The 55,781-nt window shown below is 72.0% G+C and carries 51 protein-coding genes, 1 tRNA gene and 4 pseudogenes (2 of these 56 cut by a window edge); 29 read left to right on the forward strand and 27 right to left on the reverse strand.

Translation table 11 applies throughout. From position 1 onward, the window contains the following. Positions 1 to 126 carry the beginning of a helix-turn-helix transcriptional regulator gene (locus OG753_RS00230; RefSeq protein ID WP_405786581.1) on the reverse strand. Its footprint begins 939 nt before the window's first position, so 126 of the gene's 1,065 nt are visible here — the first part of the coding sequence; the start codon lies at positions 124 to 126; its stop codon lies beyond the left edge, outside the window. Between the two features lie 463 nt (positions 127 to 589). On the opposite strand from OG753_RS00230, the gene OG753_RS00235 reads away from it, so the two are divergent. Beyond that, on the forward strand, positions 590 to 766 hold the full coding sequence (locus OG753_RS00235; protein WP_405786582.1) for a hypothetical protein: 177 nt from the start codon (positions 590 to 592) through the stop codon (positions 764 to 766). A 30-nt stretch (positions 767 to 796) separates the two neighbouring features. Here the strand turns inward: OG753_RS00235 and OG753_RS00240 are convergent. The 3 genes and pseudogenes from OG753_RS00240 to OG753_RS00250 form a co-directional block, all read right to left on the reverse strand. After that, positions 797 to 1,126, reverse strand: a pseudogene (locus OG753_RS00240) (serine/threonine-protein phosphatase); the annotation flags it as partial. A 532-nt stretch (positions 1,127 to 1,658) separates the two neighbouring features. After that, a complete protein-coding gene (locus tag OG753_RS00245; RefSeq protein ID WP_405786583.1) occupies positions 1,659 to 2,363 on the reverse strand; it encodes a hypothetical protein in 705 nt (234 codons plus the stop codon). A 108-nt stretch (positions 2,364 to 2,471) separates the two neighbouring features. Beyond that, the gene (locus OG753_RS00250; protein ID WP_405786584.1) at positions 2,472 to 2,912 is read right to left on the reverse strand and encodes a hypothetical protein; all 441 of its coding nucleotides are present in this window, start codon (positions 2,910 to 2,912) and stop codon (positions 2,472 to 2,474) included. 37 nt (positions 2,913 to 2,949) lie between these two features. Here OG753_RS00250 and OG753_RS00255 point away from each other — a divergent pair, with 37 nt between their 5' ends. Further along, positions 2,950 to 3,189, forward strand: coding sequence for a tetratricopeptide repeat protein (locus tag OG753_RS00255; protein ID WP_405786586.1), 240 nt, complete (start codon positions 2,950 to 2,952; stop codon positions 3,187 to 3,189). A 438-nt stretch (positions 3,190 to 3,627) separates the two neighbouring features. Further along, positions 3,628 to 3,966 (forward strand): hypothetical protein, encoded by a 339-nt coding sequence (locus OG753_RS00260; RefSeq protein WP_405786587.1) that lies wholly within the window; start codon positions 3,628 to 3,630, stop codon positions 3,964 to 3,966. Positions 3,967 to 4,246: 280 nt separating this feature from the next. Here OG753_RS00260 and OG753_RS00265 read toward each other — a convergent pair whose 3' ends face one another. Then, on the reverse strand, positions 4,247 to 4,639 hold the full coding sequence (locus tag OG753_RS00265) for a hypothetical protein (RefSeq protein WP_405786589.1): 393 nt from the start codon (positions 4,637 to 4,639) through the stop codon (positions 4,247 to 4,249). Between the two features lie 666 nt (positions 4,640 to 5,305). On the opposite strand from OG753_RS00265, the gene OG753_RS00270 reads away from it, so the two are divergent. Next, positions 5,306 to 6,058, forward strand: a complete 753-nt coding sequence (locus OG753_RS00270; RefSeq protein ID WP_405786590.1) for an ASCH domain-containing protein — start codon at positions 5,306 to 5,308, stop codon at positions 6,056 to 6,058. A 186-nt stretch (positions 6,059 to 6,244) separates the two neighbouring features. Here OG753_RS00270 and OG753_RS00275 read toward each other — a convergent pair whose 3' ends face one another. Then, on the reverse strand, positions 6,245 to 6,649 hold the full coding sequence (locus tag OG753_RS00275) for an AMP-binding enzyme (protein ID WP_405786591.1): 405 nt from the start codon (positions 6,647 to 6,649) through the stop codon (positions 6,245 to 6,247). Between OG753_RS00275 and OG753_RS00280 the strand changes: the two are divergent. The 3 genes and pseudogenes from OG753_RS00280 to OG753_RS00290 form a co-directional block, all read left to right on the forward strand. Then, positions 6,615 to 6,760 (forward strand): annotated as a pseudogene (locus OG753_RS00280) (AAA family ATPase); the annotation flags it as partial. The gene OG753_RS00275 and the pseudogene OG753_RS00280 sit on opposite strands and share 35 nt — an antisense overlap. Positions 6,761 to 7,014: 254 nt before the next feature. Beyond that, positions 7,015 to 7,425 (forward strand): hypothetical protein, encoded by a 411-nt coding sequence (locus OG753_RS00285; RefSeq protein ID WP_405786592.1) that lies wholly within the window; start codon positions 7,015 to 7,017, stop codon positions 7,423 to 7,425. A 2-nt stretch (positions 7,426 to 7,427) separates the two neighbouring features. Next, on the forward strand, positions 7,428 to 7,886 hold the full coding sequence (locus OG753_RS00290; protein WP_405786593.1) for a hypothetical protein: 459 nt from the start codon (positions 7,428 to 7,430) through the stop codon (positions 7,884 to 7,886). Between the two features lie 330 nt (positions 7,887 to 8,216). Here OG753_RS00290 and OG753_RS00295 read toward each other — a convergent pair whose 3' ends face one another. After that, the gene (locus OG753_RS00295) at positions 8,217 to 9,047 is read right to left on the reverse strand and encodes a hypothetical protein (protein WP_405786594.1); all 831 of its coding nucleotides are present in this window, start codon (positions 9,045 to 9,047) and stop codon (positions 8,217 to 8,219) included. 595 nt (positions 9,048 to 9,642) lie between these two features. On the opposite strand from OG753_RS00295, the pseudogene OG753_RS00300 reads away from it, so the two are divergent. Further along, positions 9,643 to 9,957, forward strand: a pseudogene (locus OG753_RS00300) (protein kinase domain-containing protein); the annotation flags it as partial. Between the two features lie 194 nt (positions 9,958 to 10,151). Here the strand turns inward: OG753_RS00300 and OG753_RS00305 are convergent. From OG753_RS00305 to OG753_RS00325, 5 genes are all read right to left on the reverse strand, one after another. Further along, positions 10,152 to 10,796 carry a response regulator gene (locus OG753_RS00305; RefSeq protein ID WP_405786595.1) on the reverse strand — a complete coding sequence of 215 codons (645 nt, stop codon included), beginning with the start codon at positions 10,794 to 10,796 and terminating at the stop codon, positions 10,152 to 10,154. Then, the gene (locus tag OG753_RS00310) at positions 10,787 to 11,950 is read right to left on the reverse strand and encodes a sensor histidine kinase (RefSeq protein ID WP_405786596.1); all 1,164 of its coding nucleotides are present in this window, start codon (positions 11,948 to 11,950) and stop codon (positions 10,787 to 10,789) included. The genes OG753_RS00305 and OG753_RS00310 overlap by 10 nt, the downstream gene beginning before the upstream one ends. A 9-nt stretch (positions 11,951 to 11,959) precedes the next feature. Next, positions 11,960 to 12,622 (reverse strand): DedA family protein, encoded by a 663-nt coding sequence (locus OG753_RS00315; RefSeq protein WP_405786597.1) that lies wholly within the window; start codon positions 12,620 to 12,622, stop codon positions 11,960 to 11,962. 480 nt (positions 12,623 to 13,102) lie between these two features. Then, on the reverse strand, positions 13,103 to 13,543 hold the full coding sequence (locus OG753_RS00320) for a hypothetical protein (RefSeq protein ID WP_215140860.1): 441 nt from the start codon (positions 13,541 to 13,543) through the stop codon (positions 13,103 to 13,105). A gap of 140 nt (positions 13,544 to 13,683) precedes the next feature. Continuing rightward, a complete protein-coding gene (locus OG753_RS00325) occupies positions 13,684 to 13,986 on the reverse strand; it encodes a hypothetical protein (protein ID WP_405786598.1) in 303 nt (100 codons plus the stop codon). Between the two features lie 597 nt (positions 13,987 to 14,583). Between OG753_RS00325 and OG753_RS00330 the strand changes: the two genes are divergently transcribed. After that, positions 14,584 to 15,321 carry a dienelactone hydrolase family protein gene (locus OG753_RS00330; RefSeq protein WP_405786599.1) on the forward strand — a complete coding sequence of 246 codons (738 nt, stop codon included), beginning with the start codon at positions 14,584 to 14,586 and terminating at the stop codon, positions 15,319 to 15,321. Positions 15,322 to 15,553: 232 nt separating this feature from the next. On the opposite strand, the gene OG753_RS00335 is transcribed toward OG753_RS00330, so the two are convergent. Further along, positions 15,554 to 15,676: a hypothetical protein gene (locus OG753_RS00335; protein ID WP_405786600.1), complete on the reverse strand. Its 123-nt coding sequence runs from the start codon at positions 15,674 to 15,676 to the stop codon at positions 15,554 to 15,556. A 181-nt stretch (positions 15,677 to 15,857) separates the two neighbouring features. Between OG753_RS00335 and OG753_RS00340 the strand changes: the two genes are divergently transcribed. Together OG753_RS00340 and OG753_RS00345 are read left to right on the forward strand one after the other, a co-directional pair. Next, positions 15,858 to 16,010 carry a hypothetical protein gene (locus tag OG753_RS00340; protein WP_327260068.1) on the forward strand — a complete coding sequence of 51 codons (153 nt, stop codon included), beginning with the start codon at positions 15,858 to 15,860 and terminating at the stop codon, positions 16,008 to 16,010. A 120-nt stretch (positions 16,011 to 16,130) separates the two neighbouring features. After that, complete coding sequence (locus tag OG753_RS00345) at positions 16,131 to 17,612, forward strand: UDP-N-acetylmuramoyl-L-alanyl-D-glutamate--2,6-diaminopimelate ligase (RefSeq protein WP_405786601.1); 1,482 nt, start codon at positions 16,131 to 16,133, stop codon at positions 17,610 to 17,612. Here the strand turns inward: OG753_RS00345 and OG753_RS00350 are convergent. Beyond that, the gene (locus tag OG753_RS00350; RefSeq protein ID WP_405786603.1) at positions 17,609 to 18,307 is read right to left on the reverse strand and encodes a TetR/AcrR family transcriptional regulator C-terminal domain-containing protein; all 699 of its coding nucleotides are present in this window, start codon (positions 18,305 to 18,307) and stop codon (positions 17,609 to 17,611) included. The genes OG753_RS00345 and OG753_RS00350 overlap by 4 nt on opposite strands. 136 nt (positions 18,308 to 18,443) lie before the next feature. On the opposite strand from OG753_RS00350, the gene OG753_RS00355 reads away from it, so the two are divergent. From OG753_RS00355 to OG753_RS00365, 3 genes are all read left to right on the forward strand, one after another. Continuing rightward, on the forward strand, positions 18,444 to 19,175 hold the full coding sequence (locus tag OG753_RS00355; RefSeq protein ID WP_405786604.1) for a DUF4386 domain-containing protein: 732 nt from the start codon (positions 18,444 to 18,446) through the stop codon (positions 19,173 to 19,175). 1,251 nt (positions 19,176 to 20,426) lie between these two features. Next, positions 20,427 to 20,969 (forward strand): hypothetical protein, encoded by a 543-nt coding sequence (locus OG753_RS00360; protein WP_405786606.1) that lies wholly within the window; start codon positions 20,427 to 20,429, stop codon positions 20,967 to 20,969. A 260-nt stretch (positions 20,970 to 21,229) separates the two neighbouring features. Further along, positions 21,230 to 22,456: a PP2C family protein-serine/threonine phosphatase gene (locus tag OG753_RS00365; protein WP_405786607.1), complete on the forward strand. Its 1,227-nt coding sequence runs from the start codon at positions 21,230 to 21,232 to the stop codon at positions 22,454 to 22,456. Positions 22,457 to 22,878: 422 nt separating this feature from the next. Here the strand turns inward: OG753_RS00365 and OG753_RS00370 are convergent, their stop codons facing one another. Next, positions 22,879 to 23,226, reverse strand: a complete 348-nt coding sequence (locus OG753_RS00370; protein WP_405786608.1) for a lamin tail domain-containing protein — start codon at positions 23,224 to 23,226, stop codon at positions 22,879 to 22,881. Between the two features lie 454 nt (positions 23,227 to 23,680). Here OG753_RS00370 and OG753_RS00375 point away from each other — a divergent pair, with 454 nt between their 5' ends. The 4 genes from OG753_RS00375 to OG753_RS00390 all read left to right on the forward strand — a co-directional run bounded on the left by OG753_RS00375 (position 23,681) and on the right by OG753_RS00390 (position 31,298). Continuing rightward, positions 23,681 to 24,847: a S1 family peptidase gene (locus tag OG753_RS00375; RefSeq protein ID WP_405786609.1), complete on the forward strand. Its 1,167-nt coding sequence runs from the start codon at positions 23,681 to 23,683 to the stop codon at positions 24,845 to 24,847. 574 nt (positions 24,848 to 25,421) lie between these two features. Next, positions 25,422 to 26,681, forward strand: a complete 1,260-nt coding sequence (locus OG753_RS00380; RefSeq protein ID WP_405786610.1) for a family 16 glycosylhydrolase — start codon at positions 25,422 to 25,424, stop codon at positions 26,679 to 26,681. 134 nt (positions 26,682 to 26,815) lie between these two features. Further along, a complete protein-coding gene (locus OG753_RS00385) occupies positions 26,816 to 28,462 on the forward strand; it encodes a beta-1,3-glucanase family protein (RefSeq protein ID WP_405786611.1) in 1,647 nt (548 codons plus the stop codon). A 1,078-nt stretch (positions 28,463 to 29,540) separates the two neighbouring features. Further along, a complete protein-coding gene (locus OG753_RS00390) occupies positions 29,541 to 31,298 on the forward strand; it encodes an FG-GAP repeat domain-containing protein (RefSeq protein ID WP_405786612.1) in 1,758 nt (585 codons plus the stop codon). 725 nt (positions 31,299 to 32,023) lie between these two features. Here OG753_RS00390 and OG753_RS00395 read toward each other — a convergent pair. Continuing rightward, positions 32,024 to 32,595, reverse strand: a pseudogene (locus tag OG753_RS00395) (snapalysin family zinc-dependent metalloprotease). Positions 32,596 to 33,216: 621 nt separating this feature from the next. On the opposite strand from OG753_RS00395, the gene OG753_RS00400 reads away from it, so the two are divergent. Continuing rightward, positions 33,217 to 33,672, forward strand: a complete 456-nt coding sequence (locus OG753_RS00400; RefSeq protein ID WP_405786613.1) for a hypothetical protein — start codon at positions 33,217 to 33,219, stop codon at positions 33,670 to 33,672. Positions 33,673 to 34,033: 361 nt separating this feature from the next. On the opposite strand, the gene OG753_RS00405 is transcribed toward OG753_RS00400, so the two are convergent. After that, positions 34,034 to 35,347: a hypothetical protein gene (locus tag OG753_RS00405; RefSeq protein WP_405786614.1), complete on the reverse strand. Its 1,314-nt coding sequence runs from the start codon at positions 35,345 to 35,347 to the stop codon at positions 34,034 to 34,036. Between the two features lie 158 nt (positions 35,348 to 35,505). Between OG753_RS00405 and OG753_RS00410 the strand changes: the two genes are divergently transcribed. Next, on the forward strand, positions 35,506 to 35,733 hold the full coding sequence (locus tag OG753_RS00410; RefSeq protein ID WP_405786615.1) for a hypothetical protein: 228 nt from the start codon (positions 35,506 to 35,508) through the stop codon (positions 35,731 to 35,733). Between the two features lie 342 nt (positions 35,734 to 36,075). Here the strand turns inward: OG753_RS00410 and OG753_RS00415 are convergent, their stop codons facing one another. Then, positions 36,076 to 36,531 (reverse strand): hypothetical protein, encoded by a 456-nt coding sequence (locus tag OG753_RS00415; protein WP_327260086.1) that lies wholly within the window; start codon positions 36,529 to 36,531, stop codon positions 36,076 to 36,078. A 484-nt stretch (positions 36,532 to 37,015) separates the two neighbouring features. Here OG753_RS00415 and OG753_RS00420 point away from each other — a divergent pair, with 484 nt between their 5' ends. Together OG753_RS00420 and OG753_RS00425 are read left to right on the forward strand one after the other, a co-directional pair. Beyond that, positions 37,016 to 37,357, forward strand: a complete 342-nt coding sequence (locus OG753_RS00420) for a HopJ type III effector protein (RefSeq protein ID WP_405786616.1) — start codon at positions 37,016 to 37,018, stop codon at positions 37,355 to 37,357. 1,156 nt (positions 37,358 to 38,513) lie between these two features. Beyond that, complete coding sequence (locus tag OG753_RS00425) at positions 38,514 to 39,551, forward strand: PP2C family protein-serine/threonine phosphatase (protein WP_327260088.1); 1,038 nt, start codon at positions 38,514 to 38,516, stop codon at positions 39,549 to 39,551. A gap of 25 nt (positions 39,552 to 39,576) precedes the next feature. Here OG753_RS00425 and OG753_RS00430 read toward each other — a convergent pair whose 3' ends face one another. Then, positions 39,577 to 39,903 carry a hypothetical protein gene (locus OG753_RS00430; protein WP_327260089.1) on the reverse strand — a complete coding sequence of 109 codons (327 nt, stop codon included), beginning with the start codon at positions 39,901 to 39,903 and terminating at the stop codon, positions 39,577 to 39,579. A gap of 75 nt (positions 39,904 to 39,978) precedes the next feature. Then, positions 39,979 to 41,712 (reverse strand): PKD domain-containing protein, encoded by a 1,734-nt coding sequence (locus OG753_RS00435; protein ID WP_327260090.1) that lies wholly within the window; start codon positions 41,710 to 41,712, stop codon positions 39,979 to 39,981. A 374-nt stretch (positions 41,713 to 42,086) separates the two neighbouring features. Here OG753_RS00435 and OG753_RS00440 point away from each other — a divergent pair, with 374 nt between their 5' ends. After that, positions 42,087 to 43,058, forward strand: a complete 972-nt coding sequence (locus OG753_RS00440; protein ID WP_405786617.1) for a phospholipase — start codon at positions 42,087 to 42,089, stop codon at positions 43,056 to 43,058. A gap of 98 nt (positions 43,059 to 43,156) precedes the next feature. Here the strand turns inward: OG753_RS00440 and OG753_RS00445 are convergent, their stop codons facing one another. Next, positions 43,157 to 44,302 carry an epoxide hydrolase family protein gene (locus OG753_RS00445; protein WP_327260092.1) on the reverse strand — a complete coding sequence of 382 codons (1,146 nt, stop codon included), beginning with the start codon at positions 44,300 to 44,302 and terminating at the stop codon, positions 43,157 to 43,159. Between the two features lie 63 nt (positions 44,303 to 44,365). Between OG753_RS00445 and OG753_RS00450 the strand changes: the two genes are divergently transcribed. Beyond that, positions 44,366 to 45,334, forward strand: coding sequence for a transcriptional regulator (locus tag OG753_RS00450; RefSeq protein WP_327260093.1), 969 nt, complete (start codon positions 44,366 to 44,368; stop codon positions 45,332 to 45,334). 102 nt (positions 45,335 to 45,436) lie between these two features. Here the strand turns inward: OG753_RS00450 and OG753_RS00455 are convergent, their stop codons facing one another. The 4 genes from OG753_RS00455 to OG753_RS00470 form a co-directional block, all read right to left on the reverse strand. After that, on the reverse strand, positions 45,437 to 45,814 hold the full coding sequence (locus tag OG753_RS00455; protein WP_405786618.1) for a hypothetical protein: 378 nt from the start codon (positions 45,812 to 45,814) through the stop codon (positions 45,437 to 45,439). 162 nt (positions 45,815 to 45,976) lie between these two features. Further along, positions 45,977 to 46,603: a maleylpyruvate isomerase family mycothiol-dependent enzyme gene (locus OG753_RS00460; protein ID WP_327260095.1), complete on the reverse strand. Its 627-nt coding sequence runs from the start codon at positions 46,601 to 46,603 to the stop codon at positions 45,977 to 45,979. Positions 46,604 to 46,662: 59 nt separating this feature from the next. Beyond that, complete coding sequence (locus OG753_RS00465) at positions 46,663 to 49,329, reverse strand: DUF6493 family protein (RefSeq protein ID WP_405786619.1); 2,667 nt, start codon at positions 49,327 to 49,329, stop codon at positions 46,663 to 46,665. Then, positions 49,326 to 50,729, reverse strand: a complete 1,404-nt coding sequence (locus tag OG753_RS00470; protein ID WP_405786620.1) for an SWIM zinc finger family protein — start codon at positions 50,727 to 50,729, stop codon at positions 49,326 to 49,328. The genes OG753_RS00465 and OG753_RS00470 overlap by 4 nt, the downstream gene beginning before the upstream one ends. A 225-nt stretch (positions 50,730 to 50,954) precedes the next feature. Between OG753_RS00470 and OG753_RS00475 the strand changes: the two genes are divergently transcribed. Further along, positions 50,955 to 51,029, forward strand: a tRNA-Trp gene (locus OG753_RS00475). Positions 51,030 to 51,080: 51 nt separating this feature from the next. Here the strand turns inward: OG753_RS00475 and OG753_RS00480 are convergent. Together OG753_RS00480 and OG753_RS00485 are read right to left on the reverse strand one after the other, a co-directional pair. After that, positions 51,081 to 51,833, reverse strand: coding sequence for a DUF4328 domain-containing protein (locus OG753_RS00480; protein ID WP_405786621.1), 753 nt, complete (start codon positions 51,831 to 51,833; stop codon positions 51,081 to 51,083). A gap of 91 nt (positions 51,834 to 51,924) precedes the next feature. After that, positions 51,925 to 53,235: an MFS transporter gene (locus tag OG753_RS00485; protein ID WP_405786622.1), complete on the reverse strand. Its 1,311-nt coding sequence runs from the start codon at positions 53,233 to 53,235 to the stop codon at positions 51,925 to 51,927. Positions 53,236 to 53,307: 72 nt separating this feature from the next. On the opposite strand from OG753_RS00485, the gene OG753_RS00490 reads away from it, so the two are divergent. From OG753_RS00490 to OG753_RS00505, 4 genes are all read left to right on the forward strand, one after another. Continuing rightward, the gene (locus OG753_RS00490; RefSeq protein ID WP_405786623.1) at positions 53,308 to 54,297 is read left to right on the forward strand and encodes a GlxA family transcriptional regulator; all 990 of its coding nucleotides are present in this window, start codon (positions 53,308 to 53,310) and stop codon (positions 54,295 to 54,297) included. A 55-nt stretch (positions 54,298 to 54,352) separates the two neighbouring features. Beyond that, positions 54,353 to 54,838 carry a hypothetical protein gene (locus OG753_RS00495; protein WP_327260101.1) on the forward strand — a complete coding sequence of 162 codons (486 nt, stop codon included), beginning with the start codon at positions 54,353 to 54,355 and terminating at the stop codon, positions 54,836 to 54,838. A gap of 129 nt (positions 54,839 to 54,967) precedes the next feature. Further along, entirely contained in the window at positions 54,968 to 55,333 is a 366-nt protein-coding gene (locus tag OG753_RS00500; protein WP_327260102.1) for a hypothetical protein, read from the forward strand. A gap of 118 nt (positions 55,334 to 55,451) precedes the next feature. Next, positions 55,452 to 55,781: the 5' portion of a GYD domain-containing protein gene (locus OG753_RS00505; protein ID WP_327260104.1), read on the forward strand. The gene runs 3 nt beyond the window's last position; only the first 330 of its 333 coding nucleotides appear in the window; the start codon lies at positions 55,452 to 55,454; its stop codon lies beyond the right edge, outside the window.

Consider the following 55,781-nt stretch of genomic DNA (forward strand, 5'->3'; position numbering starts at 1 on the left):
GTGGGCCACGATGGGGGCAAGCACCCGCGAGATCCCCGCTCCGACCTGCTCGGGGCCGGTGCTCTGGCTCGCCGCCGCGTAAAGGTCACCCGCCAGACGTTTGTCGTCGAAGAACATAAGACCCATATCACGCCATTATCCCCGCATGCGCGGGGTCGACGATTCCAAGGACCTGGAAGGGTCGATTCCCGCACGGGGCCGGTACCCGCCCGGCCGGATGCCCGGTCTGGGGAAGGCGCCACCCCCAAACGCGTGCTGGTTCAACAGCCACCCGCGAGCCATGAGGCCCGATGATCTCCTTCCTGAACCGGGTGAGCGGCCGGGCGTTCCGGCGGCTTCGGGGGTAGACGCGCAGTAGCCGTTGGCGATATCCGTGCCGCCGCGTCCTCTCCCCCAGGAGCCACCCTGGAGAGGGGTGTTCCTGGTCCGGGCCTCCTCGACCGCGTGGCGACCGCTCGCCGCGCGGACTGCGTGCGGAAAGGGAGGGGCTCCGCTCCCACCCAGGACGGCCCACCATGCGACCGCACCCGTGCACCCCCGGCATGTTCCATGTGGGCCCTGGCACCCCGTCACCGGCTCTCCCTCCCTCGTGTGCGGGGACGAGGACGCGCAGGCGGAGACGGAATCCGAACAGCGGGTCGGCTACACCCGTTTTCACGTCCGCGGTGAGCTCGACCTCAGCCTCGTCACGTTCGCCGACACCGCCCTCGTCCACGCCCTGCCCCACCACGAACTACCCTCACCGGACCCGTCACGCCCCAGGTGAGCCGGTTCCTCAACGCCACCGGCACCCGCGACCGACGGTGTCCCCGCGATTGGTGACCGGGGCCAGAACCCGCTGCCCCTGCCCACCGTCCGCGGCCAGCACCAGGCGCTGGCCACGCAGCACCTCGTCGTAGACGCTGCGGCCGGAGAAGGCGACCTGTGCTCGGTCCTCGTGATACTCGGCTGCCGTGTCATGAACGCGCAGCAGACGCCGGCCGACCACATCGGCGAACAGGAACGACACGTACCGCGCACCGAACCGGTCCCGCAGATTACGCGCCACGACATCGAGAGAGTCCACCGGCGCGGCAGCCTCCGCCGCCGCCAGCACCTCGGCCGACCCGATCCGATCATCCGCCACATCAGCCTCCACGGGGTTACAAGAATCTTATTCCCGGCGGAACGACGCCATCACCTGTGGGACACCTTCGTCCGCCGAAGGCCGATCGGATGCACCACGGCGACGCCGTCCTACGCCGGCCGGCGAACGCGCCCAGCACACGTGACGCACGACGCGGACGGACGTCAGCCCGCCGTGGTACTGGACGGTCCTTTGAGCTGACCCGGGCACTGGAGGAACGGCAGGCCGAACTCGACGCCACACGAGCTGCAAACCGTGATCGGACCCGCGCCCTCAACCAACGCGGATGACCGCGCCCGGCTGACATCGGCGATCAACCGGGCGCGGGCTCTACTGCACGCTGCCGACGAACCTTGCAACATCGCGGCCAGGGGCCCTGCCCGGCCTCCCCTTTCGCGAGCTGACGGTCGTCCTCGAAGACAAGGGCATGGGGGCTGACCAGCCCACGAGGCTGCGTCACCGCTCTCGCCTCCACGCAGGTGGCCAGCGGGGAGCGGGTATGGACAGCCCTTCGACGGAGGACTCTGGCTGGTCAGTGGCCGGCGTGTCCGTCGTTGTGAGCCGGGGCCGTGGAAGCGGTGTTGGGCTGGCCGGAGATGCCCGGTGCCGGAGTGGTGGCCGGGGTGTGGTCGTCTGCGGCGGGTTCCTCGGCGGTGCCGTGGCTGTGACCACCGCCGGGGGTGGCCTCCATGGACGCCGCGACTTCACGCAGGCCGAAGAAGGCGAGAGCCGCGACCGCGAGAACGGCCAGGCCCAGGAGGCTGAAGATGCGGCGGGTGGGGGTGTCGGCGTCCTTGATGACGTAGGCGACGAAGGAGACGACGATGCCGGCGGGGACGAGGACGGCGCCGCGGGCGGGGAAGTCGTCGAAGTGCTGGAGGCCGCCGCTGAGCATGCCGATGCCGAAAGACAGAAGCAGCGAGGAGCCGATCACCACGAGCATGCGTGGCAGGCCGGGCCGCTCGCGGGTGAGGAGGAACTCGTTGAGGACGGTCGCGGCGAGGAAGACGAGCGCACCGTAGGCGGCGATGCGGGTGTAGCGGTCGGGGTCGAGGGGGTGGTGGACGACGGCGCCGCTGATGAGGCCGGCGCCGACGAAGTAGCCGACGTAGCCGAGGTAGCGGGCGGCCAGTGACCGCTTGCGGGACTGGGCCTTGCGCCGGGCGGCCCGCCCCGCGGCGGGAGTGTCCGGTGTGGCCTGCGGGGTGCGGGCGTCGAGGAGCTGGACGGAGGTCATGTGCGGGTTCCTTGGGTGCGTGCGTGGCTCAACGCCCGGTCGGCCGCGGTGGCGGCGGTCCGGGGTTGGCGACGAGAGTCCGGGCAGATCGGGGCAAAGGGCCCGGATCTATACCTGCTGCACCACGGAACCGAGGGAACTGTGTGACGGAGGAAGGCCGCAGGGACGGGTCTGGGTCCACCGCTGCGGCGTCATCGCGGCGAAGGAGGACGACTCCACGGCCACGGCGGTCGGGTGCGGCCCGGGCAGGTCACAACCCTGCTGCGGGTGCCCGGAGGCGCACGCCTCCGCGGGATGCGGGTGACCGTCACCGGCATCGTCCTGGCGGTCGGGCCGCTGGTCGTCGTGGTGAGAGACGCCGTCATCGCCGGCGGACGCCAGGTGGGGCACGGCGACGGCGCCGCCGGTGACGTGCGCGGAGGCGCTGTCGGCTCCGGCGGCGTGGGTGTAGAGGAACGCGAACAGCAGCGCGGCCAGCCACAGCAGTCGCAGCGGGCCCGCCTGGTGGCGGGTCCGTGCCGTGCCGAGAGCGGGGCGGACCGTAATCACACCGTGACTCTATCCGGCGTCCGGAAGGTGTTGTCCAGTGGCCCCTGCCGACCACGGCTGCCCCCACGCCCTGCTGCGCCTGGCCGAGATGCGGGAGGAGGCCGGGGATCGGGACGGCGCCGAGGCCCTCTACCGGCAGGCCTCCGACCACCCCCTCGCCCTGGTTCACCTGGCCGTGATGATGGAGCGGGCCGGGGACTGGGACGGCGTCGAAGTCGTGGTCCGGCAGGCCGCCGACCGCGGCAACGCCGACGCCCATTTCCGCCTGGCACCCTGATGCGGGAGGAGGCCGGGGACCGGGACGGCCTCGAAGCCCTGGCCCGGCAGGCCGCCGACCACAGCAATCCCAACGCCTTGTACCGCCTGGCCGAGGAGCCTGGAATCTTCAGCAGGCTGTGGCCATATGGCCTGGACCCAGATGGCACACCCACACCTCCATGGCGAGCACCCGTATCGATTCAGCGGAGCAGACGCATACCGCCGGGCGCACCGTAGGGGTACCGCCGTCGGCGGCTGGTGACAGACTTCCTCTCGGCACCCCTACTTGTAGGCGCAAGGGGGTCTGGAAGCACGAGGGATGCCGTTTCACCCCCAGTTCCCCATCGCCGGGGACGTTGGCAAGCTGTGGCAGGCAACGCTCAGCGCAGGACCGCACGCCGACACGCTGAACAGCACTACGCGTGCCGCCCACGCCTCCACCCGACGAGGAGTCCGCATGACAAACCGTGGTCGGCCGCGAGTCCACCTGTTCGCTGGTGGGCCGACCTGGGAAGAGCGCCGATCTCTGCAGCAGGCCAAGACCGCGCAGGAACAGCATCGGAGGAAGAAGCTCGCCAAGAAGCACCGAGCCGCCCTGCAGCGGCTGGACGCCAGCATCCAGGGCCTACGCGTCGCTCTCCAGCACAGGGAGTTGGAGCTGGCCCGGTCACTGCGCGCTGTCGCTTGGGAGCGTGTGAAGCAGCTGCCGCCTGAGCTGACGGGACCTCAGCGAAAGGCCCTCTTCGACTGCAAGCTCCAGATTCAGGCGCTGACGATGGCTCGCCGCATCCCATAGGCCGTCGGAAGTGATCCAACCGGTCAGTACCCCGCGCCCTATGTAGCTGCCCGCCTCGGACGGGGCGTCAGCCTCCCTGCGAAACTGTGGCAATGAGCACCATGCGCCGCCCGCTCGGGCACGGACCGGTCCCCGCCGTCGTTGCCTGCCAGGAGTTGCCAACAGCCCCCCGGCGGACTGCCGCGGAGCGGGCCGGGCAGGACGAGTTTCGCCCGTCCGTCTCCGATTCGGGGATCTCCGCCTCGTCGGGGCGTCGGCGGCTGGGGGACGGACTCCGCAGCTAACGGACCGGCCTGGGCAAGCCTGCGAAGGGCAGGCGGACAACCCCTCCGCGCTGCGGGTCTTCGGGAGTGATACCGGCGCCCATCTCTCCATGGGTCACAGCCGCTGCCGACACCCCGCTTCGATGCCTCAGCCTGCCCAGCTCGGGGTTGAGCGGGCGGATGTACGGCATGTTGTCGTTGTCGTAGATCTCGGTGAGCGGCAGGTGCTGCCCCGTGTAGATGACCGATCGCGCGGAGCTGCACTGCGCCAACGCGGTGTAGTAGCGCTCGAAGGTGGTTCCCCGGGCCGCGATGCGCTCCCGGGCGGGCAGGGAGAACCCGGGCGGCCGGGGCAGGGAGGCGCGCTCCTCGTCGGTGACGATCAGCAGGATGTTGGGGCGCTCGGTCATGACCTGCCCTTCGCTCGCCGCACGCCGCACGCCGCACGCCGGCGGGTGGATCGGGCGGTTGGAGACCGCCCTCGCGCGCGGTTGGGTACGGATGCCTCCGAATCTGGGGTGGGAGGCCGGCCGGGGCCGCGCAGGACCCGGCCGAACGCGGCCGGACGAGTGATCGCAAACGTCCGCGGCCGGCGGGTTCGGGCAGGCTCCCGTCCATGAAGGCGGGGTGCCGCCCGCGCAGCTGGTGGGTGACCGGGTCCGGTCGCCGAGATCCGGTGCACGACCGGCCGGCAGATCTGCCCCGGGGGGCCTGGCCACGTCCCCCTCGGTGACGCGGGCGCCGCCCGGTGTGCCGGTCCGGATGTCCTGCCCCGTAGACGGCTCAGCCCTGGCCCCGGCGCCGGGACAGGCGGCCGGCTCCGGTGCCAGGGCTCTGCGGCGGGTTCAGGGGCGGGGTTCAGGGGCGCCCGTCCGTGACCACGACCAGCCTCAGCCGGGCCCCTCCGTCCCTGCCCACGGGACCACCGTAGGGGCCCGGTCAAGGCAAGCCGAAATGCCGTGGAACCCACCTGCGTGGCGTGGAATGATCTTCGGCGACTGCTGACAAAAGGGAAGGCTGACAACGTGTACGTACCGTCATCTGCACGAGCTCTCAATGATGACGAGCGTGAGCTCGTGGAGCTGGCACGCCGCACCATAGACGCGCATACCGACGCCGGGCCCGACGAAGACGGGATCCACACGATGGGTGCCGCGGTCATGGCCGCCGACTACCGGATGTTCGCTGGCGTGAACCTCTACCACTTCACCGGCGGACCCTGTGCCGAACTCGTGGCTCTGGGAGCCGCACGAGCCCAGGGCGCCCGCCAGATGCGCTGCATCGTTGCCGTGGGAAACCACGGGCGCGGCGTCATCGGCCCGTGCGGGCGCGATCGGCAGGTCTTCGTGGACTACTACCCCACCATGCGCGTCATCGTGCCCACGCCCGCGGGCCCCAGGTCCGTTCTCGCCGCCGACTTGATGCCGCTGACTCAGCGATGGACCCCGGAAGGCATGAACGGTCTCGACCCGTCGCTCTACCAAGATCCCGAGACGGCCGGTCCCCCGATCATCCGGTTCAACCCCCGCTACCTTGAAGACGTCCGCTCGGGCGCCAAGACCAAGACCATCCGCTTCCGGGACCCGGCCCAGCTCGGGCCGGCACGGCTGGTGTTCGAAAGCGACCCCGAAGTCGTCCTGCCGGCCGAGGTGACCGGCATCAGGCACTGCCTGGTCAGCGACCTCACCAACCAGGACGCCCAAGCCGGGGGGCTGACAACCGCAACCGAACTCCGGGAAGGCCTCAAGGGCCACTACCCGGATCTGGCGGGAACCGACGAAGTCGACGTCATCACCTTCCAGATCAACGACAAGACAGGCACCTCCTAGACCGCGGAGGCACCAGCGACGACCGGGCTGCAAGGTGACGACGAGCAGGTCTCCTCCGACACCCGCACCAAACGGCCCGAGCTTCCTTCGCTCTCTTGCGGACCCTCGTCCTCGCCCAGCCGTCATGACCGTCACGAAATGTCCGCCACAGCCTTGGAAACGGCCAGGGACGCTCCGCTCCTCGCATCACTCGCTCCGGTGTTCAGCGAAGTGGGGAGTTTCAAGAAGCGTGGCCCGGGGCGTCGGCTTGGGTTTCCTGCTCGTGGAGTGTGCGGGACGTGTCGAGACGTCGAGACGGAAGGTATCCGGCTCCGGGTGGCCCATGCGCCGGTGTCGGCCGATGTCGGACAGGAGCCGGGTCCCGCGCCGGATCGTCGCTGCCTGGGGCAAAGGGATGTCGTCGGCCACAAGTCGTTGGACGGTGGCGAGGGAAGGCGGGGTTTTGCGGGGGACAACGACGACGCAGGCGATCTCATGGCCGTCGGCGTCGGGTACGCCGACGATGGCGGCTTCGGCGACCTGCGGGTGGTTGGCCGGTTCTCCTTCCACCACGTACGAGACGTTCACCGATCCCTGTCTCTGCGCTGCCATCGTCTACCGTCTCACTTTGGGCGGCACGATCGCCGAAATCGGCACCGACTCCCTCCCTACCCGCTCGCCTCCACCCGGGCGCGAGCCGAGGAACCCGCCAAGGCCGACTGACCGCCCGGGGCGCTACTCGACGGTCAAACTGGGGCTCGAGTTCACCTTCGATCCGGAGAAGTTCACTGACGCCGCCGGTGACGCGGCCGACGCGGTCGGCGACGCCGCCGGCGATTTCAAGGACTGGCTGCTCGACTGATGCGCGTTTCCGTGGAAGGAGGGCCCGAGATGCCCACGACACTGCCGGTGCCGATCGAATTCCGCCTGCCGGAGGGCTGGTTCGTCGCTGCCCCTCCGGACGGGGCGCCTCGGACGTGGCGTTCGCCGCGGTGCATCCGCAGGCGGACGCCGGGTTCAACGCCAACATCACCATCGACGGCGGATTCTTGAAGGACTCGGTGACGCTCGTCGAGGTCGCCGACGCCTCGGCGGAGCGCCTGCGCGAGGTCGCCGAGCCGGTCGTGGTGGTCCAGCGCCACGAGGTCGGCTCCGCCGACGCACCTGCTCTGACCCAGCGGCTGAGCTTCTCGGCCGTCGCCGGCGACGCCCGGCGGAACCTCGTCCAGTCCCAGGTCTATCTGGCCGTCCTGGACACCGAGGACCCGCACAGGCGGGCAATGATCCGGCTGGCTCTGACCGCCACCGAGGCCCAGCACGACAGCGTCCTGGGCGAGTTCCAGGACTTCGTGCGCACGGTGCGCTCGGACTCCAGGGCGGGGGTCTGACGATGGGCCGCCTCTGGGACAAGTGGACCGGCACCAAGTACCCCGACAGCGGTGTCGCCTCCCTGCCCGCCATGGAGCTCCGGGAAGCACTGCTCGCGCTCAACAGCCGGAACGTACCGTTCATCGTGCGCCATGCCCTGCCCAAGGAGAAGGCCGACCTGGTGGCGGAGTGCAAGATCCCGAAGGCGAAGCTGACGCTCAAGACCCGCATGCGCCTGGTGCCGGCGAAGTGCGAGGTGCTCGTCCTGGAGGAGCGGTGGGAGCCGTCGCACGACTCCGGTCAGCAGTACGGCCGTGGGGGCTTCAAGGTGTACCGGCAGTGGGAGTACCGGCGTGGTGCCGACGGCCGTCGGCACAAGGTCGAGACGCTGCGCTTCGACACACGGGATGTGAGGGATCCACTGCGCACCATGGTCCTCAACGCGGGATGGACCTGGCGCGGAGTGCTGTTCCGGTACTGACCGGCCGGTCCGGCCGTGTCATAGCCCTTGTCCACCGTGGAACCGATCCTCCCAGGGTTCCGGGACCGCGGCCTCGCCTCTGGGTTCACCCTGCTCGGGACCCGGTTCGCGTACCCGCCGGGTCGACAGGCAGGGCACTCCAGCACGCGGTGGGCCGTGTCGCCCGGCTTTCCGGGTCGTGCGTCTGGTGGTCGCGGCGGGGCGGTGCGGTGCGGTGCGTACAGGAAATCGACCACTTCACGCCCCCGCCGCACAACTTAAGGATCAAGGCAGGGCCTGCTCCGGGCTCGGATCATGTGGGGGCGTGAGCGCGCTGCCGCGTCGGCGGGGTCAGTTGGGCAGCTGTACGTTCCAGGTGCGGTTGCCCGCCGCGTGGTGGTTGACCTGCACGGCCTCCTCCGGGTTCGCCGCGTCGAAGGCGGACGTGACGCGGTGCACCATCTCGTCGCTCTCCCAGAACGGCTCGGCCTTGGTGAAGCGTCCGCCCTGCTTCTTGCGGACCTTCCAGCGGAACCGGACGGTGTAGTCGACGAGGAAGTAGCCGGCCGACATGCGTGTGGTGGTGGAGAAGCCGGGGTTGTCGACGAAGGTGATCCGGTCGGCGGCGTTGACGATGTTGCCGTCCTCATCGTTGTACGGGGGGCGGAAGGGGCCGTCCACGCCCCAGGCGCGGCGGGGGGCCTTCTTGGGCTGGTAGTTCACCGACGTCGGAACGATCTGGCGGCTTTCGTCGGAGACCTCCTGCCAGAAGTCGTACGCGTCTGCCGCGGGCGTCTGCATCCCGTCCGCGCGGCGCAGCGTTGCCGTCTGTTCGAAGCCGATGTTGTTGTTGCCGTTCAGCGACTGCTCCTCGTCTCCGTCGTAGCGGGAGGTGAAGACAAGGGTCGGATTGCCGATCTCTTCCTCGGCCCTCTGTTCCTTGCCCTTCACCGAGGGTGTCGCGCCGGCCTTGCCGCTGCGGGTGGCCCGGGTGGCCGCTCCTGCCTCGGTCTTCTGCTGGTTGGCCGGGGGGCTGTCGCCGCGCTCGACGACCTCGTCCTGGGTGCGCTTTTTGCCGCGCGTACCGGGAGCGGCGTGCGGCACCTTGGACCCGGCCGGGCCCTGCGCGATCATCCGCCCGAGTGTCGCGTTGCCCACCGAGCGCTGCATGGCCGCGGCCATGGCCGGATTGACCGGTCGGAGTCCCGGCGCGACCCGCTGGCCCCTGTCTGGATCCGGTGCGCGTCGGTTCGCCTTCGTCGCGGCCTCGGCCTCTTCCCGATCCTTGCGCAATGGCACGGCGCCCACTCCCCGCGGTTAGACAGTCTGCCCAAAGGACGCTACTGGTACGGCCAGGGGCACAGGAGAGGCACAACGCCACTGCTGGGGGCAGCATGAATGCCCGCGAGGGACAACCGACCGGGATGAGACAGGAGCACGTCGCCTTCTGCCCCACCGGCAAGTCCATCCGGCTCGGCGGCACGTGACTCGGCATGGCGAAGGGCCTGCGCCCGTCGAGGCGGCGGCCTTTCGACAACCCTGTCCTCGTTCGCTCTACGGGGCGGTGAACTCCACGTCGGGGCCGCCGCAGCCGGCCCGCGATGCCGAGCAGCCGCTCGTGCTCCGCTTCGTCGGCCGCGAGGCCCCGGCGGAGCCTGGTCGCGGTCCACTCGGCGCCGTACCGGCACAGCGCGACCGCGGACGGCGCCGGCCACACCCCGCGACCAACCGCCCCGGACCGGAAGGTGGCGGCCGGGCAGAACGCGGGCACGGGGACGTGATCACGCGGGGGTGCTTGTGGAAAGCAGGGAACCGTCTGGCCGGCCTGTACCGGCTGGTCGAGCGCATCGGCCGGGGCGGCATGGGCGAGGTCTGGCAGGGCCTGGACGAGGAACTCCAGCGCCCCGTAGCGGTGAAGGTCCTGCGCGAGGACATCGACAGCACCCAGGCCGTGGCCCGCTTCCGCCGGGAAGCCACCATCGGGGCGAGGCTGCGGCACGCCGGGATCACCACGGTGCATGACGTCGGGCGTGATGTCGGCCGGCTGTTCATGGTGAGGGAGTTCCTGGAGGGCCACGACCTGGCCGAGCTGCTGGCCCGGTGCGCGAGCGGGGCGAGGCCGGCGCACGGTGAGGCCGCGGCTTGCGCAGGTCCGCGATGGAGCGGGCACTCCATCGGCGAGAGTCGATCCCGGCCAATCGACCGGAGCGCGCCCGGTCACCGAGCGAAGAGCACGGCCCCGCTCGCGCCGGCCTGCCGCCGCCCCGGACCGATACGGGACGGCCCTCAGGCCTCCAGATACCGCAGCACCGCGAGGATCCGTGGGCTGTGGCCCTCGGTCCCGCGCAGCTCCAGCTTGTCGAAGACCGAGTTGAGGTGCTTCTCCACCGCGCTCAGCGAAAGGTGCAGCCGCCGCGCGATGGCCGTGTTCGTGCACCCCTCCGCGAGCACCTGGAGCACCTCCCGCTCGCGCGGGGTCAGCCGGGCCAGCGGATCGGCGTGCGCGCTGCGCACCACCAGCTGCCGTACGACCTCCGGGTCGATCGCCGCGCCGCCCGCGTGGATCCGCTCCAGCGCGTCGAGGAACTCCTCGACCTGCGCCACCCGATCCTTCAGCAGATAGCCGACCCGCTCCGCGCCGGCCGCGAGCAGCCGGGCCGCGTAGCTCCGCTCGACGTGCTGGGAGAGGACCAGGACGCCGGTCCCGGGCAGCCCTTCGCGGATCTCGACGGCCGCCCGTAGCCCCTCGTCGGTGTGGGTCGGCGGCATCCGGATGTCCACGACGGCCACGTCGGGGCGGAGCCTCTCCGTCTCGGCGACCAGCGTCACCGCGTCGCCGAACGCCCCGACGACCTCGTGCCCCTCTTCCACCAGGAGTCGGGCCAGGCCCTCCCGCAGCAGGGTCGAGTCCTCGGCCAGGATCACACGCACGGCAGCTCCGCGACGATGGTGGTGGGGCCCCCGAGGGGGCTGTCGATCCGCAGGACGCCGTCGAGCGCGCAGACCCGTCCGCGCAGCCCGGTCAGGCCGCTGCCCGCCGGATCCGCGCCGCCCCGGCCGTCGTCCTCGATCCGCACGGTGAGCGGGCCGCCGGGCGGCCCCGCGACCCGCACCGAGACGGCCGAGGCGGCGGAGTGCTTGGCCGCGTTGGTGACGGCCTCGGAGACGACGAAGTACGCGGCTGTCACCACCGGGCGTGGGAGCGGCGCCGCCACCTCGTACGAGATCCGCAGCGGCAGCCCGCACCGCTGCGCCACCCCGCCGAGCGCCTCCTCCAGGCCGAGGCTGTCCAGCGCCGACGGGTACACCCGCCAGGCCACCTCGCGCAGTTCGGCCAGCACCTCCTGGGCCTCCCGGTGCGCCTGGCCCAGCAGCTGCGCCGCCCGCTCCGGATCCCGCCCACCGCCCCGGCGTGCCCGCCCGATGAGCATCGCGAGCGCCACGAGCCGCTGCTGCACCCCGTCGTGGAGGTCGCGCTCGATCCGCCGCCGCTCCACATCCACGGCCCGCACGACGGCGGCCCTGCTGACCGAGAGCTCGTCGATCCGGCGCCGCAGCAGCTCCCGCTCGGACGGCCCGAAGCACTCCCGGGCCAGCCGGGCGTCGAGCGCGGTCAGCGCGAACAGTCCCTGGAGGCCGAGGAACAGCAGGACGCCCCCGAGGACCAGCTGCGTCAGCAGCTCCGCGGTCCCGATGGTCCCGCGCACCACCCCGCCTGCCAGCAGTCCCGCAAGCACCAGGCCAAAGCCGAGCAGCGCCAGGACGACCCCGCACATGAGCCCCGACCAGGACCGGACCGCCAGATGGCGGACCACGCCCTCGCCCCCGTACGTCTCAGGGAACCGGTCGCCGAAGAAGCAGGTCCGCCGCCTGCGCTCCACCTCCACGAGCCGCCGGGCGCCGGAGCCGTAGACCCCGAGGGCGTACGGCCGCGTTCGCGGCCACAGCAGGAAGGCGCCGAGCGGCACCCCGGCGAGCAGCAGGTACAGCAGGCCGGCCGGCGCCGTCAGGCATCCGGCGAGCACCCCCACCGTCCGCCGGACCGCCGACCGCGTTCTCGCGCCGCCCCGTTCGCCCCCGCTCACGCCCTCACCCTATGCGCGCCGGTGGCGGGCGGCCGCCCCGCGGGCCCGGAGCCGTACCGTCAGCCAGGTCGCGCCGGCCGCGAGGACCAGGACGACGACGGCCTTGGAGGCCACGCCCACGTACGACTCGACCAGTTCCCAACGGTCTCCGAGGGCGTAGCCGGCGAGGACCAGGACGCTGTTCCAGGCCAGGCTGCCCACGGTGGTGAGCAGGAGGAAGAGCGGGACCGGCATCCGCTCCACCCCGGCCGGCACCGAGATCAGGCTGCGGAAGATCGGCACCATCCGGCCCAGGAGCACCGCCTTCGCGCCGTGCCGCCGGAACCACGCCTCGGTCCGCTCCAGGTCCGAGAGCTTCACCAGTGGCAGTCGCGCCCACAGCGCGTGCATCCGCTCCCGGCCGAAGAGCGCCCCGAACCCGTACAGGGCCAGCGCGCCCACCACCGAACCCAGCGTCGTCCAGAACAGGGCGGAGGTGAGGCTCAGCACGCCCTGCCCGGCGGCGAAGCCGGTCAGCGGCAGGATCACCTCGCTCGGCAGCGGCGGGAACAGATTCTCCAGGGCGATGGCGAGGCCCGCGCCCGGCCCGCCGAGCGTGTCGACGAGGCCGGCCGCCCAGCCGGCGATGCCGCCGGCCGGCTCCTGGGCGAGAGTGGTCGAGAACGGCGTCATGAGCCCTCCAGGTCTCAGGGGAAGGTCCCCCGGCGGACCCGCCGGACGACCCTCCCCAACCTAGGAAGCGCAGCTCACGGCCGGTATGCGCGTTCCCGCCCGGCGCCCCTGCGGAAAACCGCAGGGGCGCGACGGGGCGCCGCGAGCTGTCGGCCTGCCGGCGTGGACACCGCGTGGCGGTCGGCTGCTGTGGCCGACCGCCGCCCAGACATACCTCCGACGCCGCTGTGCGGCCCGGAGCCCGGCCATCGTGAACGGTTCATGCGCCTGACCGCAGGATCCGCGCGCGAGCTGCGCGCAGCGCAGGCCGCCGCCCGCGTGCCACTCCAGCACCGGGGTGACCTCGCCCCCGTGCTCGGGGCACCACAGGGTAGGAGCCCGGCGTGAGCGCGCCCTGCTCCCACCGGGAGGCGTACTCCCGCGTCAGGGCAGTCCCGTACCGGGCGTTGACCTGATCGGACAACCTGTCCTGTGACCCGATCAGCGGCGGCCGGTGGCCAGGATGACGAGGAACTGGCCACCGCCCGCCTGGATGTCGGCGGTCACCGGCATTCCCGGTACCAGTCGGGAGAACCGGTCCACCAGCCAATCCGCCGCCTCTTGGGCGTCCTTCCTGGTCGGGCAACGGCCCACCATCTCGCGGCCACCCTTGCGCTCCAGCCTCTCGGCGACGGCGATCAGCGGTGCGGGTTCGACTACATACAGGCGCTCCGGCCAGGCGATGACCACCTTGACCGCACCCTTGCGGGTGTTGCACCCGCGGTGCGCGAGCCGCTCGGCCACCTTGGCCTTCCGGTCGGCGGTCCGGCTGTCGACGCTGGGCCCCCGCGGGTCGTTCACCGACTCGTCGGGGTCGACCGGTTCGTCACACACCCAGCACCGCCAGCCGTCGCGCTCGGCCACATCATCAAGGAGACTCATCCGAGCAAACTAGCCTGCCCGGCCGCCACCCGCGCACCAGGACCCCGGCAGGGCCTCAACACCGGCCGGCCCCGCCGTCCGCTCACCCGGCGGCCTCAGCCGGCCCGGCCCCTCCTTGTACGGAAACGGGGGGCGGTCGGCTACCAGCTCTGCCACGTCGGGGCGGGGTAGCGGGGTGCACGCCGCTTGCGGGCTTCGAGCCCGAGAAACGCGGCTCCCGAGGCGAGGGTCGCGAGGAACGACACCAACATGGCCAGCGGCAGCAGGACGTTGGCGGGTTCCCCCAGTCCGAGCCACAGCGCCGCCGCACCCATCGCCAGGACCACCAGCAACAAGACCCTCGCGGTGAGCGGCAGCTTGCCGCTCACCGCGACGAAGACATACCCGACGAGCAGACCCGGCGCGACGGCCACTATCAGGCCCAGGAACAAGAAAACGAGCAAGGCGATGATCATGTCGTGCCGACCTCCGGATCTCATGGCCAACTCGTGCCGAAGGCAGACGGATTCACGTCAGCCGCCGGTCCGGCAGGCCCTTGCGGAGCTCATGCTGTCAGATTTTCTGAACACGTTCAATGCGGCTCGTGGACGGCGTCCTCGAAGCCGCGGATCCGGGCGCTCTCGCCGGCCTTCGGCCGCTCGGCGTCCGCCGGCGGCGGGGTGGTCACAGGACAATCCCCCGCCGACGGAGGCGGCCGGACCACCACGAACGCAGGGGCGGCTCCACGTTCGTCGCGTATCGCACGACCAGTTCCGGACCATGCCCGCAGGCTTGGACGCGCGCCCGCCGGGCGCGTGATTCCCCAAAGGGGGCCCGCCGCCCGCGGCCTCGCCCCTTGGGGCGAGGAAGTCTTCCCCGCCCCAAGGGGCCCGCGGGCCGACGCCTGACGCCGTGGTGTGACCGGGATACGTGCCAGAGGGGCAATGGGATGATCTTGAAGCCCTGAGCCCGGCCCCGTATTCCAGAGGGACACCCACGCTGTTCCGCCAGCGGCAGAACACCGGACGGACCGGACTCGATGATCACTACGGTCCAGTCTCATGACGACGATTACGACGCGCACGGTCGAGTACCCGGCGGACGGTTTGACGATGACCGGGCACCTCGCGCTCCCGGCCGGTGTCGACCGCCGGCCCGCGGTGCTGCTCGGACCAGAGGGCATGGGGCTCAGCGACGTCGAGCGGCGCCGGGCCGATGCTCTCGCCGAGCTGGGATACGTAGCACTGGCCTTCGATCTTCACGGCGGGCGCTATTTGGGCGACCCCGAGGAGATGCTGGCCCGTTGCCTGCCGCTGCTCGCTGATCCCGACCGGATGCGGGGCATCGGCCATGCGGCGCTCGACGTGCTGCGCACCGAACCGCGGACCGACCCCGACCGGATCGCCGCCGTCGGTTACGGCACCGGGGGCGCCATCGGGCTGGAACTCGGGCGCGGCGGCGTCAGCCTGCGCGCGATCGGGACAGTCAACGCGCTGACCACGGGCCGGCCCGGCGAGGCGGCGCGCATCCGCTGCCCGGTGTGGGCCGGGGTCGGGTCGGAAGACCCGATCATGCCGCCCGCGCAACGGGACGCGTTCACCGCCGAGATGCAGGCCGCGGGCATCGACTGGCGCCTCACGGTCTACGGCGGCGCCCTGCACGCCTTCCACCACCCGCCGGTCGACCACCCCACGGTCCCCGGCGTCGGCCACCACCCACAGCACGCACAACGAGCCTGGCGCGACGTCGTCGGCCTGCTCGCCGAATGCCTGCCCGTGACGGAGGATCTGGGGGCATGACCCAGGCAGACAGTCCGGTGCCAGGCATGGTCCGCGTCGGGCACCGACAGGGCGCGTGGTCAGGGCTGGTCCGGGCCTCGCCCCGACCCGGCGGCGGGGGGGGGCCGGGCGGAGCGGTTTCCCAGCCGGTGCCCTTCTGCCGCTCGCAGGCCTAGGCCCAGGCCAGCACCAGCGTCCTGCTGAATTCAACCGGCCCGCGTGTTGGCCGGCTCAGAAATCACCGCAGCAGGCTTCACCATGACGGCCACACAGCGGTCAGTGGGACTCCGAACCGTATCCACGACAGGCCCTCGCCCCCGGAGACGTCCGTCCAGTCCTCCAGCCACTCCCTGGCCTTGGCCGGGTCCGTAGTCATGGGGCACAGGGTCCACGGGGCGGCCGGTGCGCGGGCCGCGAAAGGACCTCCAGGCGTCGGCGGCGCTCAACGTAGGGCAGGGGCAGCAGCTCGATGCCGTCGATCGCGCCTTCCCTTCCGGATCCTGTCGGCCGAGCCGGCGGCGATCCCCGGGCCGCCCGGCGGGCCGTACACTCGGCCCATGGGTCGCACACGTTCCTCGAGGCAGTGCCTGCAGCAGGCCGCCTTCGGGATGCGCCCGGCCGCCGGGGTTGCGGCCCTCGTCGACCCGGCCGGCACGGCCCTCGCCGTGGCGCCCAAGACGCGCCGTACGGCCCTGCACGGCCACGGCTAGCGCTTCGCGCCTGCGCCCTCCCCCGCTCCACATCACCACAGCAGCTTCCCGGCATGCCGCCGGCGCTGCCGCCTGGCTACGGCCGCACGCCCGGGCCCGAGCCCCCTCGAAGGGATCATTGTGAAGCTGAGCGCATTGCTGGCCGAGCAGGAGCACCACGTTCTCCAGGGTGATCCGGACACGACGCTGATCACCGCGGGAACCACCTTCGACGCCGACCGGGTGATGCCGGGCTCGCTCTTCATCGCCGTACCCGGGCACCGGGAAGGCGGCCCCGGCGCCGTCTCGCCCGCGCTGGCCCGGGGCGCCGCCGCCGTGCTCGTCGACGGCCGTGAACCCGACCTGCCGGCCGCGGCATGGCCCCCAGGCACCTGTACCGTCCGGGTACCCGACACGCGTACGGCCGCCGCGGTGGTGAGCTCCCGCTACTTCGGCGAGCCTGGGCGGCACATGGACATGGTGGCGATCACCGGCACCAACGGGAAGACCTCCATCTCGTACATGGTCGAGTCCGTTCTGCGGATCGCCGAGGGCTCCAGCGTGGGGGTGATCGGAACCGCCGGAAGCAGGATCGGCGACGAGCCGATCCCCATGCCGCCATCGGTGCTGACCACACCGGAATCTCCCGACCTGCAGTACCTGCTGGGGTACATGCGCGACCGCGGGGCCGCCGGCGTGGTGCTGGAAGCCACCTCGATGGCACTGCTGACGCACCGGGTCGACCGGACGTTCATCGACGTCGGGGTCTTCACCAACCTCACGCAGGACCATCTGGACGACCACGGGACGATGGCGAACTACCGGGACGCCAAGCTGCGGCTCTTCCAGGGCCTGTGCCGGCGTGCGGTGGTCAATGCCGACGACCCGGTGGGCGCGGGCATCGTGTCGATGATGCCGGGGGCGGTGACCACGTACGCCCTGGACCGTCCGGCCGACTACCGGGCCACCGACCTCGTGGTGACTGCCTCGGGCACGCGGTTCACCCTCCATCACGACGGACGCGCCTACCCGGCCTCGATTCCCGTCCCCGGCCGCTTCTCGGTGGCCAATGCGCTGGCCACCGTGGCGGCCTGCCACGTGCTGGGGCACGAGCTGGGCGCCCTGGTCGACGCGCTCGACCGCATGCCGCCGGTCCCGGGCCGGCTGGAACGCTTCCGGACCCCGCTGGGCACGTCGGTGATCGTGGACTATGCCCACTCGCCGGACTCCCTGGACAAGGTCCTCACCACCATCAGGGGCTTCGCCCGCGCCCGGGTGATCACGGTCTTCGGCTGCGGCGGGGACCGCGACACCTCCAAGCGGGTCGAGATGGGCCGGATCGCCGGGACCCATTCCGACCTCTGCGTCCTGACCTCGGACAACCCCCGCAACGAGGACCCCGAGGCCATCCTGGACCAGGTGGCCCCCGGCCTCACGGCGACCGGCACCCCCTTCCGGCGCTATACCGACCGCCGCCGGGCAATCGCCTTCGCCCTGTCCGAGGCGGGCCCCGACGACACGGTCCTGATCGCCGGCAAGGGCAGCGAACCGCACCAGATCGTCGGCGAAAAGCTGCTCCCCTTCAGCGACATGGCCACGGTGCGCGAGCTGGCCCAGATCTAAGGGGCCGACCTCCAGCCCTGCGCGTGGAGACGTGCGAATCCCTCGAGGAGGAGGTCCAGCGCGAATTCGAACTCGAACCCGTCGTCGCAGCCCGTGCCGATGACGGAACCCCGGTCGTGGGCCACCGACCGGGCCAGTTCGGTGACGTGGGGGTAGCGCCGGGCCATCTCCTCGTACGCGGCCGCCTGCGCCCGCTCGTCCTGCGGTGCGGTGCTCGCCGGGTCGTCGAACAGCTCCTCGGTGAAGCCCAGCACCCGGCTGCCGAGGGCGTGCATCACGTGGTGGGTGAGGTCGAGGGAGAAGCCGCCGGCCCGGAACATCGCGATCACGGAGTCCAGGTAGGCGAGTACGGCCGGGGTCGGGCCGGTGCGTGAACGGATCACCTGGGCCGCCCAGGTATGGGCGAGGAGGGCGCCGCGCGCGCCGAGGATCCGCCCGCGGACCGCGCTCTTCCAGTCGGATCCGGGGGCCCGGCCCCCGATCCCGGCGACGACGACCTCCACCATGCCGTCCAGCAACTCCTCCTTGTTGGCCACGTGCTTGTAGAGCGCCATCGGTACGACGCCCAGCTCCTGGGCGAGCCGGCGCATGCTCAGCGCCTCGATGCCGGAGCCGTCGGCGAAGGCGACGGCGGCGCGCAGCACCCGGTCCCGGCTCAAGGGGATCCGGCGTGGTTCCTGCGGCTGCTCGGGCATGTGGGCTTCTCCCTCGATCCGTTCCCGGGACGGCGGCGCGGGTGCATCCCGCCTTGACGAGTGTACGGCGTACACCTAGGGTGGGCGGCAGCTGCAAGGTGTACGCCGTACACCTTTTGAGGGGGGTCTGTTCCGCATGAGCTCAACCAGGAGAACCGCGGTCGTCGCGGGAGTGCTGTTCCTCGTCACCGAGGTCGCCGCGATCGGTGGCCTCGCGCTCTACCGCCCCGTCCTGCACGACGCCGGGTATGTCATAGGACCCGGCGCCGACACCCGCGTGTTCCTGGGGGCGTTGTGCGAATTCGTACTCGTCCTGGCGGTCACGGGCACCGGGGCCGTGCTGTATCCCGTCCTGCGGAAACGGAACGGAGGGGCCGCCGTCGGCTACGTCTGCGGCCGCCTGCTGGAGGCCGCCGTCATCGTCATGGGCATCATCGGCGTGCTGTCGGTCGTGACCCTCAGGAGGCAGGCCGAGGGCGCGGCGGGCGCCGACGACGCTTCCCTGGTCACGGTCGGCCGTGCTCTGGTGGCCTTTCACGACTGGACGTTCCTGTTCGGTCCGAACTTCGTGCTGGGCGCCAACACCCTGGTGCTGGCGGCCCTGATGTACAGCGCGCGGCTCGTGCCGCGGTACATCGCGGCCCTCGGGCTGGTCGGCGGGGCGATGATCTGCGCCTCGGCGACGGCCGTGCTGTTCGGGATCTACGAGCAGGTCTCGGTGGCGGGGTCGCTGGCCGCCCTGCCCGTGTTCGCCTGGGAGGTGACCCTGGCCGTCCGGCTGCTCCGCAAGGGCTTCGACGAAGGCGCCGACGAACGCGCCGACACTTTCGCCGACGCACGCGTTGGCGAAGGTGCCCGCATCGGGTGACCGCTCTCAGGACATCCGGGCCACGTTCCACAGCGGCAGGCTCCGGAAGGCCGGCGAGAACCGCACCGACGGCTGCGACACCCGCCGCGAGGACCTGATCGCCGAAGCCGTCGAACCGCCGGCGGTCGGCCCGCGGTGCACACTGACCGGGCGCGGCCGGTGGTCGTACGACGACGAGCAGACGTCACCTCCGCCACCGCGCCGGACATCGACCACATGGTGCCCCTGGCCGAAGCGCAGGACTCGAAGGAGGCGGAGTCGGGCTGGCCGCATCATTCCGCCGCTTCCGCAGGCTGCGCGGTGCGGTCTGAGAACGGGGGTGTCACTCGCCCAGGTGAGGGGTGGGGTTCTGGACCTGGGGTGGAGCATCCGGCGCCCGATGTTGCATGAGGTGCAACCGTCGGAGGTGTGGGGTGGGTGTGGCAGATGTGCCGGGTGCGATCCGGCTGGTCCGTGCAGGCAACGTCCGTGCGCTGGACCCGGAGCCCGCCATGTTCGACGCCATGCTGCGCGGGTGGCAGGACCAGCAGCGGAGCCGGCTGCTGGCAACGAAGACGCTCGTGGATCGCGTGAGCCCGGTACGTCGGTTCGGCGAGTTCACGGGCACGTATCCGCAGACTGGACGCCGGAGGACGTCGAGGCGTACTTCTGCGCCGAGCCTCGCTCCTACCAGGTAAAAGGGGTCTGCGACCGATGCGCGGTGCGCGACCGTCTTGGCACGCTGTTCTCCACCGTCCCGGACGACGGCTGCGGTGCGTACGCGCACATGCGGGCAGCTCTGATCGAGTGCCCTGAACCCGGCACCGTCCTGAACTGGCTACGCAACTCCCGCTCCGCGCGTCTGCTCGCCGACCTCATAGCCACGGGCCGGCCGCTCACCCACCTCGACCTTGACGCCACGGCGGGGGACGGCCGGGCCGCCCCGCGAACCGTCGACTACCTGCGCGTCCGAGGCCGCCACCGTCATCGGCCGCCGTCTGGCCGCCCACCACATCCCCGATCGGCCCGCCCGCGCCACCGCCCTCGTCGCCCTGGCCCAGGACCTGCCCCCAGCGGACCTCGGGCCGATGCTCGGCCTCCACCCCGTCACCGCCGCCCACTGGCGACGACGCGCCTCCACCGACTGGACCGGCTTACCTCGAAGCCCGTCCGACCGCCCCGCCGCGCTGACCACCGGTCGAAGCCGCGCCGTACGGCCGGTTTGGGAGGTGTCGCTTGCGGCTACCCCGAGGGAAGCCGCATTTTTTGAGCATGTTCAAATATGCTGAGGTGCGGCCACAGGCCGGACATCCAATCTCTGGGGAGAGGTCGGCGGACATGCGTGGATGGCGGGCGATGGTTCTTGCGGTGACTGGGGTAGTTCTCACAGCGTCTTGCGGGTACGGCGCAGCCATCCACGCGGCGGACATTCCGCAGGAGCAGCTGGTAGGGACGTGGACCAGCCCAGCAGGGACGTCCCTGACCTTCTCGGAGGAACACACCTTCACTGGAACGGGATTCGACAAGGTCAAAGCGATGGCTGACTGCGCCCACCCCGAGAAGCTGTCCAACGGCCGATGGGCCTTCTACGCCAGCCCCGAAGGCGACGGCCTCAACATCCCCGACGCGACCGCCACACACGGCAATGATCTTCGGCTGTCCTTCACCGAGGATCCGACGTGCACGGTTTGGGTCTACCTCTACGGGGACTTCGGCGATACAGAGGATCCCAGCATGTGCCCTACAGAGGACCCGGACGCGGGGTGTCCTCCTGACGGCTACATGAAGCGGAGCGAGGCCGGCACTCGCTCCTGACACCCATCGAAACCGGGGCACTCGCCTGACGATCAATGCCGCAGGGGCATGCTTGCCGGCTCCTTTCGCTCCCTTCGCCCTGTGGGACTGCTCTTCCAGAGACCGCAGCGAGAGAGGACGGTGCAGGGCTCTTCCCCGCGTTCGGCGTGAGCCGACATGCCGCGCATGGCGCAATGAGCCGCTCCGGCCCTATCCCGGGGCACGGTGTGCCGAGGCGGTGACCGGCGTGGGCGGGTACGTACGAGGTGGCGAGGCGGGCCATGGACGAGGCGAGCGTGGACCGGTCGGAGGGTTTCGGTGAGCGGCTGCTCGGCCTGCTGCTGGACCGGGCGCCGCATCTGCCGCCGCAGCTGATCGCCCCTCTGATCGCTGAGGAGGTGGGTAGGTTCGGAGGTCGTGACGTCTCCATCCTGCTCCAGGACTACGCGCAGGAACTGCTGGTGCCGCTTCCGGGCAGGAAGCTGCACGTCAGCCAGCCCCAGCCGGTGATCGACTCTCCCGCCGGCCGGGCCTTCCTGCGCGGGGAGGTTGTCGAGGTGCCGCAAGCCCGCGGCGGCGTGCGGATGTACCTGCCGCTGCTGGACGGCAGTGACACGGTGGGCGTGATGGTCCTCACCCTGGACGATGTCGGCGAGGACGACCGGCGGCTGCTGCGCCGGCTCGCCGGTCTGGTCGCTGATCTGCTGGTCACCAAGAACGCCTACACCGACCAGTTCTTCCTGGCCCGGCGCCGGGAGCCGATGAGCGTGTCCGCGGAGATCCAGTGGGGCCTGCTGCCGCCGCTGACGATGACCGTGCCTCAGGTCGCGGTGGCCGGCATGCTGGAGCCCGCCTACCGCGTCGCCGGTGACAGCTTCGACTACGCCCTCAACGACAACATCCTGCATGTGGCCGTGATCGACGCGATGGGCCATGGCCTGAACGCCGCCGTGATGGCGACCGTCGCGATCGGCGCCTACCGGCATGCCCGGCGCGTGTTCGTCAGCCTGGCCGAGAAGTACACGTACATGGACGACGCGATCTCCGGGCAGTTCGGCCCCGACCACTTCGTCACCGCCCAGCTGATGCACCTGAACATCACCACCGGCGAGCTGGAGCTGGTCAACGCGGGCCACCCCGCGCCCCTGCTCATCCGCGACGGCAAGGTCCTGCGGCAGCTGGACAGCGCGACGACGCTGCCCGTCGGCTTCGGCGGCGAGGAGCCCCGGATCACAGAGCACACCCTCCAGCAGGGCGACCGCGTGCTCTGCTACACCGACGGAATCATCGAAGAACACGTCGCCGGCGGGGAGCAGTTCGGCGAGGAACGCCTCATCCGCTGCGTCAACCGCCTCGGGGAAAACCCGTCGGAGGGGATGCGGGCAGATCTGCGCCGGCTCTCCCACACGCTGAAGAGCGCACGAGGCGGACACACCAGCGACGACGCCACCCTCTTCATGATCGAATGGCGCGGAGGCGCCGCCGGCCACCTCGCGGTTCTCGACTGAACGCCCCCTCCCGGAGCCGCCGCCCTCGCAGCGAACCGGCACGGGCAAGCGGGCCCCCGGGAGCGATACCGGCGCTCATCTCCCCATGGCCACCGCCACCACCGGCATCCGCCTTCGGTGCCGCAGCTCGGCCAGCAGTGCGGGCCGCCGCCCGGTGAGGCGACGGCCCGTGCGGCCCCGTCACGCAGGATCCCCGGCATGGTGCGGGGGACCCGGCGGGTGACGAGGGGTTAGGTCGTCTCTTTCGGATCTTGCTCCCCCAGCTACCGGTGGGAGGTGCCCCCAGGCCCGCGTCGCCCGGCACCGCACCTCGCCGCGTTGTCGGAGCACCGCAGTACGTCCAGTACAACGGCACTCCTCCGCCTTGCGATGCACGGCACCGGACGACGCGGGCTCGGCCGACAAGATCCAAAAGAGACGACCTAGCGGCGGCGGCCCCAGGTTTCGCTGTCGACGGTGCGGCCGCGGTCGTCGCGCAGGGTGGCGGTGTCGGAGCGGTTGTCCCAGACGTAGTCGCGGCGGTCCTGGAAGAGGTCGGTGCGGGTGGTGTTGGTGATCTCCACCCACTCGCCGTTCAGGGAACGGTTGGAGCGGTCGTCGCGTCCGGGGCTGTCGGCCTGGACCCGGCTGATCTCCACCCGCGGCCGCTGCTGGTGGTGACGGTCATCACCGTCCGCGGCGGCCGCCGGGAGCGCCGCGGCCGAGACGATCGCGCCGGCCGCCAGGACGATGGCGGCGATGCGGCGTACGGAGGAAGAAGCAGAAGACATGGGTGACGCTCCCTCAAGAACAGTGCCCCACCAGCGAAAAAGGGTGCGCCGGCCTTCGGCGAGGAGCCGGCGGGTGGTGGGGTGGTCGCCGCGCAGGGCTGCCGTGTAGGCCTTGCCGAACACCGCGTTCAGGAGACCGAGGGACGGCTGGTTGCCGCTGAGGGCGATGGCCCGGCCGGCGAAGACGTCGGCGATCGGCAGGGCGGTGCCTTCGTGGCCGAGGGCGATCGCGGCGCGGCCCCGGACCCCAACCGCGACCGCGACGTCGGTCAGGCCGGTGACGAAGTCGGCCCTCGGCGCCCGGGACAGTCCTCGGTGACCGAGTGGTCCCGCGGGTCCCGCCGCGGCGGAACCAGAACTTGGTATGGACCTGACAAATGGGGTCGGCTAGCGTAGCGCCCGACACTCTCTGAGAGCGCTCTCAAGCGTTCAATCCCCCACACCAGGAGGTCTCGTGAAACACACCACCCCCTTACGCGCCGCCGTCGCCGCCCTGCTCCTGACCGTCGGCCTGGGCGCCGCCCACGCCGGCGCGGCGAGCGCCGCCCCGCTTCCGGAGGCCGCCGCGGCATCGTCCGCCGCAGCGCCGTCCGCCTCGGCCGGACTGCTCGACGCGATGCGCCGGGACCTCGGGCTCACCGCTTCCCAGGCCGAGGAACGGCTGAGCGCAGAAAAGGCCGCCGCGGCCGTGGAGAAGGCCGCACGGCAGGCCGCGGGGGGTGCGTACGGCGGCTCGTGGTACGAGCCTTCCACCGGCCGGCTCGTCGTCGCGGTGACCGACCGCGCGAAGGAGTCCGAGGCGCGGGCACTGGGCGCCGACACCCGCCTCGTCCGGCACAGCGCCGCCGCGCTGGACCGCGCCAAAGCGCGCCTGGACACGCTGCGCGCCCCCACCGGGGTGGCCGGCTGGCACGTCGACCCGCGGACCAACAGCGTCGTCGTCACGGTCGTACGTACCGAGCGGGAAACCCCCGCCGTACGGGCGTTCGTCGACCGGGCCCGGGCCGGCGGCCCCGTCACCGTCGCCGAGACGGCGCAGGCGCCCCGTACCTACGCCGCGGGCACCGTCGGCGGCGACCCGTACTACACCGGCAACGTCCGCTGTTCGATCGGCTTCTCCGTGTACGGCGGCTTCGTGACGGCTGGGCACTGCGGGCAGGCGGGGGCCGCCGTGCGCGGCTGGGACGGATCCGCGATGGGCACCTTCCGGGGATCCTCGTTCCCCGGCAACGACTACGCGTACGTCGGCATCCACAGCGGCTGGTGGACCGTACCGGTGGTGCTCGGCTGGGGCACCATCCCGGACCAGCTGGTACGCGGCTCCGCCGAGGCACCTGTGGGCGCCTCGATCTGCCGGTCGGGGTCCACGACACACTGGCGCTGCGGCACCGTCCTCGCCAAGAACGAGACCGTCAACTACAGCCAGGGCGCCGTCCACCAGATGACGAAGACCAGCGTGTGCGCCGAGGGAGGCGACTCCGGCGGCTCGTTCCTCAGCGGGGACCAGGCCCAGGGCGTCACCTCCGGCGGCTGGGGCAACTGCTCGTCCGGCGGCCAGACGTGGTTCCAGCCGATCAACGAGATCCTCGGCCGCTACGGCCTGACCCTGCACACCGCCTGACGCTGGACACGCCTGGCCCTGCGCACGCCTGAGGTCGGCGCGGCACCAGGTCCTTCCGGGCGCGAGCACCCCACCCGGAAGGGCCTGGCGCCCGGCTTCCGGTACGGGGCCGGCGGCGCTGCTCGTCGACCTGTCCGGTGTGCCGCGGACCGACGCCGGTGCACCGCACGCCGGTGCACCGAATGCCGGGCTGCGCGGTGCCGGGCACCGGCGCATGGACGAGGAACCGTCGGCCGGGGCCGGGTGCGGGGCCGGGAGTACGCGGTCCGGACGCCCGCACGGAGTACCCGCGGCGGCCGTCCGGCCGGCGATCACGTGAGGCTCCGATTCACACCTCTCTGCATCAAGCCAGCCTTAAGAGATCGTTAAGCCGAAGGCCACAAGAGAAAACCCCAGGTCAGAGGCGTGCGAGGAGTGTCGCCTGACGTTGCCATGACAGTTACCCCTCCGTAATACTCACTGCCTCGGGTGACATTGCGTCACGTTTGAGAGCGCTCTCGTACCCCTCCTGTCACTCTTCACCGCTCGCCCGGCCCGCCCCCCTCCTCCCCCGTTCAGACAAGGAACCATGCCCATGGCTGCTGCTCATCGCGCACGTCGCCGCTCTCTCGGCGGAGTGGTGCTCCTCGTGACCACCGCCCTGGTCGCGGCGGTGCTCATGTCCTTCACCCGTTCGATGGCCCCGCCCGCGGGTGCCGCAGTTGTCGCGCAGACCTGGTCGGACGAGTTCGACGGCGCGGCCGGCCGCGCTCCTGACGCCGCCAAGTGGACGCTCGAGACCGGCGGTTCGGGCTTCGGCAACCACGAGCTGCAGTACTACACCAACAGCACCTCGAACGCCGCGCTCGACGGCCAGGGCAACCTCGTCATCACCGCGCGGAAGAACACCGACGCCGGCCTCGGCTGCTGGTACGGGCAGTGCCAATACACCTCGGCCCGGCTGAACACCGCCAAAACCTTCACCCAGGCGTACGGCCGCTTCGAGGCCCGCATCAAAATCCCGCGCGGCCAGGGCATCTGGCCCGCCTTCTGGATGCTCGGCAACGACCTCGGCAGCGTGGGCTGGCCGGGCAGCGGCGAGATCGACGTCATGGAGAACATCGGCCGCGAACCCAACACCGTGCACGGTACGGTGCACGGCCCCGGCTACTCCGGAGCGGGCGGCCTCGGCGCCGCGTACAACCTGCCCGGCGGCCGCGCCTTCGCCGACGACTTCCACGTGTTCGCCGTCGACTGGAGCCCGAACTCCCTCGTCTGGTCGGTGGACGGCACCACGTACAAGACCCTCACGCCGGCCGACACCGGCGGCAACAAGTGGGTCTTCGACCACCCGTTCTTCATCATCCTCAACCTGGCGGTCGGTGGGGACTGGCCCGGCAGCCCGGACGCCTCCACGTCCTTCCCGCAGACGATGACCGTCGACTACGTCCGCGCCTCCTCCGCCGGCGCCCCCTCCGCACGCCCGATCCGTGGCATCGGCGGCATGTGCGTCGACGTCGCCGGCGGCTCCGACGCCGACCGCACCCCCATCCAGCTGCACGACTGCACCGGCAGCGCGGCCCAGCAGTGGACCATCGGCGGCGACGGCACCGTCCGCGCCCTCGGCAAGTGCCTGGACGTCGCGGGCGGCTCCACCGCCGACGGCGCCGTCGTCCAGCTCTACACCTGCAACGGCACCAACGCCCAGAAGTGGACGTACACCGCCGCCCGTGACCTCACCAACACCGGTGCGGGCAAGTGCCTGGACGCCAAGGGCAACTCCTCCGCCGACGGCACCCGGTTGCAGACCTGGACCTGCACCGGCGCCGCCAACCAGAAGTGGACGGTCGGCTGACCCACCAGCCCCGCCGCCCTCCCCTCTCCCCCGTCCCTGCGTCCGACCGCTCCCCCGCCCGACCTGAAGAAGAACGGACCCCCACCGTGACGGCTCGCCACCAGCGAACCCTGCCCCGTAGAAAACTCCTCGCCGTGACAGCGGGCCTGGCCCTGGCCGTGCCCGCCGCGGCAGCCTGGCTCGAGATGAGCGCCAACGCGTCCACCACCGCCACGCTCCCCCTGGACCTGGTGAACACCACCGGCAACAACACGGTGTACGCCTATGTGCTCGGCCGTGACCCCGCGGCCGGCGGCACCTGGGCCTTTGTCCAGGCCAACGGCTCCAGCCTGTACCACCCGCCGGCCCCGGCCAACGATCAGACCCCGCTCGGGGCCGACTGTGCCATCCCGCTCAACGCGTCCGGCGCCGGAGCGCGGAGGGTGACGCTGCCGCGCCTGGACAGCGGCCGTATCTACTTCTCCGTCGGCACGAAGCTCACCTTCCTGGTGAACCGCGGCGGCGGTCTGGCCCTGCCGTCGGTGAGCAACCCCACCGACCCCAACGCGAACATCGCTCACGACTTCTGCGAGTTCACCTTCAACAGCGACCAGTTGTACGCCAACATCACGTTCGTCGACATGGTCTCGCTGCCGATCGCCTTCCAACTGGAGACCGGGCAGGGCACCCAGACGGTGCGCGGGCTGCCCGCCGACGGACTGTCCCGGGTCGCCGCAGCGCTGCGGGCCCAGTCCGCCGCCGACGGCAGCGACTGGAGCCGGCTGATCGTCACCGCGGGCGGCCGCGACGTGCGCGTACTCAGTCCCAACCTGGCGATACGCGGCAACAGCGACTTGTTCCGCGGCTACTTCGACGGCTACGTGGACGAGGTGTGGAACAAGTACCGCTCCACCGACCTGCGCATCGACACCCAGTTCACCTGGGGAACCGTCACCGGCCGGGTGAACGGCGACGTCCTCGCCTTCCCCGGGGTCGGCAGCTTCGCCAAGCCGTCCACCCTTTCGATCTTCTCCTGCAGCGACGCGCCCTTCACCACGGGCAACGACCTGATGGGCAATATCAGCGCACGGCTCGCCGCCGCCTTCAACCGCACCACCCTGCTGGACAACCCCCACCAGCCGACCGCGGAGAAGCCCGCCGCCTTCTACACCCGGCCGCGCACCAACCACTACTCCCGCATCCTGCACAACACCACCCCCGACCATCTCGGGTACGCCTTCCCCTACGACGACGTGCACCCGGACGGAGTCGACTTCGAGGGCAAGGTGCAGTCCGGCACCCCCGGCCGCTGGACCATCACGGTCGGCGGTGTGGCCGGCGGCGGCACACCGGCCCCGACGCCGACCGCCACCGCCACCGCCCCGGGCGGCGGGGTCAGCGCCTTCACCACCATCCAGGCCGAAGCGTTCAATGCCCAGTCCGGAGCACAGGTCGAGGCCTGCTCCGACGGCGGCGGCGGATCCGCCGTCGGCCATCTGTCCAACGGCGACTGGCTCAAGTTCTCGGCCGTCGCCTTCGGCTCCACCGGCGCCACCCGCTTCGACGCCCGAGTCGCTTCCGGGGCCGCCGGCGGAGTCAGCGGCCTGGTCCAGGTCCGCCTCGACAGCCCCACAGCCACCCCGGTCGGCGGCTTCGCCGTCGCCAATACCGGCGGCTGGCAGGCCTGGCGCACCGTCCCCGCCGACATCCGCCGCACCACCGGAACCCACGACGTCTATCTGACCTTCGACAGCGGCCAGCCCTCCGACTTCGTCAACGTCAACTGGTTCTCCTTCGCCTAAGGGCTGTCCCGTAATCCGCGGTGGGTCAGCGCACGGCGTCAGATGCGGTGCATCGCAAGGCGGAGGGTCGTACTCATACCGGGCGTATTCGGGCGATCCGACAACGCAGCGAGGTGCCGTAGCTGGCGTCGTGCGCCCGCCGGGGATTACGGGACAGCCCTTAGGGTTCCTCACCGGGCGCGGTCTCCTCGAAGCCGGCCCCACGAGCGTCGGCCGCAGGCCTCCCGGACAGGACGGGGCGACCTGAGGAACACCGGTGCCGTCAGCCGAACAGGGAGAAGGACGCGGGTCGAGCGGGAGCGGGCGGCCGAGCAGCCCGCGCAACTGGTCGAAGCGCAGGAACATGCCCGCGCTGACCCGCGCCCGACGTCGGCCGTTGGCCGCGCCCTCGGTACCGGGGCGCCAGTCGATCCAGTAGGTGACGGCGTCCCGGTCGACCGGTCCGGGGGCCTGGGTGTGCAGGGCCACGAGGCCGCGCCGGCAGTCCATGAGGCAGCGGAAGAGCAGGTCCGGACGGCCCAGCCCGTACAGCCGGTGGGCTGCCAAGAGTCCTCGTCCTCCAGCGGGGCCACGACGGCCGCGAGGGCCCGGTGGGCGGCGTGCAGAGCGCGGACCGGTTCGGCCCGGACGGGTTCTGGGGGCGGGTCCTGGTCCTGAGTCGGGCGACCGCATGGCAGCCGCCGCCTCCGTCCGACGCTCCGCCGGGGCAGTCACAGCCAGCGCCGCCACCGTAGCCCTCGGCCCTGTCGGCGCGATCGGCATCTTCTGCCCCTCCTGGCCACCCTGGCATTCCTGCCCGCCGTCCGTTTGCGCGCGCCAACCAGGGAGATCTCGTCGGCGAAGCCGCCGCTGCGGTAGCGGCCGCTGCCGCAGCGGCCGACCCGCCGGTCGGAGTCCCTCACCCCATCAACTACACCTGGGTGAAAAGGAATTGGCGCATAAAAGTCCACCGGCGTGGTCAATGGCACGGCATGCGCGGCACGACTGGAAGTGGGAACCGTTCACGCGTGGATGTGTGTCTCCAGGCAAACAGCGAGACGTGTCCGGGCGGGTCCCGGCTCGATCCTCAGGGGGGATCTTGACTTCATCGCACCGCGGAAGACTGAGTGCACTGGCCGCCGGCGGCGTACTGGCCCTGGCCGTCAGCGCCCTGGCCGCCGCCCCGAGCAGCGCCGCCCCGCAGCCCGGCATACCCGAATCCGCCGCCGCCCGGCCATCGGCCGGCCCGGCGGCGGATTCGGTCCCCGAGGCCGCACCGGGCAGCGATCGCGAGTACCCGAGCGTCGTCATGCCCGACCGCGCCGTGCGGCCGGCGGCGCCGACCGCCGCCAAGCCGCGGCACGATGTCGACGGCGACGGCATCAGCGACATGATCGTCATGGAGTTCGACCAGACCACGGCCGTCTATCTGTCGTCGATCTCGACCTGGAGCCAATACACGATCTACAAGACCGACCCCGACCCCTCCGCCTCGTTCAAGGACCTGCTGCCGGTGGGCAACGTGGGCGGCACCAGCAAGGCCGAGCTGCTCTCGCTCTCCTTCGACGGTGTCCTCACGCTCTACGAAGCCGGCCTGACGAGCACGTCGGCGCCCCTTTGGTCGGGCCGCGGATGGCAGATCTACAACCGCGTCATGGCCACCGGCGACCTGACCGGAGACCGCCATCCCGACTTGCTGGCCCGGGACCACGCCGGCGACCTGTGGCTGTACACCGGCACCGGAAGCGTGAGCAAACCCTTCAACACGCGGGTCAAGGTCGGCTCCAGCTGGGGGATCTACGACCAACTGGTCGGAGCCGACGACGTCGACGGCGACGGCCTGGGCGACGTCCTCACCCGTACGCTGAGCGGTGAGTTGTGGTTCCACAAGGGAGCCGGCAGCGCCACCGCCCCGCTCAAGGCCCGTGTCAAGGTCAGCACCGGCTGGAACGCGTACAACGTGATCACCGGCTCGGACGACGGTGACGGCGACGGTCTGAGCGACCTGCTCGCCCGCGACCGGGACGGCGTGGAGTACTGGTTCAAGTCGGTCGGTGGCGGCAAGTTCGCCGCACCCGCGTACTTCGGCAGTGGCTATGAATTCAACAAGTTCATCGTCGGCGCGGGCACCACGCCGCTCTACGGCAAGGGACAGAACCTCGGCACCGAAGCGGACGACGACCTCGCCAAGTACAGCGCCCTGGCCAACGGCGACTACCGGTCGCCACCGGTCTGGGCCGGCAAGGAGACGCCCGGCTCCCGCAACACGTACGCCACCGGTCTCAACAGCCGCAACCACGCGACCTACGTGCAGAACATCGGCAGCGACCTGTACATCCAGGGCGAGCGGGTCAGCACGACGTGGAACTACACCATGACGGTCGGCCCCGGTGACCTCACCGGCGACGGCAAGGGCGACCTCCTCGGTCGCGACTCCGCCGGCACTCTGTGGCTCCATCCCGGCGACGGTGCGCTGGTGACCAGGTTCGGCGCGCGCATCAAGGTCGGCACCGGCTGGAACGGCTACGACGCGCTCGTCGGCGCGGGCGATTACTCCGGCGACGGGCGGCCCGACCTGCTCGCCCGGGACGCCTCCGGCCGCCTGTTCCTCTTCAAGGGCACGGGCACGGCCACCGCGCCGTTCGCCACCCGGGAGCAGGTGGGCAGCGGCTTCGACCAGTACGACAAGCTGTTCGTTCCGGGTGACATCGACGGCGACAGCAAGGGCGACCTGCTCTGCCGTCTTCCGAACGGCGTCGTGTACCGGTACTCCTCGACGGGCAAGGCCGGTACCGAGACCTTCGCCGCCCGGGTGAAGTTCGGTACCGGTTGGAACCTCTACAAGAACATCGTCTGAGTCCCGAGGCTGCCCGGTCGCGAAGCGGCGACGGCACGGGTCCGGTCCACCGGCACCAGCCGGCGGGCCGGACCGGTGTCCTACGGCCGGTGCGGCCGCCCAGGGACGAACAGGGCACTTCACGAGTCCGGGTTCTGGCCCGTCCGTGGAGCGGTGACGCTCAGTGCTGTTGGACGGCTGTGCGCACGGTGATGTGCCACCACGACCGACGGTGGTGTCGATGGGACGGTCGGCCATGCCTGTCCTGGCAGACGCGGACCACCTGGCCTTCCAGGTGGACGCGGTCCGCACCGGCCCCGAGCTGTTCCGCGCCGAGGATCAGTTCACGCCGGGTTGGGCGCTCATCGGCTTCTGCTCGCGGGCGGCTGCGACGGGCAACGGTAGGAACCGACGGGGCACGCCCCTGCCGTCGGTGAAAGTTCATGGTGCAGACCCTCGCCGCCGCCGGCGCGCTCCAGCGCGAGCGCGCGGGCGAACGGGAGGTGGTCCGTCGGGCCCGCTCCTTTCTGATCGAGGCGATCGAGCGAGCCGGCGCCGGAGAGTTCGACAGCTCGGCCACGAGCCTTCCGAGCCGTGGGTGCAGGGGCCCACGAAGTTCACCGCTTGAGCAGTACCCGCGCCCGAAACTGCTTCCCGAGGAAGGCGTGGCAGTGGACCGGCACGGCCGCCCTACGGGAGTCCCGTCCCAGCCGGAGCCCGCACCGGCCCACCCGCCGACTCGCCGGTCAGGGGGCGTCGATGAGTACCCGGCCGTCGGTCGGCACGGCTGCCGCGAACCCGTTCGCGTAGGCGTTCTGCACGCGGGACCGCTCCGTCGCGTTGGGCACGGCGTTGGTGCAGGCCGTCCCGGCGCTGGACCCGGACATCAGCTGCGAGCACGGTCCCGGTTTGGTGTCCGGGAGGCCCAGGCTGTGGCCCAGCTCGTGCGCAGCGATGCGCGTCTTGTCGTACCCCTGGCTCACGGCCTGCGCGCCGAGTTCGACTCGGACCTGTCGCCCCGGACGGACCGGACCGAGGGTGGCTTGCGGCCAGCCGGTGGTGGCCACGATGACGATCTCGGCCCGGGCCCCGGGCGCGGCCTCCACCAGCCGTACGTTGCTGACGTTCGCGTTCCAGGAAGCGACCCGGCCGCAATGGCCGCTTCCCAGCCGCCGGCTCGGCTGTCGTCGTATCGGAGTGTCACTATCGCTGCGGTGGCGTCCGGTATGGGCGCGGGTGCCGCGGTCGCGGCGGTTGCAGCCGCGAGGACCAGCGCGGCGGCAGAGGTGCCGACTTTCAGCCAGGTGCCCAGAGACATGGTCGTCTTCCTTCATGCGTGGGGGGACCCGGCCCCTCGGCGGAGCCGGGGCACTGGAGACGCCGCCACCGCCCGCCTGTGGCCCGCGAGTCCGGACAGCCGCCCCTCCGGAGCCCTAAGAAGGTAGTCCCGAATCCCACTATCCCGTCATGCACCTGCCAGCCAATTCCCGCGGGCCCTCCGGCCGATGCCCGGACAGCGGGCGGCCCGGCCGCCAGAACAAGATGCGAACAGGCGCTCCGATCCGCCCCGCCGGGCTGTCCAGGACGTGGGTGAACTCGGTGGCGCACGCGGGCCGCGATTGCGGGAACGCGGAGCCGGGAAAGAGCAGCCCATCGCGACGGACGAGGCCACCTCCCACACTGTTGGGCTGCCGGACGAGCGGCCTCCGGCCCGCCGACGCTCCGCTGCCCGGCGCCCGTGGTCCGCGCCCGGCATGGCCGCCGCGCTCACAGCCCTGATCAAAGGCGGTCTAGGCGGTGGCGGGTGCCTGGCCAGTGGGCTCCGCCAACGTGAAGCTGCAGGTCAAGGGTTAGACCGTCCGGCAGTTTCCTGATCTTCGTCATCAGCGGGCGACTAGGGTTGTCCTGTGGATCTTGCGCCGCTGGGCCGGTTGGCCAGATGGCCGTTGCGGGCGAGGTGGGGAACCTTCGGGCCACGGTCGCGAGGGTAGATGAAAGGGTTTTGATGCCGGATAAGTCTTCTCCCCTGTGGTGGCTGTTCGCCACGATCAGTGTGGTTGTGTATCTCGCCGCGCTGTTGCCCGGGATGGTGAACTGGCGGCAAAAGCTCTGGGTGTCATGCGGCCCGGTGGCAGGGTTCGTGGTGCTCACCGCCTCGAGCGTCAAGCAAGAGTGGTCTCTGAGCGAGGTACTTCCCGTCTACTGCGGGATAACCCTGGGGATCGCGCTGGGGGTTGTGGGGCACTGGAAGGCCATGCGCAGCTTCATGACGTGGCGTGCGGAGAACCCGGCCAAGCCTGATGACGAGGGGCCGGATGTGCCCTGGGTGCTGCAGATGGCGTTCACTCTTCCGATCTTTTTCGGTGGCACGATCTGGTACATGAACACCTACTGACCTCGGCGGTTGGCTTCGCGGTTCGTCAGTACGGGCAGGGCGGGCCGGAAGTGGTGGCAGGGCGCTTCGAGCGTCGATGTCCGGGCGGGATCCCTCGACGGCCGGCCGCCCGCGAGGTTCTTCTGTTGGACGACTCTCAGCATGAGCAGGAACCAGCGGCTTGCCGACACCCGCGATGGCGATGTACCGGTAAGCCGCGAACCGGGGAAGGATCACAGGCAATTCCGCTGCTGCACCCCGTGCCGCGACGACGTGGACCAGACCGAACAACACCCTCAGCCTCCGACGGCCGTGGGCGGCCCCAGCGTCCCCGGGCGGGGCCCAACCCCGGGGCCGCTCACGCCTTCGAGGAGGTCATAAGTCATAGGTCATACATGTATGCGTAGTCGGTGGGGTCGACGGAGCAGTACCTCGCGTCGCGTACAGCCTTGAGGATGAACCCGACGAAGAGCACGAGGGCTCCGCTGCCGACGAACCACCCTCCGGCAGCCGTCAGGCGGGCTTCCAGCACCGGCCCGGTGTACTGGAACAGTCCGATGCCGAAGAGCACCACGCCGACCACGAAGGCGCCCCTGGATGCCAGCTGGAGCCTGTCGACGCGGTCTCTCAGCTGCGGCTTCGGATGGGCGGCCACCGGGATGCCGGCCCCGCCGTCGGCCTGGGTCGCGTCCCGGGCAACCGGCGGCCGCCCCGTCTCTTCGCCGTCCTCCCGCGGGGCGGGATGACGGTCGAGGACCCGGCCGACGGCCTGCTGTGCCGGGGCGAGCGGCAGGTCCTCGACGTGTTCGTCCTGGCCGGCTCCGGCTGCCGCGAGTTCCGCCTGGAGGCTCACCAGGTCCTCGCGCAGCCGGGCGGACTCGACGCGTAGGCGGTCGCGTTCCTGCCGGAGGGCTGTCGCCTCGGCGGCCGAGTCCTCCAGCAGCCCGCGGACGATTTGGATCTCGTTCTCCTGTGCGAGCAGGTCCTGGCCGAGGCGCGCTTCCTTCGTTTCCCGGGCCCGTAGCTGCTCCGCGCTGTCGGCTCGCGCCCGGTCGAGGCGGGCGTCGAAGGCGGTGCGGTCCCGTCGGCGAGCCTCTTGTTCCTCCTGGAGCAGGGCGTTCAGGCGGGCGGTCTCCTGCTGATGGTCATGCTGCCGGGTACGGAGTTCGTCCTCGGCTGCGGTGAGGGCCTGGCCGGTCGCTTCGTGCCGGACCAGGAGGTCGTCGTAAGCGGCCTGCCGGCGGCGGTGCTCGCCGATGACCTCCTCCAGGCGGGCCTGGACCCGGTCATGGAGGAGGACGGTCTCCTCGTAGGCGTCGGCCATCGCCAGGCGCTCGGCGAAGGCCGGGTGCACCTCTCCGAGGGCCGCGGTGTGCAGGCGCAGCGACAGGGACCGGACCTCGTCGCTCGCCCCGCAGAGCTGGACGATCGCCTCGACCGTGGAGCGCTGGGGAAGCCGGTCGCCCGAGAGGTTCTTAGAGAGGGTCGAGGCGCTCATGGCCGCGCCCGGGGCGACGTTCTTGCTGGCCAGGTCCGCGGCGTCGATCAGGGACCGGAGGTGCCGGACGAGCGCCAGCTTGTGCGGACGGTTCCTGAAGACCTCCGGTTTCAGCGGGTTGAGTGGTCGGCGGCCGGGCCGGGGCCCTGCGCCTGCGGTGGCTTCGCCGCCGGTTCCCTCCTCGGCAACACCCGTCATGCCTGTTCTCCCGGTTGACAGTTGCGGAAAGAAGATCGTTTCCCTTGGCGCACCCATTGCCGGGACGTGACGCTCGAACCACACCCCGCGGCACGGCCTCAGCGGCAGAGCGGCGGCGGTGATGTCCTGCGACCTTCCATGTACTGAGGAGAACCATCGTGCCGAGCCGTCGTCCCCCGCGTGGCAGCTTTCCCGTAGATCTCGCCGTGTTCCTGGCGGTCCTGGTGACCGGCGTCGTCCTCGTCCTCGTCGGCCGTGTCTCCCCCGAGGCTCTCGCCGGCTACGCCTCCGCTCTGGCCGGCCTGTACGCGGCCTGGCACCACCGCCCCCGGAGCGGGCACGCCGAGCAGAGCCCTTCCGAAGCCCCGCCCGCACCCGAACGGTAGAGACCGCCACCTGCATCGGCGAGATCATGCACGAGGTCCACCGAGCCGGGGGATCCCGGCGGAGGAGATCGTCCGCATCCTGCGCACCGCCGTCTCCATGGACGGCAGGATGAACGACGAGGACCGCACGGCCTCCTTCACAGCGGGGTGTTGATCCGGCCGTGGCGGTCCATGTCGACTCGCCGGTGTCGGGGTCGACGCCAGTCGAGCCCGACACCGGCGGGGATGGTCCGGGCTCACGCGGGGTGGGGGAAATGACCTGCGGCCGGTGAGGGGTGACGCTCTGGAACAGGTGGGCAGCGGCGGGCCGGAGACCTGTTCGAGGCTGACCTGCCCGGCCGGTCAGCCTCGTGGCCCCCGGGTCTCCTCCTCGCGACGGAATGCTTCGTCGCAGGACTCGGTGATGCGCCTGGCGACCAGGGTGGCGGTGTTCAGGAGGCCTCCGTTGTGCAGCTCCAGCCGCCAGGGGCCGCTGCTCAGGGCCACTCCCGGGACGGGACCCTCCCGGCGGGCCATGACCTGCCAGCCGCGTGCCTCCAAGGCGGTCTCCAGGGCGGCCAGTCGGGCCTCGTCCGCGGGGCCGTCGCCAGTCCAGTCCGCGATGCAGTCGGCCGTCCCGCCCCCGTCCGAGGTAGGGACCGGGCCTGCAGGGATCCCGGCGGCCGCGGCCGCGGCGGCGAGTTCCGCCGAGACCGCGGCCCGCGAGGGGTCGCGTGCGGCGCGGAGCGCGGTCTTCGACGACGCCGGTTCCCGGATCCAGCCGTCGCCGGCGGGGTACTCCTCGGCCGGGGCCGCCATGAGGGCGACCCCTCCGGCAACGGCTGCGGTCACAAGTGCCGCGGCCGCAGCCCACTTTGCGCCACGGCCCCAGCCCACGGTCCTGCCCATACGTCCCCCACCTCGCGCGATATACCGGAGCGGCATGTTCCGGCGCAGACACAGGCTAGTTCCGGCACTTCGGTGACCATCGACCGGCGTACGTGAGAGCTCCGTGCGGCCTGCCCGCTCCGCAGTTGACGGCCAACGGGACGCTCCGGAGAGGAGCGGGGGCCCTCGAGAGTCCGACCCCGGCCGCGCGTGCGGGGCGCCCCGGTACGCCTGGACGGTGCGTGCCCGGACCGAAACCGGCTCTCGGCGGGGCACACCGACGCACACATCGTGACCTGCGGAGATGCCGCGCGTTCCGGTATGTGGCGGGATTCCTGCCGGCTGGCTGAAGGGGGGTATCGTCCCCCGGTCACGGACGGCAATCGGAGCGTCTGTTCAACCCAAGGAGTCCGACATGACCGATCTGAACTCGCTGCGGGCAAGCCTGGCGTCAGGTGAACACGAGTTCGCCGACACCTTGGCGTTCGTCACCGCGCATTTCGAATACCAGCCGCAGGCATTCCGCAACGGTGAACAGGAAAACGCGGCAGGTGAGAACGAGGGTTCCTGCAAGACGCTGGCACTGGCCCTGCTGGAAGGACTGAGCGACCAGGAAGCACTGCAGGCGTTCGGCGAGCACTACCGCAGCGTGCTGGCAACGCCGAACGACACCGATCACAGCAACATCCGCAACCTCATGGCCCATGGCCTGGCAGGGGTGCGCTTCGCCGGGCAGCCGTTGACCCGGAGGAGCTGAAACAACGACGGCACCGGCAACGGGGCGGTCCCGGCCTTCCCCGCGCGCCCGCCGCCGACCGCCTGCGCCTGCGCCTGCGCCTGACATACGTGCCGATCCGCGGCGCGGCCCGCGAACTCCTCTCGGCTGTCGTCCCCGCCGCGGAATTCCTCTGGAGCCGGGCGTCGGGATGCGCGTGCGATGGAGCGGCCGGCAGGTGGCGGAAGCGTCGCTGACTCCCTGCAGTCCCGGTCGGTACGAGCGTGTCCTCATGCCCGGCGACGAGAAGACGCTTGCGGCGATCGGTGCGATCGCCACGGGTGAGAGCACTGCCCGCCTCTACGTCGCCCCCGCCCCGCCGGGCCGGCCGGAGCGGCTGCATCTGTGTGTTCGCGGAGCTCCCGGTGCTGTGCGCGTCACCGGCTTCCTCGAGACGCACCGGGACCTTCTGGTGCGGCAGACACAGGCCGCCATGCGGTGTGCTGCTGCCGCGTGTGAAAGCGCCGGCGACACAGGAGCCGCGGGCCGGCTGCGGAGCATGGCCGGTGCGTTGCCTGCCGCGAGACGGGCCGCGGACAGGAAGAGCACGGGCCGCAGTGTGCGGACGGTCTCCGGTGGGCTGCCGACGCTCGGGCCTCGTCGCTGAACCCAGGCCTGTCGCCGCCTCGCCGGCCCCCTCGCCGGCCCGCTCGCGGCCGCGGAGCGCCGCGGGGGCTGTGCGGGGCGGCCTGCGGGCCGTGGGCGGCTGCCTGGGGCGGTCGGGCCCGGCGTCGTCGTTCTCCGGGCCGGTACGGACGTTCTCCGGGCCGGTACGCAGCGGACCGGGTGTGCGTGGACGTCGTGGGGCTGGCCGCGGGTCGGATTTCCGCGGTGGGGCCGGAGCCCCGTCCGGGTTCTCGCGCCGGGGCCCGGTTCCGGGGCGGGCTTCGGGGTTTCCGGTCTGCGGAAACCCCGGGGCTCCGCCCGGGGGCCGGGGGGGCGGATGTCAGGCGTTTTGCCTGGTCGGCCTGCCTGCAGGGCTCGATGCGACGGCCGGCGGCCGGGCGGCCCCGCGATCCGGGGCAGGCGGCCGGCTCTGATCGTCAGAGCGCTATGCCCTCATTACGTAGATATTCTGTGAAGTGTGATCGAGTCTGGACGGCCGCGGCTCCGCCGGCGCCCCGGCCCGGGAAGACTTGTGCGGCTGTCGCCGGTCATCCTGACCGTCGTCATCGCCAGCCTGGCCTACGCCACTCCTCCGGAAATGGCCTTCAGCCGTCTCCTGCCCGCAGCGCCGGCCCTCGCCGCCGCCATGTGGCCGGTGCTTCCCACCGTTCTGCTCGGGACGGTCTGCCTCCTTCTGATGATCGGCCTCGGCTTCGTCTTCCCCGATCTGGGGACGTGGTGGACGGCCTCGGGGATCATCGCGGTCACCGTGGCGGCCGCGTACGGAAGCCACGTCCGGCTCCAGCGGGAGCGCACCCTCTTCCAGGTCCGGCTCGTCGCCGACGCGGCGCAGCAGGTGGTGCTCAGCCCCATGCCCCGCCGCTTCGGCAGTATCGAGATCGAGGCGCTGTACCTGGCGGCCGCGGCCGAGGCACGCATCGGCGGGGACTTCTACGAGGTGGTCGACACGCCCTTCGGGGTGCGGCTGCTCATCGGTGACGTGCGGGGCAAGGGCCTGCCGGCGGTGGGGGCGGCCGCGGCGATCGTCAATGCCTTCCGGGAGGCCGCCTACAGCGAGAAGGACATGGTCAACGTCGCGCGCCGGCTGGATGCCAGCAGCACCCGCTACAACGCCGCCTTTCCACCCGAGGGGCCGATGGAGCGGTTCGCCACCGCCCTTCTCGTCGAGATCCCGCACGAGGGGAGACGTATCGGCATCCTCAATTGCGGGCATCCCCCGCCGCTGCTCCTGAACGGCGGGAAGGTCCGTTTCCTGGAGCCCACCAATCCTTCGGCGCTGCTGAGTCTCGCGGAGCTGATCGGCGACCACTACAACGTCGACACCTTCGATTTCGCCCCCGATGACCTGCTGCTTCTCTATACCGACGGGATCGCCGAGACCCGCGCCCGCGACGGCGAGTTCTTCCCGTTGGCGGCCTGGATGCGCCGACAGCCCCCGACACCGCCCCGTGAGCTGCTCACGGCCCTTCACCGCGACCTTCTCGACTACAGCAGAGGAGGTCTCGACGACGACATCGCCGCCCTCGCCGTACGGCTGTGCAGGCCCTGAGCCCTGCCCGGGTCTGCCGTTCGGTTCAGTCTTCGGTGTCCGGCGAAGCAGGTGCGTTCCCGGCGGTGGGGGTGATCCGGGCGGTCCATGACCAGGGCTCCCGGGGCGGATCCCATTTCACCTCGGTCTCGGTGTCGTGGAAGTGGCGCGCGAGTTCCCTCACCATCACCGCCGCCGCGGCCCGTGCTTCCTGCGGTCCGGTGCCGGTGGGCACGTCCAGGCGGCCGCAGAGCATTCCGCCTTCCACGGTGAGGATGCTGGTGCGCCAGCCCTCCGGCGTCGCCAGCAGGACGATCCCCTTCGGAATGCCGAAGACGGGGCGCTTCCTCTTCACCTTCTTGCGTCTGACCATGCCGCCATTCAACGACGGCCGGGCCGGTGGGGGCTTGCAGGGGGCGGCGCGCTCGGGCGGGCCGCCCCCCGGGCATCACTTCGACTGGTAGACGCCGAAGACGTCGAGCACCAGGTCGGCGTCCTGGTAGCCCTGGTTCCAGAAGGTGATGACGCCGTGGTCGCCGTCGCCGGCCTGCACCAGGTTCGGGACGATCGCGCCGGCCGTCCAGTTCAGGGTGGAGGTGCCGGGGCGCGGTGCGGCGGGTGCGGCGCTCTCGCCGGGCGCCGGCAGCGGGTAGGGGCTCGGCTCCACCGAGAGGAACCCGTCTCCGCCGGTCTCGGTGACGGTGGTGTTCAGTACGTACGCCTCGACACCCGTCGCGGCCTCGGGTGTGAACCCCTGCGTGATGTACTCGCGGGCCCGGAACCGGCCGCCGGGCCAGCCGTAGGCCTCTTCGCGGGTGTCGAGGGTGCGGAACGGGGTGAAGGGCAGGAAGGCGGCCTTGCTGTCCTTGCTGTAGTAGCCGACGACGTCGACGACCACGTGGGCCGGCATCCAGGCCCCGTTGAAGACCTTGATCGTCCCGTCCGCGGCCACCGGCACGATCACGGCGTTGGCGACCGTCTGGCCGGTCACGAAGTTCAGGTTCGATGCCGTCGGGACCGGCCCGTCGCCGTAGGCGGTCAGGTGGCCCGTCCCCTGGGGTTCGGTCACCGTGACGTTCAGCGCCACGGCCGTGATGCCCTCGGGCACCCCGTTCAGGCCGCTGATCCGGGTCGTGAACGCGCTGCGTGCGGCGAGTTTGCCCGGGGCGGTGCCGGTGCCGAGGCCCTTACGGGTGTCCACGAACCGGGCGGGCGCCATCGAGGTGTAGCCGGCGGCCTGGGCCCGGGTGAAGTAGCCGGTGACGTCGGCGATCAGGTCGACCGGCTGTCCGCCGCCGTTGTAGAGCTCCACGTACCCGTCCTCGCCGACCGGCACGATCACCAGGTTCGGGACGGACCGGCCGGCCGTGTAGTTCAGGTTGGAGGTGCCCGGGCGGTCGTAGCCGGTGCCGGGCCATGCGGTCACGTAGCCGCTGTCGACGGTCTCGGTGACCGTGACGTTGAGGGCGACGGCGGTGACGCCCGCCGGGACGGAGGCGTTGCCGGCCACCTTGACCCGGGCGGAGCCCTGTCCGGGGACCTTGGCCGCGGGTGCGCCGGTGCCGGTGCCGTAGCGGGTGTCGAGGAGCCGGGTCGGGGTGTGCGGGGTGAAGTCGGAGCCGGGGGTGAGGAAGGCGCCTCCGTTGACGGCCTGGACGGCGTTGGCGGTGTCGGTCACCGTCACCTTGACCTGGTACTCGCCGGACTTGTCGTACGTGTGGGAGTGGTGCAGCTCGGCGGTGCCCTGGGCGGTGAGCGTGTCGGTCTTCCCGTCGCCCCAGTCGATGACGACGCCGAGTGCGAAGTCGGCGCTGGTGATCAGAGTGGTGAGCTCGATGCCGTGTGCGGTGTAGCTGGTGCCGCTGACGTCGACCGCGAGGGTCGGGTTGGCTCCCGCGTCCAGTGCGGCCGGCCCGTCCTGTGCGGCCTGCGCCGTCTGCGGGGCTTGTGCGGCCTGTGCGGTCTGTGGCGCGGCGGTTTTGGCGTTCGCCTTGCCGTTGCCCGCGGCGGTGGCGGCGGGCAGGGCGGTACGGATCGTACGGTCGGCCGGGCTGTGGAAGCCCTTGGAGGTGGATGCCTCGGCTATCGCCTCGGCCACACCGGCCGCGGCGGGTACGGGATCCGCCGCCTGCGCGGTGCCCGGGATGATGCCGAGACCGGCGGCCACGAGGGCAGCGGTCATTACGAGTCGGTGGTTGCGCACCGGCCCCCCAGTTGTGGTGATGAGCGAAGAGGGGCCACCGTATGGAAGGTTCCGGCCAAGGGTCGCGGGGTTCTGTCGGGATTCACTCCATAGGGGCCAAGGCTTTACCGGCTGTGCGGTTTGTGATCGACAGGAAGCCGCCGGAACGGGCCGGGCACGCCCGGCCGGCAGGCGCCGGCCGGCACCGGCGGCCGTGGCGGCCGCCCCGTCGCCGCGGAAGCGGTTTCTCGCCACTCGCGGGCCGCCCGGGGGCGCCCTTCACCGGGTTTCGTTCATGATGCATTCATCGCATGCGGCATGCGATGAATGATGCCGATCGCCCGATTCGGACACCGACATGACGGGGTGTTTCCTTGACCGCTTGCCCACGGATGCTCCTGGCGCTGATCGCGGCCCTGTGCGCCGTCATCGGCGCCACCGCTCTCGGCGCGGCCCCGGCGGCAGCAGCCGATCAGCGTCACCCGGTCTATGCCATCGCGCACCGCGTCGACACCCTGGGCGGTGTGGACGCCGCGCTCGCGCACGGGGCCAACAGCATCGAGATGGACGTCTGCGCCTGGTGGAACCCGAACGAATGGCGGGCCTGGCACGACTGTTCATCGGCCGGTGACAACCGGCTGGGCCCCAGCTTCGACAGCATGATCGACCGCATTCTCGCCCACGCGAATGCAGGACGCCGGCTGGCGCTGGTCTGGCTGGACATCAAGGACCCGAACTACTGCGGGGAGCGGGAGAACCGCGGATGCAGCGTCGCGGGACTGCGTGACAAGGCGCAGCGGCTGACGGCCGCCGGGATCCCGGTGCTCTACGGGTTCTACGAGTACCACGGCGGCAGCGACCCGGACGTCGGCGGCCGGGGGTGGAGGAGTCTGGAGGGCAGGCTCGGCGGTCTGGAGGGGATCACGACGACCGGGACCCGCGACCGGGTCCAGGGTGCCTTCAACCGGTCCGGTCCGGGGTTCCCGGCCGGCCGCCGGGTGATGGACTACGGCGACAGCGACATCACCAAGGGGTTCGGCAACTGCACGGAACCCACGTACTACACGTGCGCGGAGCTGAAGAAGGGCGCCGCGGACCGTGACAGCGGGGCCCTCGCGGCCACCCTGGCCTGGACGACCACGTACAACGATCCGTGGTACGTCGACAAGCTGCTGGGCGACGGGCGGGTGGACGGCATCATCGCGGGCTACGGGGCCTTCACCGGGGTGCGTGACTACAACGGCGGCTGGCAGTGCGCCCATTCCATCGGCCTCGTCCGCGACTGGGTGAACCGCCACGGCGGTACCCATCGGATGGCGACCGCCGGTGACCGCCTGTTCGGCTAGGGCAGCACGACGATGCCGTGCACCGGCCGGGCCCGTATCCGGTGCACGGTGTCGCGGTCGCGCCCGGCGCCCGCGGGGGCGGGTCCCCGCGGGGGCGGTCAGCCGGTGAGGGTGGCGAAGAAGGCGCGGACGTCGGTGAGGTACGCCTGCGGCTGTTCCAGTGCGAGGAAGTTGCCCCCGTGTTCCAGCTCGCTCCAGTGGGTGATGCGGTGGTCCCGCTCAGCGAACCGGCGGATGGCGACATCGGTGTTCAGGACGACGGCGACGCCGGTGGGGACGGTGCCGCGCGGCTTCGGTGCCCAGGCGCTCGCGTCGTGGCCCGCTTCGTAGTAGAGGTTCGCCGAGGAGCCGGCCGTGCCGCTGAACCAGTAGACGCTGATGTTGGTCAGCAGGCGGTCGCGGCCCACCGCGTCCTCGGGGAGTTCGGCGGCGGGGTCCGTCCATTCCTTGAACTTCTCGGCGATCCAGGCGAGCTGGCCGACCGGCGAGTCGTGCAGGCCGTAGGCGAGGGTCTGCGGGCGGGTGGACTGGATGGCGTTGAAGCCCATCCGGTCCTGCTGGAACTCCTCCAGCCGGGCGAGGCGTTCCTGCTCGGAGGCGGTCAGCCCCTCGCATTCGGCGGGGTCCCCGGAGGGGAAGGTGATCAGGCCGTTGACGTGGATGCCGATGACCCGGTCGGGGGCCCGGCGCCCCATCTCGGCGGCGATCCAGGCTCCGCCGCCCGTTCCCTGGACGCCGTACGAGTCGTGTCCGAGCCGGCTCATCAGCTCGACGAACGCGGCGGCGATGCGGCCGGTGTTCCAGCCGGCCTCGCCGAGCGGGCCGGAGAAGCCGGTGCCCGGCGTGGAGGTCACGACGACGTGGAAGTCCTGCGCCAGCGGCCGGATGACGTCGACGAACTGGACGAACGAGCAGGGCCAGTCGTGCAGCAGGAGCAGCGGGACGGCCGCCGGGTTCTGCGAACGGACGTGGAGGAAGTGGATGTTCTGGCCGTCGATCTCGGTGGTGAACTGGGGGAACTCGTTGAGCTCCGCCTCCGCCTTGCGCCAGTCGAAGCCGTCGGCCCAGTACGCGGCCAGGGCCTTGAGGTAGTCGCCCGGCACGCCCCGGCTCCAGCCGGCGCCGGGGATCTCGCTGCCCCAGCGGGTGCGCCCCAGCCGGTCGCGCAGGTCGTCGAGCTCGGCCTGCGGGATGTCGATGCGGTAGGGGCGGATCCGGGCGTCGGTGTTGCTGCTGGTCTCCATGGGTAGAACGATATTCTCGATATAGGCACGGTGCCTTCCTAATGACACTTCAGGCTGGGCTTCATGCTTGATACTTCCGCGCGTCTGCTGCGTCTGCTGTCCCTGCTGCAAACCGCTCGGTCCTGGCCGGGGTCCGAGCTGGCCGAGCGCTTGGGGGTGAGCGGGCGGACGGTCCGCAACGACATCGACCGGCTGCGTGAGCTCGGTTATCCCGTGGACGCCACGCGCGGCACGACCGGCGGCTACCGGCTGGGCGCCGGGGCGGTGATGCCCCCGCTGCTCCTCGACGACGAGGAGGCCGTCGCGGTGACGATCGCCCTGCACACCGCTGCGCAGGGCACTGTCCCCGGCACCGAGGAGACCTCGCTGCGGGCGCTGGCCAAGCTCGAGCAGGTGCTGCCCTCGCGTCTGCGCAGGCGTGTGCGGGCCTTGCGGGCGTACACGGTGGCCGTGCCCGCCGACCGTCCGGCGCCTGCCGTCTCCGCGGAGGTGCTGACCGTCCTGGTGTCCGCCTGCCGCGACCGGGAACGGCTGCGCTTCGACTACCTGGACCACGCCGGGGCGTCCACCCGCCGCATCGTGGAGCCGTACCGGGCGGTGAACTGGGGACGGCGCTGGTACCTGGTGGCATGGGACGTCGAGCGCGAGGACTGGCGGACCTTCAGGGCCGACCGGATCCGGCCCCGTACCCCGGCCGGGCCGCGCTTCGCCCCGCGCGAGGCGCCCGACGGCGACCTCGCGGCGTACGTCTCCCGGCGGGTGTCGGGCGCCGCGTGGCGCTACCGGGCGCGGGTGACCGTGCACGCTCCGGCGGCGGTGGTGCTGGAGCGGATCAACCCCGCGGTCGGCACGGTCGAGGCGATCGACGCCGACAGCTGTGTCCTGATGACCGGTGCCGACACGGTGCAGACCCTCGCCGTCCATCTGGGCATGCTCGACTGCGACTTCGACGTCACCGGGCCGGAGGAACTGGTCACCCATCTGCGCCTGCTCGCGGAGCGCTGTGCCCGCTCGACGCCGCCGCTCCGCTGAGGCGGCCGAGCCGGGCGCCGGGTGCGGGGCCGGGCGTCGGGTGCGGGGCCGGGCGTCGGGTGCGGCGTTGCGGCCTCCGGCTCCGGGCGGGCGGGAACGGGCTCAGCCGCGTGCGGCGACGGCCGTCCCGAGGAAGGACCAGCCGTCGGCCTTCGTTTCGCGCCGCTCCCCCGGTTGCCACCCGCGGGCCAGCGCCGCGTCGAGCAGGACCCGTACGGTGCCCGGTTCGTGCAGGTTCAGGGCGCCGACGCCGACCTCTCCCACCTCGCCCGATCCCGTGGTGAACCCCGAGACGTACCGGGTGGGACCCTCGTCGAAGACGAAACGCAGCAGGCCGCCGGTGCCCGGCGGCTGAGCGTGCAGGGTGAGGGTTTTGCGGCAGCCACCGTTCTCCGGCACGTGGTGGCCGTGGCGGACCGTCCACATGTAGGTCCGCCCGTCGGCGACGAGCCGGCGGGGCTTGTTCGAGGAGCGGGGCATACGGCGGAGCGTACGCGGCCCGGCGGGACGGTCCCAGGGATTTCCTTCTCGCCGGGCCGCCACTTCCCGGGCCCCGTTCCCCGGGCCGCCGCTCCCGGGCCGCCGGTCCCCCCGCGGCGCCGTTCCCCGTGGCCGGCCGGTCGCCCCAGCCGGCCGGTCGCCTCAGCCCCCTTCGGCGAGCGCCGCGACGCCCGGGCCGGTGAGGTCGTCCAGGGCCACCCGGCGGCCCGCCACCGCCATCAGGAGGGAGAGCGCGGGTCCTCTGGCCTCCGGTCCGGAACCGATCGCCAGGTCGGCGTCCTTGGCCGTCAGACGGACGCGCGTCACCAGCTCCTTGGCCCCGCCGAACGACGCGGGGGTCCGTGTCTGCAGCCTGAGTGCCCTGACGACGGCCTCCTGCGGGTAGCGGCGGGTGAGCCCCAGGGGCCGTCGGATGTCCTCACCGTGCACGATCTCCTCGACGAGGCGGCTGTCCAGGGGCGCCGGTGGGGTCGACGTGCGCGGGGCCGCCTCGCGCAGCCGCTGCAGGGTCTCGTGCGGCGTGGCCCCGCGTGCGTGTTCGACGCCGCGGGCGTTCTGCCGGTCGAAGTCGAAGCGCGCCCGGACCAGTCCGGTCACGAAGCCCAGGCGCGTCGTGCGGGCCGTGTCGACCAGATGGGCGACCACGTCGTGCACGGTCCACCCCTCACAGAGCGACGGCTGCCGCCACTGCTCGGGACCCAGGCGCTCCAGGTCCTCGATCAGGGCCGCCCGTTCGGCGTGCACCATCCGCCAGACGTCTTCCACCATGGTTTTCCCTTCGTCGCTCACAGTGTCCGCCGGGCAGGGCCCGGCGGCCCGGACATCCGTCAGTGCGCGGCCGGCGTCTGCGCGTTGCGGTGGAGGGCGTCGCGCAGCCGGGCGGCCTGGGTGACCAGGCGGGACCTGCCGCCGCGGGCCGCGGTGTCGGCGAGCCCGGCCGGCTGGGGGGACGTCGCTGCGCACTGCTCCGCGCATTCGGCGGCCGTCGCCAGGAGGTCTCCGGCGCCGCGCGGATCGGCGGTGCCGGTCAGCAGGGCGGGCAGTGCGGCGGACAGTACGGCCCAGGTGGTCGCGTAGGCGCCCGTCGCGGCGGCGGTGCGCAGCGAGTCGGCGAGCCGGTTGGGCTTGACCGTGCCCAGGCCGATCAGGTCGGCCAGGTCACCGCCGAGGCGTACGGCGTCCAGGTCGCCGCGGGCGGCGAGGGTGAGGAGCGCGTCCACGGCCCGCAGCCGGTCCTCGGGGTGCCGGGCGCCGAGTCCGGTGGCGACCGCCAGGTGCAGGGCCGGGCCGGCGGGCCCGCCGGCCGCGGCGAGCAGGGGCAGCTGTGCGGAGCCTGCGCGCCCTTCGTGGACGGCGTCGGCGATGACGGCCGGCAGGCCCCAGGCGGCGAGGGTCTCCCGGTCCTCGGGGAGCACCGAGAGCAGCAGGGCGGTGTCCCCGCCGCCGTCCCAGCAGCGGTCGTCCGCGGTGCGGGCGCGCGCCAGTTCGTGGAAGGGGGGCGGGAACTCGCGTACCACGGTGGTGCGTTGTGCGGTGTCCATCACGAGGCGTGCGGGTGTCCGGCCGCCCCACCGGTACTGCACCGTGGGCGCGGTGCGGCGGGTGACGGGCACCGGCTGTCCGGCGGCGCCGAGCCAGGCGGCGAGGCGGTCGCCCTCGGGCGTGCCGAGGGCGGCGGCCTGTGGGGCGACGGCCGGGTCCCGGCGGACCCGCAGCAGGGCCTGGGCGAAGTCGGCCGGGGCGGGGTCCTCGCCGAGGCGGCCGTACTCGGCCAGGCGGGCGACCAGTACCCGGGCGTCGAGGGAGCCGGTCTCCACGGTGGGCGTGGCGAGCAGGAAGGGCAGGGGCCGGGTCATGATGCGGTGCGCGGCCTCGCTCACACGGGCGTGGAGGGCGCTGTGGAGGCCGGTGTGGTGGCAGTCGGCGCGCCAGGACGCGAGCGCCGGCTGTGCCTCGGCCGTCGGCGGCATGTCCATGATGGCGGCGGCGACGTGTTCGAGGCCGGGGAGTTCCTGGGTGTAGTGGCGGGACTGTTCGGGGTCGAGCCACCAGCGGCCCGCCAGGGCGGGACGCAGGGCTTGGGCGAGGGCCGCACGGTCGCGGTGGGAGTGCCGCACCAGTGCGTCGAGGGCGCGCTCGAACTCCTCGACGCCCGCGGTACGGGAGTTGACGACGGCGGCGAGGAGTTCCACGGTCTCGGCGACCGTCCGGGGGGACGGGGCGAGCGGTGCGGGGACGGGGACCGGCGGCAGGATTTCCTCGTAGGGGGCGGTGGCTGCGGCGGGAGCGGCGGCGGCTCCGAGGAGTTCCACGGCGCGGGCCCGGTGGAGCGGGCTCAGCAGCTGTGCCCGGTCGGCGAGTTCGTCGCGCAGTACGGGATCGTCGGTGAGATGCGCGGCGGCCAGTTTCAGGGCCCGTTCCTGGATGTCGGTGTCCGGGTGCCCGAAGGCCTCGCCGAGCTCCGGCAGCAGCTCGGGGGCGGCGGACGGGTCGCGGGTGAGTTCCCTGCCGATGAGTACGAGTTGTGCGCGGACCAGCTTCTTCTCGGTGCGGAACAGGACGGCGCCCGACATTTCGGCGAGCATGCGGGGGGTCAGGTGGCCGGCCGCCGCGACCCGGGCCAGGGTCTGCTGGGCGGTCCCGGCGACGGCGGAGGGGGCGTCGGCGGCCATCGCGATCCAGTCGGCGGCCCGCTCCCGTTCCTCCTCGGCGGTCGGACGGAGCGCTTCCAGGATCGCCTGGTAGGGCTTCAGGTGGGCGGGCTTGCCGCCGCGCAGCAGTCTCGCGGTGCACCCGTCCAGGAGGGCGGCGCGGTCCAGGCACCCCTCGTCGGCCAGGACGGCCAGTGCGCCGGGCCATTGGTTGTGGTCGGCCGTCTCCCAGCGCCGTTCGAGGGCCCGGACCGGTTCGGCGGTCTCGAACAGCCGTGGGGCGAATGCGGTGATGTGGGGGTCGCGGCGCAGGGCGTCCACGAGCGGTGAGCCGGTGGCTCCCACGGCCGCGGCCCAGCCTTCGACGCAGCCGTCGGTGGTGGGTGTCTCGCAGCCGGCGAGCCGGACGAGTGCGCTGATCAGCGGGTAGTCCTGCTCGGCGGTGGTGGGCCGGTCGGCCAGCCGGTGGGCGAGCTTGCCGAGCCACTGCGGGTCGTGGCCGGAGAGTACGTCGAGCAGGGCGGCGGTGGGCGGCTGCGGCCTCCAGCGGCGCAGGTCGGCGGCGCCGATCCAGGCGGCCGCGGCCGCCGCCCCGGTGGTGCAGGCGGCTCCGGCGACCGCCAGGGCCGGGCTCATCAGGTCCCGTTCCCGCCAGCGTTCCCAGCGCGAGGCGCGCAGTTCGCGGCGCAGCTCCTTCAGTTCGGTGAGCAGGACCCTGCGTTCGGCGGGCTCCAGCGGCTGGAGGAGTGCGGGCAGTCGGGCGGTGCGGCCCGCCCGTACGGCTGCGAGGACATCGGCGGTGGTGGCCGCGGGGGCGGGCGTGGCGGTGGCGGTGGCGGTCATCGTGCGGCTCCGGACGGGGCGGGGGTGGTGGTGGGGTGGGCGGCCCGCAGGGCCATGCGGGTGGCGAGTGCGTGCTTGCAGGGGCCGCGGCGGCCCCGGTAGTCGGCCCACCACTGACAGGTGCAGCTGAGTGCGCCACCCGACTCGCGGACCTGGTAGCGGCGTTCGCCGGAAGCCACCACGGCGGTGCCGGGGTGCTCCAGGGTGACCGCGCCCGCCGCCAGCAGGGCGCGGGCGGCGACCAGCCGCGGGTTGTGGCGCTCGGCGCGCCGGGCGTCGTAGGGCAGTTCGCGGTGGAAGTACGCGGCTTCGGCGACGTCGTAGCCGACCCGGCCGGCGGTGCCCAGGCGGGTGAGGGCCGCCCGTACGCGGTCCACGGGCAGCCCCGACTGGCCGGCGAGGTCGGCCGGATCGATACGGGGTTCCCAGGCGAGCAGGACCGAGATCAGTTCGGCGTCCTCGGCGGCCGCGTCGGTGGCGAGGGCCTCCAGGACACCGCCCTCACCGGAGAACCCGCGGCCGGCCTCCGGTGACAGGGTCAGGGTGAGGCGCATCCCGGGCAGGCCCACTTCCCACGCGGAGGCGGTGGGGCCCGCGCCGTCCGGTGCGGGGCCGTACACGCGCAGGCCGGTCGCGTGGCGCAGCACCCGCTGGAAGGCGGCGAGCCGTTCGGGGCCGGGCAGGCAGACCGCGCCGGGCACCGGCCGGGTCGTGGGGCGCAGTGTGCGGCCCGCGGGAACCACCCACAGGGCGCCGCCGGCGGCCCCGCCGCCCGTCGCGGTGCGCGGCAGGGAGCGCAGGAAGCGGGCCGTTTCGGCGGCGCCGAGTTCGGCCCGCAGGTCGAAGCCGGTGGTGACGGCCTGGGATTCGGCGAAGCCGCGCAGCCAGCGCTCGGGGAGCGGGACCTTCTTCTCGACGAGAGGTCCGTCCAGGGTGGTCACCGCCATGGCGTCGGGGCCGACGCGCAGGTGCAGCGGGTCGTCACCGCTGAGCCGGGACAGTGCCTCGCGCAGCGGGTTGTTGACGTCGACGTTGGTCGTGCCGTGGCCCGTGTCGGCGCCGCGCAGGCCGTCGGGCAGCACGTCGAGCCGGGCGTACACCCCGCAGCAGCCGGAGAACGACTCGAAGCGCAGCCGGTCGCCGTTGCCGGTGACCACCGGGTCGAGGGAGGCGCGCAGGGTGCGCTGGTAGTAGCGGGCCGCGGCCACGTCCGCGACGGCGAGCAGGGCCCGTGCGGCCGCCTGAGGTGCGCTCAGGAACCCGGCGAAGAACTGGGGGTGGGCATCGGTGCCGGTCGGGGTCAGGCCTGACGCCGTCTCCAGGTTGAGGGCCTGGCCCGCGTCTGCGGCGGTCAGGGAGGAGGGGCGTGCGTAGGCGAAGGTGTGTGCGGTCCGCGTCATGTCGCAGAAGCTAGGCGGAGCCACTGACAACGCCGTGCGCCCGCGTGGCTGACGCGGTGAACTTCCTTGGCGCGGGCGGGCCGCGAACCGGGCGCGGCCGCCGGGGTGTCGGTGCCGCCGGGTGGCGTGCGTGCCGTGTGCGGAGCGTGGTCCTGCACGGAAAGGATCCTGGAGGAGTTCTCCGCTGTCGCCTGCGGAGCTGCGCCGTTACCATCCCGGGCGGGCGGAGCCGTAGCGCAGAGGTCGACGCGCGCGGTCTCCAAAACCGCGAGGACGCCGGTTCGAATCCGGTCGGCTCCGCCTCTTGCCGTGCGGTGGCCGGCGTTCCTCCTGCGGATGATCCGGCCGGTGTCAGAGTCCTCCCTGGACCGCTGCGGCGGCGGGTCCCTGTGCGGCCCTGGCGTGCTGCATGGCCGTCAGTCTGCGGACGAACAGTACGGCGAGGACGGCGGCCACGAGGTCGAAGGCGTCACCGGCCAGCATCGTCAGGGCTGCGTCGCGCACGGCCTCGGCGCTCTCGGCACTGCTGTAGGCCCGGCCGCCGTACCACCCCAGGAGCTTGGACAGCACGAAGAGGCCCCACCAGAGGTTGACCAGGGTCAACGGGAAGCGGCGGTAGCCTCCGTCGGCTGCGGAGGGCGTGCTCGACCCCCAGGTGGTGACGGCGATCCGGTACGGGAGCCAGAGGTTGGCGAACGGGATGAACCAGGCGCCGATGGCCCAGCCCGTCTTGAGTTTGTCCGCACCCGGGGCGAAGGCCTCGGCGTTCGTGCGCACCCGGTGGAACCAGATGATGAAGACGATGCCCGTCACGATCACGGCATTGCCGTGGACCGTGCCGGCGAGGCCGGTCAGCCTGGTGCCGCGGTCCAGCTCGGCGTCGCTCACCGCGGCGGAATCGGCCAGCATCCGTTCCATGAGCGAGTGGAGGTTCCAGTCGGCGTACAGGGTGCAGGCGTCGGAGGCGATGACCAGCGCGAAGAGCACGGTCAGCGCGGTGGCCAGGCCCACGGGCGCGCGCAGCCGTCCGCCCCTCGCGTCGGGCACGGCGTACGGGCCCTGTGCCGGGGGCGGGGCCGGTGGAGTGGCCGGAGTTGCGGGCATGCTGAGGAACCCCCACGGGTGCGGAACATGAAGAGGCGCGCGCCGGACGGGGCGGGCCGAGGAGGAACCTACGTCAGCAGGTCCGCCCCCGTCACACCCGTTGTTCCGGGCCGGTGGTGCGGCGGAGGGTGCGGATCGCGGGGATCGCGCACAGTGCGGCGCTGCCCGCCAGGCAGGCGCCCGCCGACACCAGCAGCAGCCGGCCCGGGGAGGCCAGTGCGGTGGCCGGTCCCGCCAGTATCTGGCCCAGCGCGATCCCGGAGACCGATCCGGCGAGCTCGTACGCGGTGACCCGGTTGAGGAGGGCGGGCGGGGTGTGGGTCTGGACGCTGGTCGCCCACATCACCGACCAGAACGCCATGGCGCCGCCGCCGAGTACGTGGCCCGCCAGCAGCGCCGGCAGGCCGGCGTCCAGCGCGATGCAGAGCGGCAGTGCGGTGTAGAGCGCCATGGCCACGGTGCCGGCGGCCAGCGGGCGGGCGGGGCGCAGGGGCAGTGCCAGCAGGCCGCCGAGCACCGTTCCGGCGCCGAGGCAGGAGACCGCGAGGCCGTAGGCGTCCGGGCCGAGGCGGGCGCCGATCAGTGCCGAGCCGAGCGGTACCAGGGGGCCGAAGACCAGCACGCCGTAGCCCATCCAGATGAGGATGACCGCCCACATCCAGGTGCGGGCGCGGAATGCCTGCCAGCCCTGGCGCAGGTCGCGGCGGAGCGAACCGGTGGTGCGGGCGCGGGAGTCGGCGTCGGCCGCGGCGGGCGCGGGCGCGTCGACGGTGGGCTCGGCGGGCTCGGCGGGGGTGAGGCGGATGAGGGTCAGGCACAGGCCGCTGAGCAGGAAGGTGCCGGCGTCGATCGCGTACACGGTGCCGGCGCTGGTCAGGGTGATCAGCAGGCCAGCCAGGGCGGGGCCGAGCAGGTGGGCGAGCGCGTCGGCCACCTTGAGGGTGGCGTTGGCCCGTTGCGGCTCGCGGGCGACCAGCGGGACCATCCCGTTCGCGCCCGGCAGGAACATGGCGACGGCCGCACCGGCCAGTGCCGCCATGGTCACCAGCAGCCAGAACGGCGGGGTCCCGGCGAAGAAGGCAGCGGCCAGGATCCCCTGGGTGAGTACCCGTACGAGGTCCGCGCAGACCATCATCCGGCGGGCGCCGAACCGGTCGGCGAGGACCCCGCCGAAGAGGACGAGGAGGACGAACGTCCCGGTCCAGGTACCGAGGACGAGGCCGACGCCGGAGATCCCGTACAGGGCGCCGACGGCGAGTGCGGCGGCGACCGGCATCATCGCGTCGCCGAGGAGCGAGACCGCGCGGGCGGTGAAGTAGAGGGTGAAGCGGCGGTCCCACAACGGGGGCCGGGTGGCCAGTGGATCGGGCCGGCGGCCGGTCGGGGTCTGAGTGGCGGTCACACCACCGATATTGGACTGGACCAATCCCCCGTCCCCAGTGTCCTGAACGACATGATGGGGTACTTTCCCGCCATGACGCCGCGTTCGCTGCCCACGTCCCCGGCGCTGCACAGGGTCGTGGCCCTGCTTCAGCCCCCGCAGTCGTCGTTCCCGCTGGCCTGTGCGGCCGAGGTGTTCGGCGACCACGGCCCGGAGATCCCCGCCCGCTACGCGTTCGGGGTCTGCACCGAGCACCCCGGCCCGGTGCGCACCCGGTCCGGCTACGACATGCTGGTCACCGCGGGCCTGGACGCGTTGGAGGGTGCGGACACGGTGCTGGTGCCCGGCTGGCAGCAGCCGGCCGGCACCGAGGTGCCGGGGGCGGTGGTCGCGGCGGTCCGCCGGGCCCACCGGCGCGGCGCCCGGATCGTCGGCATCTGCTCGGGCGCCTTCGTGCTCGCCGCCGCCGGACTGCTGGACGGCCGGCGGGCCACCACCCACTGGGCGCAGGCCGCCGGACTGGCCGCCCGGTTCCCGCAGGTACGGGTGGACCCCGCGGTGCTCTACGTCGACCACGGCGACGTCTCCACCAGCGCCGGGTCCGCGGCCGGCGTGGATCTGTGCCTGCACCTGGTGGGTGTCGACCAGGGCGCCGCGTACGCGATGCGGATCGCCCGGCGGATGGTGATGCCGCCGCACCGCGAGGGCTGCCAGCTGCAGTACGCCGAACTGCCCACCTCCGGACCGGTGACCGACTCGCTGGCCCCGCTGCTGGAGTGGCTGGGCGGGCGGCTCGACCAGCCGGTCAGTGTCGCCGAGATGGCGGTCCGCTCGCAGGTCTCGGCCCGCACGCTGACCCGGCGCTTCACCGAGCAGCTGGGCATCAGTCCCGGACGCTGGCTGCTGGACCGCAGGATCGCCGCGGCCCGGGCGCTGCTGGAGGAGACGGACCTGCCCGTGGAGACCATCGCGCGCAGGGTCGGTCTGTCCTCGGCGGTCAATCTGCGCCGGCGCTTCCACGAGGCCGTGCGCACCACACCGGCCGCCTACCGGCGTGCCTTTCGCGCGGAGCGGGCCGGGTAGCGGGCCGGGTGGCGCGGCGGCGGTCCGGCCGGGCCCGCGTGCGAGGATCCCCACCATGGATCATGAAGCCGTGTGGACGTCCGGAGCTGCGGGGCGGCCCTGCGCCGGGCCCGAGGAGGTCGTGCGCATGGTGCGCGATGCCGCCCGTGCGGAGCCGGGCGGGCGTGTCGAGGTGCTGGTCGTCTCGTGCGAGCTGTGCGGCAGCGGGGCGGACGGGTTCGAGGTCGCCAAGGGCGAGTGTTTCTGCGTGGGTTGCTGCATACCGGTCGGCATCACGGACGGGGACGTGTACCCGGCGGCGTACCCGTGGACGCTCGCGCCGTCCGGGGTCCCGCTGCCGCCCGCCTCGCCGGGGCCGGGCTTCGAGCCGTCGGACCTGCCCGAATGCCCCGCAGGGGACGGCGTGTTCCAGGTCGCGGTCGCGCTCTCGTTCGCGCAGGACGGAGCGGTACGGAGCATCTCGGTCGGCCTGAGGTGCCCGCAGGACGGCGCGCTGTGCCTGTACGTCGACAACGCGCACGTGGTTGCGGCCGCGGCCTGACCGGCGCACGGGCGCACGGGCTCGCGGGCTCGCGGACTGGCGGACTGGCGGACTGGCGCGACCGGTAGTCGTGCGGGTTGCCCGGCGCCGATACCGGCGGGCTCCCCCGGTCCCTGTCAGGATGGGCCCGTGACCGAACCTGATGCGTTGGCGGGCTCGTGGTACCGGGGGAAGGGGTCCGCCCTCTCCCTCTGGTCGAAGGACTCGGTGTTGTCGATCGGCTCCGTGGGGTCGGTCCTGTCGATCGGCTCGGTGGGGTCGGTGCTGTCCGTCGGATCCGTGGGCAGCGCGCTCTGCGCCGCGTCCATCGGGTCCTCGCTGTCCATGCTGTCCGCCGCTTCCTGGCTGAGCACGGGCTCGGTGCTGTCGGCGCAGTCCCGCTGGTCGGTGTTGTCCTGGCGCTCGCGCAACGGCTTCATGGCGGCCGGCGTCGTGGCCGCGGCGGCCGCCGCCGGACTCGCGCTGCACCTCAGGGAGCACCGCGGCGGCCGTTAGGCCGTCGGTTGTGGGCCGTGGCGGTTGTCGTGCCCAGCTGTTCGGGGGACTCCGGGGGCTCCCCCGCTCCTGTGCGGCCCGCCGCGGGCACCTCTCGACCAAACGAGAGAGGGACACGATGCCGCTCTATCTATCGAGGTTCAGCTACACGCCCCAGACCTGGGCGCGGCTGATCGGTCATCCGGAGGACCGGGCGGAGGCCGCCCGGTCCTACATCGAGTCGGTCGGCGGGAAGCTCCACGGCTTCTGGTACGCCTTCGGCACCCACGACGGCTACAACCTGTGGGAGGCCCCCGACAACGTCTCGATGGCCGCCGTCTCGCTGGCGATCAGCGGAGGCGGTGCGCTCAGTTCGTTCGAGACGACCGTGCTCCTCACCGTCGAGGAGACCCTGGACGCCCTGCGCAGCGCCGGGCAGATCGGCTACCGGCCCCCCGGCGAGCCGGGG

The organism is Streptomyces sp. NBC_00029, assembly GCF_045160505.1.
Classification (GTDB): Bacteria; Actinomycetota; Actinomycetes; order Streptomycetales; family Streptomycetaceae; genus Streptomyces.

Excerpts from the sequence above, each read along its gene's own strand:
- OG753_RS00470 (WP_405786620.1), bottom strand. The coding sequence starts at position 50,729 with ATGACGCGGACCGCACACACCTTCGCCTACGCACGCCCCTCCTCCCTG.
- OG753_RS00370 (WP_405786608.1), bottom strand. The coding sequence starts at position 23,226 with ATGTCTTCTGCTTCTTCCTCCGTACGCCGCATCGCCGCCATCGTCCTG.
- OG753_RS00435 (WP_327260090.1), bottom strand. The coding sequence starts at position 41,712 with ATGACCGCTGCCCTCGTGGCCGCCGGTCTCGGCATCATCCCGGGCACC.
- OG753_RS00480 (WP_405786621.1), bottom strand. The coding sequence starts at position 51,833 with ATGCCCGCAACTCCGGCCACTCCACCGGCCCCGCCCCCGGCACAGGGC.
- OG753_RS00335 (WP_405786600.1), bottom strand. The coding sequence starts at position 15,676 with ATGACTACGGACCCGGCCAAGGCCAGGGAGTGGCTGGAGGACTGGACG.
- OG753_RS00350 (WP_405786603.1), bottom strand. The coding sequence starts at position 18,307 with ATGCCCGAGCAGCCGCAGGAACCACGCCGGATCCCCTTGAGCCGGGAC.
- OG753_RS00400 (WP_405786613.1), top strand. The coding sequence starts at position 33,217 with ATGGCCGTTGCGGGCGAGGTGGGGAACCTTCGGGCCACGGTCGCGAGG.
- OG753_RS00355 (WP_405786604.1), top strand. The coding sequence starts at position 18,444 with ATGAGCTCAACCAGGAGAACCGCGGTCGTCGCGGGAGTGCTGTTCCTC.
- OG753_RS00380 (WP_405786610.1), top strand. The coding sequence starts at position 25,422 with ATGGCTGCTGCTCATCGCGCACGTCGCCGCTCTCTCGGCGGAGTGGTG.
- OG753_RS00315 (WP_405786597.1), bottom strand. The coding sequence starts at position 12,622 with ATGACGCCGTTCTCGACCACTCTCGCCCAGGAGCCGGCCGGCGGCATC.
- OG753_RS00340 (WP_327260068.1), top strand. The coding sequence starts at position 15,858 with ATGGGTCGCACACGTTCCTCGAGGCAGTGCCTGCAGCAGGCCGCCTTC.
- OG753_RS00265 (WP_405786589.1), bottom strand. The coding sequence starts at position 4,639 with ATGACCGAGCGCCCCAACATCCTGCTGATCGTCACCGACGAGGAGCGC.
- OG753_RS00330 (WP_405786599.1), top strand. The coding sequence starts at position 14,584 with ATGACGACGATTACGACGCGCACGGTCGAGTACCCGGCGGACGGTTTG.
- OG753_RS00360 (WP_405786606.1), top strand. The coding sequence starts at position 20,427 with ATGTTCAAATATGCTGAGGTGCGGCCACAGGCCGGACATCCAATCTCT.
- OG753_RS00405 (WP_405786614.1), bottom strand. The coding sequence starts at position 35,347 with ATGACGGGTGTTGCCGAGGAGGGAACCGGCGGCGAAGCCACCGCAGGC.
- OG753_RS00460 (WP_327260095.1), bottom strand. The coding sequence starts at position 46,603 with ATGGTGGAAGACGTCTGGCGGATGGTGCACGCCGAACGGGCGGCCCTG.
- OG753_RS00495 (WP_327260101.1), top strand. The coding sequence starts at position 54,353 with ATGGATCATGAAGCCGTGTGGACGTCCGGAGCTGCGGGGCGGCCCTGC.
- OG753_RS00445 (WP_327260092.1), bottom strand. The coding sequence starts at position 44,302 with ATGGAGACCAGCAGCAACACCGACGCCCGGATCCGCCCCTACCGCATC.
- OG753_RS00290 (WP_405786593.1), top strand. The coding sequence starts at position 7,428 with ATGGGCCGCCTCTGGGACAAGTGGACCGGCACCAAGTACCCCGACAGC.
- OG753_RS00260 (WP_405786587.1), top strand. The coding sequence starts at position 3,628 with ATGACAAACCGTGGTCGGCCGCGAGTCCACCTGTTCGCTGGTGGGCCG.
- OG753_RS00415 (WP_327260086.1), bottom strand. The coding sequence starts at position 36,531 with ATGGCGGCCCCGGCCGAGGAGTACCCCGCCGGCGACGGCTGGATCCGG.
- OG753_RS00450 (WP_327260093.1), top strand. The coding sequence starts at position 44,366 with ATGCTTGATACTTCCGCGCGTCTGCTGCGTCTGCTGTCCCTGCTGCAA.
- OG753_RS00490 (WP_405786623.1), top strand. The coding sequence starts at position 53,308 with ATGACGCCGCGTTCGCTGCCCACGTCCCCGGCGCTGCACAGGGTCGTG.
- OG753_RS00430 (WP_327260089.1), bottom strand. The coding sequence starts at position 39,903 with ATGGTCAGACGCAAGAAGGTGAAGAGGAAGCGCCCCGTCTTCGGCATT.
- OG753_RS00275 (WP_405786591.1), bottom strand. The coding sequence starts at position 6,649 with ATGGCAGCGCAGAGACAGGGATCGGTGAACGTCTCGTACGTGGTGGAA.
- OG753_RS00455 (WP_405786618.1), bottom strand. The coding sequence starts at position 45,814 with ATGCCCCGCTCCTCGAACAAGCCCCGCCGGCTCGTCGCCGACGGGCGG.
- OG753_RS00420 (WP_405786616.1), top strand. The coding sequence starts at position 37,016 with ATGACCGATCTGAACTCGCTGCGGGCAAGCCTGGCGTCAGGTGAACAC.
- OG753_RS00245 (WP_405786583.1), bottom strand. The coding sequence starts at position 2,363 with ATGACCTCCGTCCAGCTCCTCGACGCCCGCACCCCGCAGGCCACACCG.
- OG753_RS00295 (WP_405786594.1), bottom strand. The coding sequence starts at position 9,047 with ATGGCCGCGGCCATGCAGCGCTCGGTGGGCAACGCGACACTCGGGCGG.
- OG753_RS00365 (WP_405786607.1), top strand. The coding sequence starts at position 21,230 with ATGGACGAGGCGAGCGTGGACCGGTCGGAGGGTTTCGGTGAGCGGCTG.
- OG753_RS00465 (WP_405786619.1), bottom strand. The coding sequence starts at position 49,329 with ATGACCGCCACCGCCACCGCCACGCCCGCCCCCGCGGCCACCACCGCC.
- OG753_RS00320 (WP_215140860.1), bottom strand. The coding sequence starts at position 13,543 with ATGAGTCTCCTTGATGATGTGGCCGAGCGCGACGGCTGGCGGTGCTGG.